General features: G+C 72.5%; 50 protein-coding genes, 4 tRNA genes and 2 pseudogenes (1 of these 56 cut by a window edge). 42 read left to right on the forward strand and 14 right to left on the reverse strand.

What is annotated here, in order from left to right:
* Nucleotides 1-853: 853 nt before the first annotated feature.
* From V5O40_RS09720 to V5O40_RS09745, 6 genes are all read left to right on the forward strand, one after another.
* Nucleotides 854-2,059, forward strand: a complete 1,206-nt coding sequence (locus V5O40_RS09720) for a substrate-binding domain-containing protein (RefSeq protein WP_269738360.1) — start codon at nucleotides 854-856, stop codon at nucleotides 2,057-2,059.
* Between the two features lie 7 nt (nucleotides 2,060-2,066).
* A complete protein-coding gene (locus V5O40_RS09725) occupies nucleotides 2,067-2,810 on the forward strand; it encodes an ABC transporter ATP-binding protein (protein WP_332905169.1) in 744 nt (247 codons plus the stop codon).
* Nucleotides 2,807-3,598: an ABC transporter ATP-binding protein gene (locus V5O40_RS09730; RefSeq protein WP_332905170.1), complete on the forward strand. Its 792-nt coding sequence runs from the start codon at nucleotides 2,807-2,809 to the stop codon at nucleotides 3,596-3,598. The genes V5O40_RS09725 and V5O40_RS09730 overlap by 4 nt, the downstream gene beginning before the upstream one ends.
* Entirely contained in the window at nucleotides 3,598-4,488 is an 891-nt protein-coding gene (locus V5O40_RS09735; protein WP_332905171.1) for a branched-chain amino acid ABC transporter permease, read from the forward strand. Before V5O40_RS09730 ends, V5O40_RS09735 begins: the two co-directional genes overlap by 1 nt.
* Complete coding sequence (locus V5O40_RS09740) at nucleotides 4,485-5,615, forward strand: branched-chain amino acid ABC transporter permease (protein WP_332905172.1); 1,131 nt, start codon at nucleotides 4,485-4,487, stop codon at nucleotides 5,613-5,615. Before V5O40_RS09735 ends, V5O40_RS09740 begins: the two co-directional genes overlap by 4 nt.
* 178 nt (nucleotides 5,616-5,793) lie before the next feature.
* Complete coding sequence (locus V5O40_RS09745; protein WP_332905173.1) at nucleotides 5,794-6,540, forward strand: SDR family NAD(P)-dependent oxidoreductase; 747 nt, start codon at nucleotides 5,794-5,796, stop codon at nucleotides 6,538-6,540.
* Nucleotides 6,541-6,544: 4 nt separating this feature from the next.
* Here V5O40_RS09745 and V5O40_RS09750 read toward each other — a convergent pair whose 3' ends face one another.
* On the reverse strand, nucleotides 6,545-7,333 hold the full coding sequence (locus tag V5O40_RS09750) for a hypothetical protein (RefSeq protein WP_332905174.1): 789 nt from the start codon (nucleotides 7,331-7,333) through the stop codon (nucleotides 6,545-6,547).
* A gap of 92 nt (nucleotides 7,334-7,425) precedes the next feature.
* Between V5O40_RS09750 and V5O40_RS09755 the strand changes: the two genes are divergently transcribed.
* On the forward strand, nucleotides 7,426-9,600 hold the full coding sequence (locus V5O40_RS09755) for a RecQ family ATP-dependent DNA helicase (RefSeq protein WP_332905175.1): 2,175 nt from the start codon (nucleotides 7,426-7,428) through the stop codon (nucleotides 9,598-9,600).
* Between the two features lie 69 nt (nucleotides 9,601-9,669).
* Nucleotides 9,670-10,725: a hypothetical protein gene (locus V5O40_RS09760; protein ID WP_332905176.1), complete on the forward strand. Its 1,056-nt coding sequence runs from the start codon at nucleotides 9,670-9,672 to the stop codon at nucleotides 10,723-10,725.
* Between the two features lie 6 nt (nucleotides 10,726-10,731).
* On the opposite strand, the gene V5O40_RS09765 is transcribed toward V5O40_RS09760, so the two are convergent.
* From V5O40_RS09765 to V5O40_RS09775, 3 genes are all read right to left on the reverse strand, one after another.
* Nucleotides 10,732-11,184 (reverse strand): helix-turn-helix domain-containing protein, encoded by a 453-nt coding sequence (locus V5O40_RS09765; RefSeq protein ID WP_269738352.1) that lies wholly within the window; start codon nucleotides 11,182-11,184, stop codon nucleotides 10,732-10,734.
* A gap of 118 nt (nucleotides 11,185-11,302) precedes the next feature.
* Nucleotides 11,303-12,475 (reverse strand): class I SAM-dependent methyltransferase, encoded by a 1,173-nt coding sequence (locus tag V5O40_RS09770; RefSeq protein WP_332905177.1) that lies wholly within the window; start codon nucleotides 12,473-12,475, stop codon nucleotides 11,303-11,305.
* A 226-nt stretch (nucleotides 12,476-12,701) separates the two neighbouring features.
* Entirely contained in the window at nucleotides 12,702-14,474 is a 1,773-nt protein-coding gene (locus tag V5O40_RS09775; protein WP_332905178.1) for a DEAD/DEAH box helicase, read from the reverse strand.
* 336 nt (nucleotides 14,475-14,810) lie between these two features.
* Between V5O40_RS09775 and V5O40_RS09780 the strand changes: the two genes are divergently transcribed.
* Nucleotides 14,811-15,509 carry a ferritin-like fold-containing protein gene (locus V5O40_RS09780; RefSeq protein ID WP_332905179.1) on the forward strand — a complete coding sequence of 233 codons (699 nt, stop codon included), beginning with the start codon at nucleotides 14,811-14,813 and terminating at the stop codon, nucleotides 15,507-15,509.
* A 65-nt stretch (nucleotides 15,510-15,574) separates the two neighbouring features.
* Here V5O40_RS09780 and V5O40_RS09785 read toward each other — a convergent pair whose 3' ends face one another.
* Complete coding sequence (locus V5O40_RS09785) at nucleotides 15,575-15,802, reverse strand: DUF3107 domain-containing protein (RefSeq protein WP_099849490.1); 228 nt, start codon at nucleotides 15,800-15,802, stop codon at nucleotides 15,575-15,577.
* A gap of 63 nt (nucleotides 15,803-15,865) precedes the next feature.
* Complete coding sequence (locus tag V5O40_RS09790) at nucleotides 15,866-16,504, reverse strand: TetR/AcrR family transcriptional regulator (RefSeq protein ID WP_332905180.1); 639 nt, start codon at nucleotides 16,502-16,504, stop codon at nucleotides 15,866-15,868.
* A gap of 1,301 nt (nucleotides 16,505-17,805) precedes the next feature.
* Here V5O40_RS09790 and V5O40_RS09795 point away from each other — a divergent pair.
* From V5O40_RS09795 to V5O40_RS09820, 6 genes are all read left to right on the forward strand, one after another.
* Entirely contained in the window at nucleotides 17,806-19,566 is a 1,761-nt protein-coding gene (locus V5O40_RS09795; protein WP_408631852.1) for a hypothetical protein, read from the forward strand.
* Between the two features lie 23 nt (nucleotides 19,567-19,589).
* On the forward strand, nucleotides 19,590-20,564 hold the full coding sequence (locus tag V5O40_RS09800) for an alpha/beta fold hydrolase (RefSeq protein ID WP_332905181.1): 975 nt from the start codon (nucleotides 19,590-19,592) through the stop codon (nucleotides 20,562-20,564).
* A gap of 157 nt (nucleotides 20,565-20,721) precedes the next feature.
* Nucleotides 20,722-21,513 (forward strand): DUF3152 domain-containing protein, encoded by a 792-nt coding sequence (locus V5O40_RS09805; protein ID WP_332905182.1) that lies wholly within the window; start codon nucleotides 20,722-20,724, stop codon nucleotides 21,511-21,513.
* 152 nt (nucleotides 21,514-21,665) lie between these two features.
* Complete coding sequence (locus tag V5O40_RS09810) at nucleotides 21,666-22,391, forward strand: DUF3152 domain-containing protein (protein WP_332905183.1); 726 nt, start codon at nucleotides 21,666-21,668, stop codon at nucleotides 22,389-22,391.
* A 90-nt stretch (nucleotides 22,392-22,481) separates the two neighbouring features.
* Complete coding sequence (gene moeZ, locus V5O40_RS09815) at nucleotides 22,482-23,663, forward strand: adenylyltransferase/sulfurtransferase MoeZ (RefSeq protein ID WP_408631851.1); 1,182 nt, start codon at nucleotides 22,482-22,484, stop codon at nucleotides 23,661-23,663.
* Nucleotides 23,664-23,792: 129 nt separating this feature from the next.
* Nucleotides 23,793-24,614 (forward strand): prenyltransferase/squalene oxidase repeat-containing protein, encoded by an 822-nt coding sequence (locus tag V5O40_RS09820; RefSeq protein ID WP_332905185.1) that lies wholly within the window; start codon nucleotides 23,793-23,795, stop codon nucleotides 24,612-24,614.
* A gap of 107 nt (nucleotides 24,615-24,721) precedes the next feature.
* Here V5O40_RS09820 and V5O40_RS09825 read toward each other — a convergent pair whose 3' ends face one another.
* Both V5O40_RS09825 and proB read right to left on the reverse strand, forming a co-directional pair.
* Nucleotides 24,722-25,966, reverse strand: coding sequence for a glutamate-5-semialdehyde dehydrogenase (locus V5O40_RS09825; protein ID WP_332905186.1), 1,245 nt, complete (start codon nucleotides 25,964-25,966; stop codon nucleotides 24,722-24,724).
* Between the two features lie 35 nt (nucleotides 25,967-26,001).
* Complete coding sequence (proB, locus tag V5O40_RS09830) at nucleotides 26,002-27,111, reverse strand: glutamate 5-kinase (RefSeq protein WP_332905187.1); 1,110 nt, start codon at nucleotides 27,109-27,111, stop codon at nucleotides 26,002-26,004.
* A gap of 61 nt (nucleotides 27,112-27,172) precedes the next feature.
* Between proB and V5O40_RS09835 the strand changes: the two genes are divergently transcribed.
* The 5 genes from V5O40_RS09835 (at nucleotide 27,173) to V5O40_RS09855 (ending at nucleotide 32,660) form a co-directional block, all read left to right on the forward strand.
* On the forward strand, nucleotides 27,173-27,487 hold the full coding sequence (locus V5O40_RS09835) for an MGMT family protein (RefSeq protein ID WP_332905188.1): 315 nt from the start codon (nucleotides 27,173-27,175) through the stop codon (nucleotides 27,485-27,487).
* 32 nt (nucleotides 27,488-27,519) lie between these two features.
* Nucleotides 27,520-29,088 (forward strand): MFS transporter, encoded by a 1,569-nt coding sequence (locus V5O40_RS09840; protein ID WP_332905189.1) that lies wholly within the window; start codon nucleotides 27,520-27,522, stop codon nucleotides 29,086-29,088.
* Entirely contained in the window at nucleotides 29,085-30,548 is a 1,464-nt protein-coding gene (locus V5O40_RS09845) for a pyridoxal phosphate-dependent decarboxylase family protein (RefSeq protein WP_332905190.1), read from the forward strand. The genes V5O40_RS09840 and V5O40_RS09845 overlap by 4 nt, the downstream gene beginning before the upstream one ends.
* Nucleotides 30,549-30,659: 111 nt before the next feature.
* Nucleotides 30,660-31,238 carry an NADH-quinone oxidoreductase subunit B gene (locus V5O40_RS09850; protein WP_332905191.1) on the forward strand — a complete coding sequence of 193 codons (579 nt, stop codon included), beginning with the start codon at nucleotides 30,660-30,662 and terminating at the stop codon, nucleotides 31,236-31,238.
* A 105-nt stretch (nucleotides 31,239-31,343) separates the two neighbouring features.
* Nucleotides 31,344-32,660, forward strand: coding sequence for a DUF2252 domain-containing protein (locus V5O40_RS09855; RefSeq protein ID WP_332905192.1), 1,317 nt, complete (start codon nucleotides 31,344-31,346; stop codon nucleotides 32,658-32,660).
* Between the two features lie 18 nt (nucleotides 32,661-32,678).
* Here the strand turns inward: V5O40_RS09855 and V5O40_RS09860 are convergent, their stop codons facing one another.
* Nucleotides 32,679-33,725, reverse strand: coding sequence for a glucose 1-dehydrogenase (locus V5O40_RS09860; RefSeq protein ID WP_269738335.1), 1,047 nt, complete (start codon nucleotides 33,723-33,725; stop codon nucleotides 32,679-32,681).
* Between the two features lie 266 nt (nucleotides 33,726-33,991).
* Here V5O40_RS09860 and V5O40_RS09865 point away from each other — a divergent pair, with 266 nt between their 5' ends.
* Both V5O40_RS09865 and V5O40_RS09870 read left to right on the forward strand, forming a co-directional pair.
* Nucleotides 33,992-34,801: an NADH-quinone oxidoreductase subunit C gene (locus V5O40_RS09865; RefSeq protein ID WP_332905193.1), complete on the forward strand. Its 810-nt coding sequence runs from the start codon at nucleotides 33,992-33,994 to the stop codon at nucleotides 34,799-34,801.
* Nucleotides 34,801-35,763: a complex I subunit 1/NuoH family protein gene (locus tag V5O40_RS09870; RefSeq protein WP_269738333.1), complete on the forward strand. Its 963-nt coding sequence runs from the start codon at nucleotides 34,801-34,803 to the stop codon at nucleotides 35,761-35,763. Before V5O40_RS09865 ends, V5O40_RS09870 begins: the two co-directional genes overlap by 1 nt.
* A 110-nt stretch (nucleotides 35,764-35,873) precedes the next feature.
* Here V5O40_RS09870 and V5O40_RS09875 read toward each other — a convergent pair whose 3' ends face one another.
* Together V5O40_RS09875 and V5O40_RS09880 are read right to left on the reverse strand one after the other, a co-directional pair.
* Complete coding sequence (locus V5O40_RS09875; RefSeq protein WP_332905194.1) at nucleotides 35,874-36,905, reverse strand: glutathione S-transferase family protein; 1,032 nt, start codon at nucleotides 36,903-36,905, stop codon at nucleotides 35,874-35,876.
* Between the two features lie 109 nt (nucleotides 36,906-37,014).
* Nucleotides 37,015-37,587 carry a Uma2 family endonuclease gene (locus tag V5O40_RS09880; protein ID WP_332905195.1) on the reverse strand — a complete coding sequence of 191 codons (573 nt, stop codon included), beginning with the start codon at nucleotides 37,585-37,587 and terminating at the stop codon, nucleotides 37,015-37,017.
* A gap of 96 nt (nucleotides 37,588-37,683) precedes the next feature.
* On the opposite strand from V5O40_RS09880, the gene V5O40_RS09885 reads away from it, so the two are divergent.
* The 8 genes from V5O40_RS09885 to V5O40_RS09920 all read left to right on the forward strand — a co-directional run bounded on the left by V5O40_RS09885 (nucleotide 37,684) and on the right by V5O40_RS09920 (nucleotide 46,916).
* The gene (locus V5O40_RS09885) at nucleotides 37,684-38,319 is read left to right on the forward strand and encodes a NuoI/complex I 23 kDa subunit family protein (protein WP_332905196.1); all 636 of its coding nucleotides are present in this window, start codon (nucleotides 37,684-37,686) and stop codon (nucleotides 38,317-38,319) included.
* Nucleotides 38,316-38,852 (forward strand): NADH-quinone oxidoreductase subunit J family protein, encoded by a 537-nt coding sequence (locus V5O40_RS09890; protein WP_332905197.1) that lies wholly within the window; start codon nucleotides 38,316-38,318, stop codon nucleotides 38,850-38,852. Before V5O40_RS09885 ends, V5O40_RS09890 begins: the two co-directional genes overlap by 4 nt.
* A complete protein-coding gene (gene nuoK / locus V5O40_RS09895; protein WP_332905198.1) occupies nucleotides 38,849-39,274 on the forward strand; it encodes an NADH-quinone oxidoreductase subunit NuoK in 426 nt (141 codons plus the stop codon). The genes V5O40_RS09890 and nuoK overlap by 4 nt, the downstream gene beginning before the upstream one ends.
* Nucleotides 39,275-39,315: 41 nt before the next feature.
* Nucleotides 39,316-41,217: an NADH-quinone oxidoreductase subunit 5 family protein gene (locus V5O40_RS09900; RefSeq protein WP_408631853.1), complete on the forward strand. Its 1,902-nt coding sequence runs from the start codon at nucleotides 39,316-39,318 to the stop codon at nucleotides 41,215-41,217.
* A 76-nt stretch (nucleotides 41,218-41,293) separates the two neighbouring features.
* Nucleotides 41,294-42,835 carry a complex I subunit 4 family protein gene (locus V5O40_RS09905; protein ID WP_332905200.1) on the forward strand — a complete coding sequence of 514 codons (1,542 nt, stop codon included), beginning with the start codon at nucleotides 41,294-41,296 and terminating at the stop codon, nucleotides 42,833-42,835.
* Between the two features lie 76 nt (nucleotides 42,836-42,911).
* Nucleotides 42,912-44,384 carry an NADH-quinone oxidoreductase subunit N gene (locus V5O40_RS09910; RefSeq protein WP_332905201.1) on the forward strand — a complete coding sequence of 491 codons (1,473 nt, stop codon included), beginning with the start codon at nucleotides 42,912-42,914 and terminating at the stop codon, nucleotides 44,382-44,384.
* A 116-nt stretch (nucleotides 44,385-44,500) separates the two neighbouring features.
* Nucleotides 44,501-45,376: a zinc metalloprotease HtpX gene (gene htpX / locus V5O40_RS09915; RefSeq protein WP_332905202.1), complete on the forward strand. Its 876-nt coding sequence runs from the start codon at nucleotides 44,501-44,503 to the stop codon at nucleotides 45,374-45,376.
* A gap of 280 nt (nucleotides 45,377-45,656) precedes the next feature.
* Nucleotides 45,657-46,916, forward strand: coding sequence for an MFS transporter (locus tag V5O40_RS09920; protein WP_332905203.1), 1,260 nt, complete (start codon nucleotides 45,657-45,659; stop codon nucleotides 46,914-46,916).
* A gap of 28 nt (nucleotides 46,917-46,944) precedes the next feature.
* On the opposite strand, the pseudogene V5O40_RS27920 reads toward V5O40_RS09920, so the two are convergent.
* Nucleotides 46,945-47,046 (reverse strand): annotated as a pseudogene (locus V5O40_RS27920) (DUF1275 domain-containing protein); the annotation flags it as partial.
* 106 nt (nucleotides 47,047-47,152) lie between these two features.
* Between V5O40_RS27920 and V5O40_RS09925 the strand changes: the two are divergent.
* Complete coding sequence (locus V5O40_RS09925) at nucleotides 47,153-47,623, forward strand: GNAT family N-acetyltransferase (protein ID WP_332905204.1); 471 nt, start codon at nucleotides 47,153-47,155, stop codon at nucleotides 47,621-47,623.
* Between the two features lie 46 nt (nucleotides 47,624-47,669).
* On the opposite strand, the gene V5O40_RS09930 is transcribed toward V5O40_RS09925, so the two are convergent.
* Nucleotides 47,670-48,557 (reverse strand): GNAT family N-acetyltransferase, encoded by an 888-nt coding sequence (locus V5O40_RS09930; RefSeq protein WP_332905224.1) that lies wholly within the window; start codon nucleotides 48,555-48,557, stop codon nucleotides 47,670-47,672.
* A 201-nt stretch (nucleotides 48,558-48,758) separates the two neighbouring features.
* Nucleotides 48,759-49,259 (reverse strand): YajQ family cyclic di-GMP-binding protein, encoded by a 501-nt coding sequence (locus V5O40_RS09935; protein WP_332905205.1) that lies wholly within the window; start codon nucleotides 49,257-49,259, stop codon nucleotides 48,759-48,761.
* A 142-nt stretch (nucleotides 49,260-49,401) separates the two neighbouring features.
* Between V5O40_RS09935 and V5O40_RS09940 the strand changes: the two genes are divergently transcribed.
* From V5O40_RS09940 to nusG, 11 genes and pseudogenes are all read left to right on the forward strand, one after another.
* A tRNA-Tyr gene (locus V5O40_RS09940) sits at nucleotides 49,402-49,485 on the forward strand.
* A 609-nt stretch (nucleotides 49,486-50,094) separates the two neighbouring features.
* Nucleotides 50,095-50,322 (forward strand): hypothetical protein, encoded by a 228-nt coding sequence (locus V5O40_RS09945; RefSeq protein WP_332905206.1) that lies wholly within the window; start codon nucleotides 50,095-50,097, stop codon nucleotides 50,320-50,322.
* Nucleotides 50,323-51,353: 1,031 nt separating this feature from the next.
* A pseudogene (locus tag V5O40_RS09950) lies at nucleotides 51,354-53,869 on the forward strand (putative bifunctional diguanylate cyclase/phosphodiesterase).
* A gap of 92 nt (nucleotides 53,870-53,961) precedes the next feature.
* Nucleotides 53,962-54,034: transfer RNA gene (locus V5O40_RS09955), tRNA-Thr, on the forward strand.
* 25 nt (nucleotides 54,035-54,059) lie between these two features.
* A tRNA-Met gene (locus V5O40_RS09960) sits at nucleotides 54,060-54,132 on the forward strand.
* Nucleotides 54,133-54,264: 132 nt separating this feature from the next.
* Nucleotides 54,265-54,432: a 50S ribosomal protein L33 gene (gene rpmG / locus V5O40_RS09965; protein WP_093403583.1), complete on the forward strand. Its 168-nt coding sequence runs from the start codon at nucleotides 54,265-54,267 to the stop codon at nucleotides 54,430-54,432.
* Between the two features lie 124 nt (nucleotides 54,433-54,556).
* A complete protein-coding gene (locus V5O40_RS09970) occupies nucleotides 54,557-55,003 on the forward strand; it encodes a MaoC family dehydratase N-terminal domain-containing protein (RefSeq protein ID WP_269738319.1) in 447 nt (148 codons plus the stop codon).
* Nucleotide 55,004: 1 nt separating this feature from the next.
* On the forward strand, nucleotides 55,005-55,397 hold the full coding sequence (locus V5O40_RS09975; RefSeq protein WP_332905207.1) for a MaoC family dehydratase: 393 nt from the start codon (nucleotides 55,005-55,007) through the stop codon (nucleotides 55,395-55,397).
* A gap of 126 nt (nucleotides 55,398-55,523) precedes the next feature.
* Nucleotides 55,524-55,596 (forward strand) — tRNA-Trp (locus tag V5O40_RS09980).
* A gap of 211 nt (nucleotides 55,597-55,807) precedes the next feature.
* Nucleotides 55,808-56,197: a preprotein translocase subunit SecE gene (gene secE / locus V5O40_RS09985; protein ID WP_164448405.1), complete on the forward strand. Its 390-nt coding sequence runs from the start codon at nucleotides 55,808-55,810 to the stop codon at nucleotides 56,195-56,197.
* A 37-nt stretch (nucleotides 56,198-56,234) separates the two neighbouring features.
* Nucleotides 56,235-56,440, forward strand: the beginning of a protein-coding gene (nusG, locus tag V5O40_RS09990; RefSeq protein WP_332905208.1) for a transcription termination/antitermination protein NusG. Its footprint extends 517 nt past the window's final position; only the first 206 of its 723 coding nucleotides appear in the window; its start codon is at nucleotides 56,235-56,237; its stop codon lies beyond the right edge, outside the window.

Below are 56,440 nucleotides of genomic sequence, written 5' to 3' on the forward strand. Positions count from 1 at the left end.
CCCCCCCCCCCCCCCCCCCGGGCGGCCGGCCCCCCCCCCCCCCCCCCCCCCCCCCCCCCCCCCCCCCCCCCCCCCCCCCGCGGCCCCCCCCCCCCCCCCCGGGGGGGGGCGCCCGCCCCACCCCGCCCCACCCCACCCCACCCCCGGTCTAGCCCGCAACTTCGGGGATACTGCTGCCTCGGGCGCTGGTGACCCTGCACCTTCGGGGATGTTGCTGCCTGCCTCCGGCGACCACCACCGTTGCCGGGGGTGCCGATGATGTCGGTGGCGAGTCTGTATCCGTCGTTGCGCCTCGACCGCTGTGAGTGCTACCGCAAATTCGGAGATCTCGAACGGGCCCGCGAGCATCTTCACCATGCGCAGGCGGGAACGGCGCGCTCGGCTGTTGTCATCCGAGTAGGCGAGTGCTGCCGCAGACCTACCCGCCGGGGTCCGTCGTGCACAGGATGCCGCAACTCGCGCCGTCGAGCGGGAGGGATACCCCGACATGCCGCAACCGGTGTACGACGGTCCGGGTCGGGCGCTGTGCGGCCGACGACTCGGGTGCGGTAGGCATGTGGTGACTCCGGTTGGTTCGGCGTCTCCGATCATGCCGGCCTGCCGCCCGCGCTGAGCGGGCCCGGAAATCGGTCCCGCCTGGCCGACCCGAGCGTGGGGGTGGGCGACACATCGTCAGGGAGAGAGCCCCTGTCGCCTCGTCAGGCCGCCAGCACGGGGTCACTGATCCTGTAATCCGAGCCCACCCCAACCCTGTTACTTGTGTGTTTCGACCACATGGCCCGTGGGTGACGTCACTTCTAGCGTGAGCCGACACATAAGGTTTCCTCCCTCTGAGTCCTCACGTGGAGTCGCAATGACGGTCCGGACGACACGGCGGGTGTTCCTCTCCGCCGCCACGATGATGGCCGCGGCGATCGCCGCCACGGCCTGTGGCAGCCCCCAGGACACCGCCAACGGTGGCGGCGACAGCGCCGCGCCGGTGAAGGTTGGTCTGGTCTACTCCCAGTCGGGAGCGCTGGCCAGTTACGGAAAGCAGTACATCGAGGGGTTCAGGGCCGGCCTGGACTTCGCCACCAACGGCACCAACAAGGTCGGTGACCGGGCGATCGAGATCACCGAGGTCGACGACGCGGGTGACCCGGCGAAGGCGGTCTCCGCGGCCAAGGACCTGATCGGCAAGGGCAACAAGATCATCGCCGGATCGACGGCGTCGGGCGTGGCGCTCCAGGTGGCCCCGATCGCCGCGCAGAACAAGGTGCTGTTCATCTCCGGCCCGGCCGCCACCGACGCGGTGACCGGCGCCAACAAGTACACGTTCCGCTCCGGTCGCCAGTCGTACCAGGACGTGGTGACCGCGAAGTCGTTCATCGGTGACCCGGCCGGCAAGAAGGTCGTGGTGTTCGCCCAGGACGGTGCCTTCGGCGACGCCAACGAGGCCGCGGTCAAGGCCGTCATCGGCGGAGCCGGCGCGAGCGTCAGCGCCGTCCGGGCGCCGGCCAGCGCGACCGAGTTCACCCCGTTCGCCAGCCAGATCAAGTCCGCCAAGCCGGACCTGCTCTTCGTCGCCTGGGCCGGCACCACCGCCCCGGCCATGTGGCAGACGCTGGACCAGCAGGGCGTGCTGACCTCGACCACGGTCGTCACCGGCCTCGACATCCGCGCCTCGTGGCCGACCTTCGGTGCCGCCGGCAGCAAGATCTCCTTCCTGTCGCACTACTTCGACGGCGCCAGCGACACCGAGGCGGCCAAGGCCGCCAAGGCGAAGGTCCCCGGCGGCACGCTCGACCTGTTCCACCCGGACGGCTTCGCCGCCGCCCAGATGGTGGTCCGCGCCGTGGCCGAGGGTGGCGACGACGTCGAGAAGATGGTCACCGCGTTGGAGGGCTGGAGCTTCGAGAGCGTGAAGGGCAGCATGACCATCCGCGCCGAGGACCACGCGCTGCTCCAGCCGATGTACCAGGCGAGCCTGACCGGCAGCGGCGACACCTTCACCGCGACCGCGCAGAAGGCGCTCACCGCCGACGAGACCGCACCGCCGGTCCAGGCGATGAAGGGCTGAGGCGCAGATGCTCACCACCCGCGGTCTGACCTGGCGGATCGGTGAGGTGTCCATCGTCGACTCCGTCTACCTGGACCTGGCACCCGGGGAGTTCCTCGGCGTCATCGGCCCGAACGGTGCCGGCAAGACCTCACTGTTCAACCTGATCACCGGCCTGCGCCGGGCCACCGAAGGCCGGGTGACCCTGGACGGCAGGGACATCTCCGACCTGCCGCCGTACCGGCGGGCCCGACTGGGGCTGGGCCGTACCTTCCAGGCGTCCTCGGTGTTCGGCTCGCTGAGCGTGCGGGAGAACGTCCGGCTCGCCGTGCAGGCACACCGCGGGGGTTCGCTCAAGTTGTGGCGGCGGGCGGCGGCCGACCGGGGGGTCGCCGCCGCCGCCGACGCGGCGCTCGACCGGGTCGGCCTGGCCCACCGGGGTACGGCGCTGGCCGGCACCCTCGCCCACGGTGAGAAGCGGAAGCTGGAGATCGCACTGCTGCTGGCCGGTGAGCCACGGGTGATGCTGCTCGACGAGCCGATGGCCGGGGTCAGCGCCGAGGACGTGCCGGAACTGGTCCAGGTGATCCGTTCGTTGACCGGTGACAGCGGCCGGGCGGTGCTGATGGTGGAGCACCACATGGACGTGATCCTCGAACTGGCCGACCGGATCGCCGTGATGCACCACGGCGCGCTGCTGGCCTGCGACACGCCGGAGACGGTGATGGCCAACCCGACAGTACAAGAGGCCTACCTCGGGGAGTCGCTGTGAGCGAACCCGTATTGACCGTGGAGAACCTGTCGGTCCGGATCGCCGGGCTGCACATCCTCCAGGGCGTGTCGTTCACGGTCGCGCCGACCGGGGTCACCGTGCTGCTCGGCCGCAACGGGGTCGGCAAGACCACCACGCTGCGCGCCGTCGTGGGGTTGACCCCACGCAACGGGGAGGTGCGCGGCACGGTCCGGATGGGCGCGCAGAGCCTGCTGTCGCAGCGGACGCACCGCCTGGTCCGCGGCGGGCTCGGCTACGTGCCGGAGGACCGCTGCGTCTTCGCCGGGCTCACCGTCGCGGAGAACCTGCGGCTCGCCGAGCGGCGCGGCACCCGCCCGGCGTACGACCGGGTGTTCGCCCTCTTCCCCGAGCTGGACCGGCGTTCCCGGCAGCGGGCCGGCTCGCTCTCCGGGGGGCAGCAGCAGATGCTCGCCATCGGCCGGGTGCTGCTCAACGACAACCGGCTGCTGCTCGTCGACGAGCCGACCAAGGGGTTGGCGCCGAAGGTGGTGACCGAGGTGGCCGAGGTGCTGGAACGGGTCGCGGAGTCCGTGCCGGTGCTGCTGGTCGAGCAGAACCTGGCGGTGGTCCGGCGGTTGGCCCGCGACGCGGTGGTGCTCGCCGCCGGGCGGGTCGCCTGGACCGGCGACGCCCAGGAGTTGTTGCTGGAGACCGCGTTGACCCGCTCCCTGCTCGGCGTCGGCTCGGCAGAGAGCCACCAGCACGCCGGGGCGGCGACCGCCGATCACCCGGCCGCTGCCGCGGCGGCCCCGGAGGACGGTAGCTGATGGACGCGATCATTCTGTTGACGCTCACCGGTCTCGGCCTGGCCGCGCTCTACTTCCTGGTCGCCTCCGGACTGTCGCTGGTCTTCGGCCTGGCCGACGTGCTCAACTTCGCGCACGGGCTCTTCCTCGGCGTCGGCGCGTACGCCACCTGGTGGGCGGCGGGGAACCTGCCGGGCGCCGGACCCGACGGGCTCGGGTTCGTGGTCGCGGTCGCCTTCGGGGTGGCCGCCGGAACGCTGATGGCGGTGCTCGTCGAGCTGGTGCTGATCCGACCGCTCTACTCGCGCACCATCGAGCAGGTGCTGGTCACCGTCGGCCTCTCGCTGGCCGGTGTGGCGTTGTTGCAGGCCACCTGGGGTGCGGACGCCCGACCGTTCCCGCGCCCGGCGTGGACCCGCGAGGTCACCCCGATCTTCGGCGCGCAGGTGCCCAACGGCGGGCTGCTGCTCATCGTGGCCGCGGCGCTGGTGCTCGGTGCGATCCTCGCCTTCCTCCGCTGGACCCGCTACGGCCTGATCATCCGGGCCGGGGTGGAGAACCGGGAGATGGTGACCGCGCTGGGCATCGACGTGCGCAAGGCGTTCACCCTGGTCTTCGCCATCGGCGGGGCGGCGGCGGCGCTGGCCGGGGCGCTGGGCAGCGTCTACTTCGGCACCGTCTCGCCGCAGCAGGGCGGCTCGTTGCTGATCTTCGCGTTCATCGTGGTGGTCATCGGCGGCATGGGCTCGGTGGTCGGGTCCGCGTACGCGGCGGTCGCGGTCGGGCTGCTGCAACAGTTCGTCAACTACTACGGCACCTCCGGGCTGGGTGACATCTGCGTGGTGGCGCTGCTGGCCGTGGTGCTGCTGCTGCGCCCGCAGGGCATCGCCGGGAAGGCGGTTACGGCATGACCGAGGTCAAGAGTCCCGAGGTTCCCGCGCCGCCGGCGGCGGTGCCCGACGAGCTGACCGAGCAACCGGGCCGCTGGAGCCGACTCCGGCCGTTCCTGCCGCTGGTCGCGCTGGCGGTGGCGCTGATCCTGCCGTACTCGACGCTGCACCTGCCGGGCATCTTCGAGGGCGCGCTGAACTCGCCGGGCACCCTGCAACTGCTCGCCGTGTGTCTGGTCTTCGGCGGGTTGGCGGCCGGGTACGACCTGCTGTTCGGGCGTACCGGAATGCTCTCCTTCGGCCACGCCCTCTACTTCGCCGCCGGTGTCTACGGCACCGACATCCTGATCACCCGGGTCGGGCTGCCGCTGTGGCAGGCCGCGCCGCTGGCCATCGTCGGCGGCACCATCCTCGCCGGCCTGCTCGGTGCGGTGGCGCTGCGTACGGTCGGTATCGCCTTCGCCATGGTGACGCTGGCCTTCGCGCAGGTCGGCGCGATCCTGGTGGCCCGGGACTTCGGTGGGCTCACCGGCGGTGAGGAGGGGCTGCCGCTGGACGTCAGCGGGCTGCCGGACGGGCTGGTCGGGGTCACCAACACGGTGAACCTGTACTGGTTGGCGCTGGCGTATCTCGTGGTGGTGGTCCTCGTGGTGCACCGGGTCAGTGGCTCGCCGACCGGGCGGGTGCTGGCCGGGCTGCGCGACGACGAGCGTCGCATCGGCGTGCTCGGGCTGGATCCGTACCGGTTCAAGCTGGTCGCCTTCACCCTGGCCGGTGGTCTCGCGGCGGCGGGCGGGGTGGTCTACTGCCTGATCGTCGGCGGTGCCTCGCCGCACATCACCAGCAGCGAACTGACCCTGTCGCTGCTGGTGATGGTGGTCCTCGGCGGACCGGGTACCCGGTGGGGCCCGGTGCTGGGCGGCATCCTCTACATGTACCTCGACCACCGACTGGTGTCGTTCGGCACCTCCGACGCGGTGAACGCGCTGCCGGCGTTCCTCAGCCGGCCGCTGTCCCAGCCGCTGTTCGTGCTCGGCACGGTCTTCATCCTGGCCGTCTACTTCTTCCCTGGCGGCCTGGCCAGCCTCGCTCCTCGGCTGGCCCTGCTCCGCGACTCCCTGCGCCCCGGCACCCGAAGCCGGGGTTGATCAGAGATTGGCGGGGCGGCACAACGGCGTGTCGTCCCGCTAACCTCATGATCGGTGGCCCGGACCAGCACTGTGGTCCGGGCCGGCCCGGCCTCCGGGCGGCCACCCTCGCGCTACGGCACAGCGGTGGCGGGTCCGGACGGTCGCGTACGGGGCAGGCGGTGACGGGGAGGACGGCATGAGCGAGCGGTTGGCCGTGGTCAGCGGCGGTGGTACGGGGATCGGGGCGGCCGTGGCGCGGGCGCTCGTCGCCGACGGGTGCTCGGTGCTGGTCGTGGGTCGGCGCACGGAGGTGCTCAGCACGACGGTCGAGCGGATCGGGGCCGAGAGCGGCCGTCCCGAGGCCGTCCGGGCCGTCACGGCCGACCTCACCGACCCCGACCAGGTGGTCAAGGTGGTCGAGGCGGTCGACGGTCGGCCGGTCGACGTGCTGGTGAACAACGCCGGCGGCTACCACAGCGCGGACAACGCCACGCTCGCCGGGATCGCCGCGAACTGGCGGGCGACCCTGGACACCAACGTGCTCACCGCGGTGCTGCTCACCGAGGCGCTGCGACCGGCCCTGCGCCGGCCCGGCGGGCGGGTGATCCTGATCAGCTCCATCGCCGCGCAGCGCGGCGGTGGCGACGCGTACTCGGCGGCGAAGGCGGCGCTGCACGGGTGGGCGTACAGCCTCGCGGCCCAGCTCGGGCCGGACCAGGTCACGGTCAACGTGGTCAGCCCGGGCTACGTGGCCGAGACCGAGTTCTTCGCCGGCCGGATGACCCCGGAGGGCCACGCGCAGCGGGTGGCCGCCACCCTGGTCGGCCGGGCCGGGGTGCCGGACGACGTCGCCGAGTCGGTGCGCTACCTGGCCAGCCCCGCCGCCGGCTACGTCACCGGCCAGGTGCTCGGGGTCAACGGGGGGTCGGTGCTCGGGCGCTGACCGGTCAGTCGTTCAGCATGTCGTACGCGGCGGAAGGGGCCGGCTGGGCCTGCTCCTCGGTGAACGCGACGACCGCTGGCGCCGTACCGAAGTCGAAGTACTCGACCACGTACTCGGACGCCTTCTTCTTGCCGGCGGCCGGAATCTCCAGCGTCAGCGAGGACAGGTTGCCGTCCGCGCCGACCACCGCGCTGAGCGGAAGCTGCCCGTCGGCGTCGCCGAGTGCGGCCAGGGCGTCCGCCAGCTCCGGCGCGGCGGACAGGTCCACCACGCCGGTGTACGTGCCAGGCTCACCGGCCTGGACGTCGGTGGCCGCACGGATGATCGCGTCGGCGTTGCCCGGGTCGGTGCCCTCGTAGGTGGGCAGCGAGTCCGGCCCGTCGATCTTCGCCGGATCCAGCTCCATCCACTTGGTGGGCAGCTTCATCAGCTTCTGGATGTCCTTGGCGCCCTTGAAGTTCACCTTCATCCAGGTGCGTGCCTCGACCATCCGGAAGGACATCTCCAGCGTGAAGTCCTTGTCCTTGGTGACGGTGTCGATGTCCATGCCCCGGTTCGCCGGATCGACCACGCCGGAAACGTCGCCCGAGGAGTCGCTGGTGGTGAAGCGGAAGGCCGGGTCCTGTTCACCGGGCACGGCCGCCAGCAACTCCTGCTTCGGGTCCGGCGGTGGGGGAGCCGCTGCCGGGGTGGCCTCGTCGTCGCAGCCGGCAACCAGGGTCGCGGCCATCAGGGCGGCGGCCACGGCCGCGAGACGGCGGGTCGTGGCGGTGGTGCCGGTTCGCTGAGTCATCTCGTCTCTTTCTCGGGGATCGAACGGGAATGGTAGAACACACTCCCGGCCGCGGTCCGGCTCCGTCGCGGCGGCGCTGGTAGAAACGTCGGATGGGCCAGGAACGGACGGCGGTGCGGCAGCGGGCCGAGGCGGTGTTGCGGCGGCTGGCCGGCGCGCGGGCCCGGCTCCGCGAGGACCAGTGGCGGGCGATCGAGGCGCTGGTGGTGGACCGGCGTCGGGTGCTCTGCGTGCAGCGCACCGGCTGGGGCAAGTCGGCCGTGTACTTCGTGGCGACCGCGTTGCTGCGCGACCGCGACGGTCAGGGCGGCGGGACCGAACCCACCGGCCCGACGGTCATCGTGTCGCCGCTGCTGGCCCTGATGCGTAACCAGGTCGACGCCGCGGCCCGGGCCGGGATCCGGGCCCGCACCATCAACTCGGCGAATCTGGACGAGTGGGACGCCATCACCGCCGAGATCCACGCCGGCACGGTGGACGTGCTGCTGATCAGCCCGGAACGGCTCAACAACCCGGACTTCCGGGACGGCGTGCTGCCGAAACTGGCCGCCACCACCGGTCTGCTGGTCGTCGACGAGGCACACTGCGTGTCGGACTGGGGGCACGACTTCCGGCCGGACTACCGCCGGCTGCGTACCTTCCTCGGCAACCTGCCCGACCGCACCCCGGTACTGGCGACGACCGCCACCGCCAACGCCCGGGTGACCCGGGACGTCGCGGAGCAACTGGGCACCGAGCCGAGCACCGCGACCGGGCCGCGACCGGACGTCCTGGTGCTGCGCGGCAGCCTGGACCGGGAGTCGCTGCGGTTGGGCGTGCTCGATCTGCCGAGCCCGGCGCACCGGCTCGGTTGGCTCGCCGACCATCTCGACCAGCTCCCCGGTTCCGGCATCGTCTACACGTTGACGGTGGCCGCGGCGACCGAGACCGCCGAGTTCCTCCGCTCGCGCGGCTGGGCGGTGGCCGCGTACACCGGGCAGGCCGAGGACGCCGACCGCCGGGCCGCCGAGCAGGACCTGCTGGACAACAAGATCAAAGCCCTGGTCGCCACCAGCGCGCTCGGCATGGGTTTCGACAAGCCGGATCTGGGCTTCGTCGTGCACCTCGGCGCGCCACCGTCACCCATCGCGTACTACCAGCAGGTCGGCCGGGCCGGCCGGGCCGTCGAACACGCCGAGGTGCTGCTGCTGCCCGGTGCCGAGGACGCGGCGATCTGGCGGTACTTCGCCTCGTTGGCCTTCCCGCCCGAGGAGCAGGTCCGCGCGGTGCTGGCCGCGCTGCACACCGACCGGCCGCTGTCCACGCAGGCCCTGGAACCCATGGTGGACCTGCGCCGGGCCCGGCTGGAGCTGATGCTCAAGGTGCTCGACGTGGACGGCGCGGTCCGCCGGGTACGCGGCGGCTGGCTCGCCACCGGCGAGCCCTGGACCTACGACGAAGCCCGGCTGCGTCGCGTCGCCGCCGCCCGTACCGCCGAACAACAGGCCATGGTCGAGTACGCGGCGACGACCGGCTGCCGGATGCGTTACCTCCGGGAATGCCTCGACGACGTGGACGCGGTGGACTGCGGCCGGTGCGACCGCTGTGCCGGGCCCCTGCTCGCGTCCGAGGTTTCGGAGGCCGCGCTGACCGCCGCGCAGACCTTCCTCGGCCGCCCCGGCGTGCAGCTCGCGCCGAAGAAGCTCTGGCCGACCGGGCTGGAGTCGGTGGGCGTACCGCTGAAGGGGCGCATCGCCCCGGCGGAGCAGGCGCTGCCGGGCCGGGCCGTCGGCCGGCTGTCGGACCTCGGCTGGGGTGGCCGGCTGCGCGGGCTGGTCGGGCCGGGCGCGCCGGACGGCCCGGTGCCCGACGACGTGGCCGCCGCCGTCGTCGAGGTGCTCAAGGCGTGGGCGCACGGTGACGACCCGTGGCCGCACCGGCCGGTCGGGGTGGTCGCGGTGGGCTCCCGGACCCGCCCGGCGCTCGTCGGTTCGCTGGCCGAGCGGATCGCCGCCGTCGGCCGGCTGCCGCTGCTGGGCCAGGTGGTCCCCGCCGGGTCGGTGGCCGCCGACGGCCCCCGTGGCAACAGCGCGCAGCGGGTACGCGCCCTGCACGGCACCCTCACCGTCCCCGCCGACCTCGCCGCCGCCGTCGCCCACCTGGACGGCCCGGTGCTGCTGGTGGACGACCTGGTCGACTCCGGCTGGACCATGACCTTGGCGGCCCGGGAACTCCGCCGAGCCGGCGCCGCCGGCGTGCTGCCGCTGGCTCTCGCCCTCGCCGCCTGAGGGTGCGACCGGAACCACGATCGGGTCGGCTCGCCGGGTGCCCGATCGGCGCGGCGGTACGGTGGGCGCATGGCTGACCAGGCACCCGACGGGCCCGCGCTCGGGTCGGTGCGCACCGCCGAGCGACACATCGCCGGCCAGGAGCCCGGCGTGGCGCCGCCGGCCGGCGGGGACCCCCGCGTGGCTCCGGCCGGCGAGGTGCCTGCCCCGGCGTCGGCGGTGCCGGATCGCGCCACGCTGCGGTTGGCCCTGGTGGTCGGCGGGCTGGTGCTGGCGGTGCTGCTCGGATTCGGGCTCGGGCGGATCAACGGTGGCGGTGGTCCCACGGCGGCAGGCGACACCGGCAGCGCGCTGGCCGAGCACACCCACGCCCCCGGTGCCGGCGCGCACTCGCACGGTGCCGACCAGGACGCGGCGGCCGAGGCCGGTGGTCTGGCGGTCAGCCGGGACGGATACACACTGACCCCACTGGCCGACGAGTTCACCGTCGGGCAGGCCGGTGAACTGCGGTTCCAGATCCGGGACGGGCAGCGCCGCGCGGTCACCCGGTTCGCTGTCGCGCACGACAAGCCGATGCACGTGATCGTGGTCCGTCGGGACCTGTCCGGATACCAGCACCTGCACCCGACGATGGCGGTGGACGGCACCTGGTCGGTGCCGCTGACGCTGCCGTCGGCCGGCGTCTGGCGCGCGTACGCCGACTTCACCGCCGTCGCCGACGACGGCCGGCAGACGGCGACGACGCTCGGGGTGGACCTGGTCGCGCCGGGCGACTACGCCCCCCGTGACCTGCCCGGCCCGGCGACCACGACCAGGGTCGACGAGTTCACCGTCGAGTACCGGGGCGCTCCGCGACCGGGGCTCACCGTGCCGGTCGACTTCCGGATCACCGGGGCGGCCGGCGCGGGCCCGACGCTGGAGCGCTACCTCGGTGCGTACGGCCACCTCGTCGCCTTGCGCCAGGGTGACCTCGGCTACCTGCACGTGCACCCGGAGGCGGAACTCGTCGACGGCGCGATCCGGTTCTGGCTGACCACACCCGCGCCCGGGCGGTACCGGCTCTACCTGGACTTCGCGACCGGGGGAGCGGTACGCACGGCGGAGTTCACCGTATCGGTGTCGTAGGGCGGGTCAGCCCGCCGTCCGACGCATCGGTGCGGCGGTGGGATCCGAGGGCCGGCGGATCGGCCGGCGGGCGAGGTAGCGCAGCAGGTCGCGGATGTGGTGCTTCTCCTCCGCCGGCACCGCCGGATCCGCCAACCGTTGCAGGATCACCCGCACGTCGGCCTCCACCGGGCCGTCGTCGCCACGCCGCCACGGCCCGGAGCCCGCGTCGGGCAGACCGAGGGCGCGGAAGGCCGCCGCCACCGGCAGATCGAGCGCCGCGCAGAAGCTGCGGACCTTGGCCAGCTCGGGGTAGTCCTGCCAGTCGCCGGCGAGCCAGCGGAAGACGGTCGAGCGACCGACCCCGGTGTGGGCGGCCAGATCGGTGACGGTCCAACCGCGCTCCTCGCGAGCGTCGTCGATGGCACGGCGCACGAAACGCGCGAAGGCCATCTGCGGCGAAACCTCTGCCGAACCCATCCGGTGGGTCTTCCCTCCCGACCGGCACCCCACGGTGCGCTCTTCGAGAGTAGTACGGGAACGTTGCCGGGCAATTGACTGATCGACCAGACGATTTCGGTGGCGGGTGGCGAATCCGTCACACCGCCGGCGGCAGCTGCGCGAGCAGCGTCTCCAACCGGGGAGTGAGCTGCCACTGGGCGACGAGGTCCCGGTACTCGGCGCGCTGGGCGGCGGTCGGGTCGGCACCGGTCCGGCGGGCCCGGATGAGCAGGTTCCGCGGGGTGTGCGCGGAGTCGACGAACTCGACCACCTCGGCCCGGTAGCCGTGCAGGCGCAGCAGGCCGGCACGCAGCGCGTCGGTGAGGACGTCCGCGAACCGCTCCCGCAGGATGCCCTGCCGGGTCAGCAGCTCGTACGGCGGCGGGGCCGGCCGGTTACGCAGCTGCGCCGCGACGTCGTGGTGGCAGCACGGCGCGGCGAGCACCCAGCGGGCGCGCCAGCCCACCGCCCGGGCCAGCGCCTCGTCGGTGGCGGTGTCGCAGGCGTGCAGCGCGAGCACCAGGTCGGGCGGCGGTTCGACGGTGGCGTCGGCGATCGTGCCGGCGACGAACCGCACCCGGCCGGCCCAGCCCAGCCGCTCTGCCAGCTCGGTGTTGCGGCGGCGCTGGTCGTCGCGCACGTCCACACCCACCAGCTCGACGTCGACCCCCGCGCCGGACAGGTAGCGGTACGCGGCGAAGGTCAGGTACGCGTTGCCGCAGCCCAGGTCCACCACCCGAAGTGGCCGGTCCAACTGCCCGGCCAGTCCGTCCGGCAGGGTGGCGGTCAGCGCCCGGAGGAACGCGTCCACCTGCCGTCGCTTGGCCGCCGACCCGCCGATCTCGGCGAAGAGCGGATCGCCCGGGTCGAGCAGGTACTCCTTGCTCCGGTCGTGTCCGACGGCGGCCGGGACGGCCGACCGGCTCGCCGTGCTGCGGTGCACCTGGGCCTCGCCCGACTTGGTCACCCGTAGTTGCAGGGTGGCGTCGGTGGTCTCCACATGCCAGTTGCCGAACGGCTCGGCCAGCAGCGCCTCCACCGCCGCCTCCGCCTCCGGCCCGAAGCTGAGGTTCCGGGTGTGCGGCCGCGCTCCGTCGGAGGTGGAGATCTGCAGCCGCTGACCGGCCTTGAGCGCGACGGGGCGCAGCTCGGCCCGGGCCATCGAGGGACGCTGGCCGCGCCGTCGTCCGGCCGCCACGGCCCGGGTGAGGGCCGGTCCGAGCAGCATCGAACGGACCTCGGTCAGGGCGGAGTCCAGTGGTTCGGCCATTGCTCCATCTTCCGGGGACGATCGCGGCATCGTCAGCTGGCAGGCGGCCCACGACCCCCCCACCACGCCCACCCGCCAGCTCTGCTTCAACCGACGCACGAGTTCCGGCGGGTAACCGGTGCGTGGGTTGAAGCAGAGCAAAGGGAGCGGACAGCAAGTACCGCCCGGGCGGCGACGGGTCGGTCAGCGGCGCTGGCCGCTCTCCGCCGCCTCGGGCGGTACGTCGTCAGTCGGTGGTCGCCTCGGCCGGCGTACCGCTGTCGGCAGCGCCACCGGCACCACGGCGTCGGCGGCGTCGGCGCGGGCGCGGGGTGGCCGCAGTGGCGCCCTCCTCGTCGCGGCCGGTGGCCGCCTCGGCGGGGGCGTCGTCGACTGTCGTCGAGGCGGTTTCGGTGCCCGCCACCGCCTCGCCGGCCCGGCGACGCCGGCGACGTCGCGGGGTACGGGTGCCTTCCTCGGCGTCACCGGCGGTGGCGTCGGTCGGCGCGGCGTCGGCACCGTCCGCACGGCGACCACTGCCGCCGCGCCCGCGACCGCTCTCACCACGACCGCTCTCACCACGACCGCTCTCACCACGACCGCTCTCACCACGACCGCTCTCACCACGACCGCTCTCACCACGACCGCTCTCACCACGACCGCGGCGGCGGGCGCCGCGTGGCTCGCCCCGCCGGGAACGGCCACCACCCAGGTCCTCTTCGACCTCGGCGGCCAACCCGGCGCGGGTGCGTTCCGCGGTGGGCAGGGTGCCGGTGATCTCGGTGGAGATGTGCAGGTCGGTGTAGAGGTGCGGCGAGGTGTGGTACGTCTCCGGCGGCTCGGGCATGTCCAGGCCGAGCGTCTTGTCGATGATCCGCCAGCGGGGCATGTCGTCCCAGTCGACGAAGGTCACCGCGACACCGCTCGCGCCGGCCCGACCGGTCCGGCCGATCCGGTGGGTGTAGGTGTCCTGGTCCTCCGGACAGTCGTAGTTGATCACATGGGTGACCCCGCTGACGTCGATGCCCCGGGCCGCCACGTCGGTGGCGACCAGGGTGTCGATCTTCCCGGCCCGGAACGCCCGCAGGGCCCGTTCGCGCGCGCCCTGCCCGAGGTCGCCGTGCACCGCCGCGACCGCGAAACCCCGGAAGTCCAGGTCCTCGGCGACCCGGTCGGCGGCCCGCTTGGTGCGGGTGAAGATGATGGTCAGCCCACGGCTCTCCGCCTGGAGGATGCGAGCCACGATCTCGATCTTGTTCATCGAGTGGGTGCGGTAGACGAGTTGCTCCGTCTGCGGCGAGGGACCGGTCTCGGCGGTGTGCCCGGCGTGGATCGTGATCGGGTGGCGCAGGAAGCGTCGGGACAGCGTCACGATCGGGTCCGGCATGGTCGCGGAGAAGAGCATGGTCTGCCGGTCCTCCGGCAGCATCGCCAGGATCCGCTCGACGTCGTCCAGGAAGCCGAGGTCGAGCATCCGGTCGGCCTCGTCCAGCACCAGCGCGCGTACTCCGTGCAGCCGCAGATGCTTCTGCTTGGCGAGGTCCAGCAGACGCCCCGGCGTGCCGACGAGAATCTCGACACCCTTGCGCAGCGCCTCGATCTGCGGCTCGTACGCGACACCGCCGTAGATCGGCAGCACGCGTACGCCCCGGGTGCGGCTGGCGGCGGCGATGTCCTTGGCGACCTGGATGCCCAGCTCGCGGGTTGGTACGACGACCAGGGCCTGCGGCAGCCCGTCGCCACCCTCGTCGGGTGCGAAGACCCGCTCCAGCAACGGCACGCCGAAGCCCAGCGTCTTGCCGGTGCCGGTCGGTGCCTGCCCGATCAGGTCAGCTCCGCGCAACGCGATCGGCAGCGCGTACTCCTGGATGGCGAAGGCGCGGGTGATGCCGGCCGCGGCCAGCGCGTCGACGGTCTCGGCGCGCGCGCCGAGCTCGGCGAAGGTCGGTGCCTCCGGTCGGACCGGGGCGGTAGGGGCCAGTTCCTGGCCGTCGATGATGTCTTGAATCGGCTCGCTCATATGGATTTGGGGGTGCCCTCTCGTGGGTGCGCCCCGTCATGTCCATCAGGGCGCGTTCGGTATTGCGCGGGCCACACGGTCGGCGGCAGAAAGCCGAGCGGACCGGGCCGCACGCGCGCCGCGGGTCGGACTTCGACCGGATCGGAGTTGACTCCGGCCGGATCGGCACCTACGGCAACTCCTCCATGCTACCTGAACGGGTTAAACAGCGTCCCGATTCCACGGGGCGGGCAACGGCGCAAAGGTTTGTAAGTGACCCGTATCACAAATCGCCGGGATGGTCGGCGATTTCGGCGCGGGTCTGCCGCACCCCCGGCCGGACGGTAGCCTGCGCACGTGTCCGCCCCCACCCCGCCCGGCCACGGCGTTCCGGCCGCGCCCGGCGACGCCCCGGTCCCGCCCGGCGACGCCGTCACCGACCTGCTCGGTCTGGTGGCCCTCGGCGAACTGCTCGCCTTCGACCGGATGGCCGCCGACGCCCGGCTCGCCCCCGACCTGCGTCGCCGGGCCGCACTGAGTGAGATGGCCGCTGCCGAGATCGCCAACTACCGGCGGGTGGCCGACCGACTCACCGCGCTCGGCGTGCCGCCGGACGACGCGATGGCGGCGTACGTCACACCGCTGCAGGCGTACCACGACTCGACCGAGCCCCGCGACTGGGCCGAAGCGGTCACCAAGGCGTACGTCGGTGACGCCATCACCGACGACTTCCTTCGGGAGATCGCCACAGCGCTCGCCGAACCCGAGCGCCAACTGGTCGTCGACGTGCTGCACGAGTCGCGGTACGCGGAGTTCGCGGCGGCCGAGATCCGGCTCGCCATCGAGGCCGATCCGACCGTGGCGGGCCGACTGTCGATGTGGGCCCGCCGCCTGGTGGGCGAGGCGCTGTCCCAGGCGGGACGGGTCGCCGCCGCCGACCACCGGGCCCTCACCGCGCTGCTCGTCGCGGGTGGTCGGGTCGACGTGGCGGAACTGTTCCGGCGGCTGACCGACGCGCACACGGCACGGATGGTCGCCGTCGGGCTCAACAACTGAGACCGGCAACAGGAGTGCGGCGGTCGGACCCCTTCCGCTGATCCTGTCGCCGGTCCGTCGGAACGTCAGCGGACGGTGAAACCGACCGCTCGGGGGGACGCCTCGGCGATCTCGACGTAGGCGACCTTGCCGACCGGCACGATGATCCGCCGCCCCTTCTCGTCGGTCAGGGAGAGGGTGCCCTCGCCCCTGGCGACGGCGTCGGTCACGATCCGCTCGATCTCGGCCGGCGACTGTGCGCTCTCCAGGACCAGCTCGCGCGGCGCGTACTGCACGCCGATCTTGACCTCCACTGTGCCTCCTCCATCGGGCGAAATGGCCGCCCTGCGAAGGCTATCCGATCACAAGGTCGAAGGTCAGGCTGACTCACCTTGCAGCGGAAAGCTGGCGATGCCCCGCCAGGACAGCGCCGCGACCAACGCCTCGGCCTCGGCCTTGGGCACCTGGCGGCCGCCGGCCAGCCAGAACTGCGCGGCGGTCTCGGCCGCGCCCACCAGGCCAGAGGCGAGCAACTCGGCGTGCGCCCGGCTGACTCCGGTGTCCGAGATGATCGTGTCGGTGATCGCCGCGATGCAGCCCTGCTCGACCCGCTCCACGCGCTGCCGCACAGCCGGTTCGTTGCGCAGGTCCGACTCGAAGACCAGGCGGAAGGCCTCGCTCTCGTGATCGACGAAGTCGAAGTACGCCCGTACCGACGCGCTGACCCGCTCCTTGTTGTCGGTGGTGCTCGCCATGGCGTCGTGCACCTTGGCGACCATCGCGTCACAGTGCGTGTCGAGCAGCGCGAGATAGAGCTCCATCTTGCCCGGGAAGTGCTGGTACAGCACCGGCTTGGAGACCCCGGCCCGCTCGGCGATGTCGTCCATGGCCGCAGCGTGGTAGCCCTGCGCGACGAACACCTCCTGAGCAGCGGCGAGTAGCTGCTTGCGGCGCGCCGAACGGGGCAGGCGCGTGGGTCGGCCGGCGGTCTGGGCGCCGTTCCCCACAGCGGTCATGGGAACCTCCGAGGTTGTCGTACGGGCCGGCATTTCACCCGAACCGGTCGGGGCCACTCGGCCCCTCGCGGAATTGGCCCGCCGCTGTAACTTATCGCCACTGTCGCCACACGGTAGCCTCAGCGGGGGCGACCAAGGAGCGCGCGGTGAGTGAAACAGGGCAACCCGGTGCCGCCACCCCGGGAGAGCACGGCGACGGGACGGGTCAGCGCGATGACCTGGCCCGTTCCGGCGACGGGTGGTCGGCGTCCCCGGTCGACTGGTCGTGGGGCCCCGAGGTCGTGCCCGGCTCCGACGCGACCGGTTCGCGGTCGGAGTCTCCGTCCGGTTGGGCCACCGCCTCGTCACGCCACGCCGACCTGCCGGCTCCCGTCGGTGAGCAGGCGGAGCCCGAGCGGCCCGTCCGGGTCAACGGCAACCACGTCAACGGCCACCAGCCGAACGGCACGCCCGTCGCCGAGCAGTCCGCCGCTGGCCGGCACGTCCCGGTGAGCGCGCCACCCGGCCCGCGCGGGCCGGCCCCGGACGCGGGCAAGGACCGCCTCGTCGTGCCGGCGCCCCGACCGGTGCCCTCCGGCGAGCGGCCGGGCACCGCGGGAGTTGGTCGGCCGACCTCGTCGCCCCCGGCCGTGCAGGTGCCGCCGGTCGGCACCGCCCCCTCCGGCTTCGAGATGCCACCCGGCCTGCACGCGCCCTCCGCCGACGGCTGGCAGCACGGCTGGGACGACGGTCTTCGGCCGGAGCCGGCCGGTGAGCCCTGGCCGACCGCACCCGCCGCCGATCCGGCGGCCGGGCCGGCTGACAGCCCTTCGGTCGACGGCACCGACCAGCCGGCCCGCTGGCCGGCCGCGTCGGGCGGCACCGACCAGCCGGCCGGTTGGTCGCCTGCCGAACCGCCCGTCGGAGGCACGGACCGGCCGACCTGGGCCCAGCCCGACCCGGCCCGCGACTGGGCGCCGCCGTGGGCGCGGGACGAGGACGCGGCCACCGACCGTCGGCTCCGGGAGGCGTCGGCCCGGAACTGGGCCAGCGAGCCCAGCCGCCCGTACGAGCCGCTCCGCGCCGAGCCGACGCGACCGTACGAGCCGGTTCGCGCGGAGCTGCCCCGGCCGTACGAAGCCCGTCGGGATGCCGAGCCCGCTCCGGAAGGACAGCCCCCCAGCGCGCCCGACCCGGCCGACCAGCCGGCCGCCGTCGATCCGACCAGTGCCCCTCCGACCAGTGCCCCTCCGGCCTCACCGCGTCCCACCTGGGCGCGTTCGGCCGATCTGCCGCCGGCCGCGGAGCGTCCGTCCTGGGCGCTGCCCTCCGCCAGCGACGATCCGGCCAGCGCACCGTCGGCCCCGCAACGGCCGTCGTGGGCGCGGGCACCCGAGGTGCCGCCGACGGCGGAGCGTCCGTCGTGGGCGTTGCCGCCGGTCAGCGGCGCGCCGGCGAACGAGGGCCCGCCCTGGGGCACGCGGAACGACGAGGCGCCGCCGTGGGGCAACCGGTCCGGCGGCCAGCCGGCCGACGAACGTCTGCCGTGGGCGCTGCGCCCGGCCAGTTCCCCGCCGGCCGGTACGCCGTCCGGCGCGGTCGATCCGACAAGCGCCCCACCAGCCGGAGCCCGACCGCCGGCCCCCACCCCCGGCGTACCGCAGCCGGCCGAGTCGAGCCGCCGGGAGACATCCGCGCCCGACCCGACGCCGCCGGTCGCTGAGGTCCGGTCGACCGGCGAGCCTCCGGGGTATCGACCGTTCCGGCTGCGGCCGGTTCCGGACGAGCCGGCACCCGCGCCCGCCCCGGTTTCCGCGCCGCCCGATCCGACCACCGGGACGGCCCCGCCCGGCCAGGCCCCGGGTGCGTCCGATCGCCGCGAACGCACCCCCTCTGCACCCGTCCCGACGAGTGCAGCCCCCTATGCGGCACGCCGGTCCGCGCCCGATCCGGTCCCGCCGACCGAGCCGGCCGGCGACCGTTCGCAGGACCGCACCACGGCGGTGTTGCCGCAGCGCGTCCCCGCCGAACCGGACGTGCCCGTCGTGCCGGAGCCGCCAGCTGTGGAGCCACCCGCCGAAACCCCGGAACTCGCCCGGATCGCCACTCATCTTCGCCGTGACGACGAGCCCGCCCCGCTGCGGGACCGCCCGGAGGGCTTCGACGTCAACGCGATCCTCGCCGCCGTTCGCGGCGTCGAGGGCGTACGCGACGCCGAGCTGCGGCGTACCCCCGCCGGAGCGCACAGTCTCCGCCTCGACCTCGCTGACGGTGCCGACCCGGCCGAGGTGAGCCGGCATGTCGCCCGGTTGTTGCAGGAGCGGATGGGACTGGCTGCGGCGCCTCGCGGCCTGCCCGGCGTGCCCGCCGTGCCGGTGCGTCGGCGCGCCACGGAGAGCCGGAGCGAGACGGGTGAGACGCGCCCGGCCGCGGAGTCACGGCGCCCCTCCGCCAGACCCGGCGGCACCCGGACGGAAACTCCGCCGAGCCGGCCGGAGACCGTGCCGGAGACCACCCGGCGGCGCCGGCAGTCACCGGCCCCGAACCGGGGTCGGGCGGTCGTCGACGAGTCGGGTGCGCCCGGCAGTCCGGCGACCCTCGCTGCGTCCTACTCCGGCGGGCAACTCACCACGACCGAGTCCGCGCCGTCGCGACCACTGGACACCGGTGGGGTGCCGGGCCCCCGGGTGGTGCTCGACCACGTCCAGGTGAGCACGTTCGGGCTCGACGCGAACGTCGAGGTCCGGCTGGTCGCGGGCAACCGGAACGCCTCGGGGCACGCCACCGGGCCCGCCGTGGACGGCTTCGTGCTGCGGTTGTGCGGGGTCGCCGCGGCGGCGGCGATCGACGAGCTTCTCTACGCCGCCGGTCCCACGGCCGAACGTGGACGGTGTTTCGTGGAGCACGCCGCGGTGGTGCCGTTCGGCAACTGCGAGGTGGCCACCGTGGTGGTGCTGCTGGTCTGCGACGGGTGGGTCGAGCAGTTGGCCGGGTCCGCCCTGGTGGCCGGCGATCCCCGGCAGGCGGTGGTGCGGGCGACCCTGGCCGCGGTCAACCGTCGACTGGAGGCGCTGCTGGCGTGAGCCGTTCCAGGCAGACTGGAACGGTGAAGCCTGCCACCCTCTGGCCCGAACGGCTGTTGCCCGCTCACTCGGTCCCGCCGCCCTGGCCGGGGCGGGAGGTGCGACTGGACGGAGCTGTCACCTACGTCCGGGAGACGCCGGCCACCGGTCCGAACGCCGAACCGGCGTTGTACGTGCACGGCCTCGGCGGCTCGTCGCAGAACTGGACCGACCTGGCCGGCCTGCTCGCCGATCGGCTCGACGGTCAGGCGATCGACCTGCCCGGCTTCGGTCGCAGCGAGCCGGGCCGGCGCTACACCGTGCCGGTCTTCGCGGACCGGGTGATCCGCTGGATCGAGTACTCCGACCGCGGGCCGGTGCACCTGTTCGGCAACTCGCTGGGCGGTGCGATCTCGGTGCGGGTGGCGGCCCTCCGGCCGGATCTGGTCCGGACGCTGACCCTGGTGTCGCCGGCCCTGCCGTTTCTCGACTTCCGTCGGTCGTTGCAGGGACGGATGCTGCCCCTGCTGGCGATCCCCCGGGGCGAACGGGTGGCCGCCTGGCGGCTGGCCCAGCTCGCGCCGGAGGTGATGGCCCAGCAGGTGATGAAGGCGTGCGTGGCCGATCTCAGCCGGATCAGCGACCAGCGTCGGCGCGAGGCGCTGGAGGAGATCCGGGTCCGCTACGAGGCGGCGCACTACGCGGCGGCGTACGTGCGTACCTTCCGTGGCCTGGTCTCCAGCTTCGTGCGGTCGTACCTGCCCGGTTCGGGCTCGCTGTGGCGGATGGCCGGTACGGTGCGCGCACCCTCGCTGGTCATCGGGGGACGGCAGGACCGGCTGGTCGACGTACGGGTGGCTCCGCAGGCCGCACGGGTGATTCCGGACAGCCGGCTCCTCATGATCAACGGTGTCGGGCACGTGGCCCAACTGGAGGTGCCACGCCTGGTGGCCCGGGCGGTGCTGGGGCTGCTCGCCGAGACAGGGGAACCCGCCCGGCGGGCCGACCTGGCAGGATGACCGGGTGCCCAGCCCTGGTAGCCGTCGACGATCGGCTCGTTCCGCTGGCCGTCATGCCGTCCGGCGAGGTCCCCACCACCGTGATCGAGCGACGGCTCCGGCCGCCTCCGCCGAGCGTGCGGGCCGACGCGGGCTCGCAGCGGGAGCGCTGATCCGGGTGGCGGTGCTGGTGGCGGCCGTCGGTGCCGCGGTGGCGATGGTGGCCGGCGGCACCGGTGTGGGCTCCGGGGCGGCCGACGAGGTCGAACCGGTGGTCACCGGGCCGGCCGTGGCCCCGTCGTCTCCGGCGCCCGTGCGGACACCGTCGCCGGTGGCGGTGTCCCCGTCGCCCGCGCCACCGGTCCTGCGGGAGCCCGGTTCGATCCCGTCGACCGGTCCGGGGCGGTTCGGCTACGACGACCGGACCGGCCCGGTGCTGGGTACGACCGGCGACCTCCGGCGCTACCGGGTGGCGGTGGAGTCCGGCTCCGGCGTGGACGTGGGCGAGTTCGCCCTGGCGGTGCGGACGGCGCTGGCCGGCCCGGGCAGTTGGGTGGACAGTGGTCGACTGCGGCTGCGGCAGGTCGAGCGCTCCGCTCGTCACGACTTCACCGTCTACCTGGCCACGGCCGGGACGGCGGGTCGGATGTGCGCCGCCGGAGGGGTGGACATCCGGGTCGGTGGCCGGCCGTACACCTCCTGCCGGGCGCCGGGGAAAGTGATCATCAACCTGGACCGGTGGCGACTGTCGGTTCCGCACTTCGTCGAGGCCGAGGTGCCGCTGTCGCTCTACCGGACGTACGTGGTCAATCACGAGGTCGGGCACGAGCTGGGCAATCGGCACGAGCGCTGCCCGGGGCGCGGCGAGCCGGCTCCGGTGATGATGCAGCAGACGCTCTTCCTCAAGGGGTGCGTCGCGAACCCGTGGCCGTACCTGGACGGTCGGCGGTACCAGGGCCCGCCACTCTGAGCGGCAGCCGGACGATCAAAACGCGGTGATGTGCCGGAAAGAGATGCGACGATGGCCTCATGCCCTCTTCGCCCCTTTGGCGGGATTGTGACCGCTCGGCTCGACCGCCGGAACCGGAGGGTCGGCCCCGCCGACCGGTGGTGCCGCACCGGGTGGTCGTGACCCTGGGCATGGTGCTGGTGCTGGCCGCCACCGCGGCGGTGCTGCTGGTCCGGACCGGTCAGCGGATGGCCGAGCCGGACCAGGGCTTCGGCGACCGGGTCGCCTCCGGGGCGGGTGGCGACGAGCAGTCCGTTCCGGGCAGGTATCCGTGGGTGGGCGACGGCAGCTTCACGGTGGCCGGTGACCACTCGCCGGTGCACGGCGAGGGCGGTCCGGTGGCCCGCTACCGGGTCGCCGTCGAGCAGGGCGCCGGCCAGGATCCGGCCGCCTTCGCCGCCGTGGTCGACGGGGTGCTGGCCGACCCGCGTAGCTGGATCGGCACCGGGGAGCTGCGGGTGCAGCGGATCGCCGAGGCGGACGCGGCCGACTTCACCATCTACCTGGCCACCCCGCGAACCTCCGAGGCGATGTGCGCCGAGGGGGGACTGAGTACCGAGGGCTACACCTCCTGCCGGCTGCCCGGGCAGGTCATCATCAATCTGGCCCGCTGGCTGGAGGCGGTGCCGGACTACGGCGCCCCGCTCGAGGTCTACCGGGCCTACGTGATCAACCACGAGGTCGGGCACGAATTCGGGGAGGGGCACGAGGCGTGCCCGGCACCGGGAGACCCGGCGCCGGTGATGCAGCAGCAGACGTACGGGCTGGATGGCTGCCTGCCGAACGCCTGGCCGATTCTCGACGGTCGCCGGCACGCCGGTATTCCCGCTCCCGCATAGCGGGCGACGTGTCGCTGCTCATGGTCGATGGGCACGTCGGCGAGCGACAATGGCCCGGTTGTCCGCCACATCGATCCCGGGGAGTCCACCGTGTCGTTGCCCCCGCTCGTCGAACCCGCCGCCGAGCTGACCGTTGACGAGATCCGCCGCTACTCGCGTCACCTGATCATCCCCGACGTCGGGGTCACCGGGCAGAAGCGGCTGAAGAACGCCCGGGTGCTCTGTGTCGGCGCGGGTGGCCTCGGTTCGCCCGCCCTGATGTACCTGGCCGCCGCCGGTGTCGGCACGCTGGGCATCATCGACTTCGACACCGTCGACGAGTCCAACCTCCAGCGCCAGATCATCCACGGGGTCTCCGACGTCGGACGCTCGAAGGCCGAGTCGGCCGCGGCGAGCATCCGGGAGATCAACCCGCTGGTGAATGTCGAGATCCACAACACCGCGCTGGACCGGGACAACGTCCGCGACATCTTCGCCCAGTACGACCTGATCGTCGACGGCACCGACAACTTCGCCACCCGCTACATGGTCAACGACGCGGCGGTGCTGCTCGGCAAGCCGTACGTCTGGGGGTCGATCTACCGCTTCGACGGCCAGGCGTCGGTGTTCTGGGCCGAGCACGGTCCCTGCTACCGCTGCCTCTACCCGGAGCCCCCGCCGCCGGGCATGGTGCCCTCCTGCGCCGAGGGCGGCGTGCTCGGTGTGCTCTGCGCCTCGATCGGCTCGATCCAGGTCAACGAGGCGATCAAGCTGCTCGCCGGCATCGGCGAGCCGCTGGTCGGCCGGTTGATGGTCTACGACGCCCTGGAGATGAGCTACCGCAAGATCAAGGTCCGGAAGGATCCGAACTGCGTGCTCTGCGGGGAGAACCCGACGCTCACCGACCTGATGGAGGACTACGAGGACTTCTGCGGCGCGGTGTCGGTGGAGGCCCAGGAGGCGGTGGTCGACGCGACCATCACCGCGTCCGAGCTGAAGGAGTGGCAGGACGCCGGCAAGGACATCTTCCTCGTCGACGTCCGGGAGCCGGCCGAGTACGAGATCGTCCGCATCCCCGGTGCCACCCTGATCCCCAAGGGCGAGATCCTCTCCGGTGAGGCGCTGTCCAAGCTTCCGCAGGACCGGCAGATCGTGCTGCACTGCAAGTCCGGCGTCCGCTCCGCCGAGGCGTTGGCCGCGTTGAAGGCGGCCGGTTTCCGCGACGCGGTGCACGTGCAGGGCGGCGTGCTCTCCTGGATCAAGCAGATCGATCCCTCGCTGCCCGCGTACTGATCCGCCGTCGAGGGCCCCGTCGCCCATCTCCATGGGGGCGGGGCCCTTCGCCGCCACCCTGCCGTCGGTCGGATCTCACCTATCCGTCCTCCTGAGGCGAGATCACGTTTGCGCCGGTAGCGTGGCCGCGTGGTCGACATCGACGCCGCTATCGGATTCGTGGTGGCTCACGGGGACGCGGTGGAGCGTGCCCGCCTGTCCTGGTTGCGTACCGGCACGCAGCCGTCGCCGGAAGTGCTCGACAGCGCCGAGGTCGGGCAGACACTCGGCGGCGGCTGGCCGGCGTCCTGGGGCGACGAGGTCGCGTCGGTGGACGCGACCTGCTTCCGTCTCGCCGAACTGGACGACCTCGGTGCGCTCGGCCGGCCGAGCGCGCGTCGGGCGCTGGACTGGCTCGCCGCCGGCCAGCAACCCGACGGTTGCTGGGAGGAGGACCGGGCCCTCGCGGACTCCGCGCCCGAGTGGGCCCGTCCGGGTGATCCGGAGGCGCGGCTGTACCTGACCGCCAACGCCGCGTTCTGGCTGACGGTGGCGGGCCTGGACGCGCGGGCTGCCGGCCCGTTGGACCACCGCGTCGGCGGGGCCTACGCCGGTGTGGTGCAGGCCGCCGGCCAGGCGCTCGCCGCCCACCTGCGCCCGGACGGCAGTTGGCCGTCCTTCCTGGCCGCCGGTTGGCTCAGCGCGGCCGTCCTGCACCGGCAGCAGATGTTCTACGAGTCGGCGCAGATCAAGGCGGTGCTGGCGGAGCGGTTGCCGCAGGCGTCGGCGGCCGATGCCGCCTGGCTCGCCGTGACGCTGCGCCGGGTGGGCGTCGACCATCAGGAGTGGACGCTTGTCGCCGCCCGACGCCGGCTCACCGAGACGCAGCGCAGCGACGGCGGCTGGAGCAGCGACGACGGCCACCAGTTCGACGTACACGCCACCCTCGCCGTCATCCGCGCCTTCCGCTGACCCCGTCCTCCCCGCGGCCCCTCACAGCGTTGATCATGAGGTTAGCTGCGCGGAAAGCGCTTGCCGGAACCGCTAACCTCATGATCAACGGGGGAGGCGAGGGTGGGTCAGGTGCGGAGGTGGCCGGTGCCGGTTACCACGTACTTGGTGCTGGTGAGTTCGGGGAGGCCCATGGGGCCACGGGCGTGCAGCTTCTGGGTGGAGATGCCGATCTCCGCACCGAAGCCGAACTCGCCGCCGTCGGTGAACCGGGTCGAGGCGTTCACCATCACGGCCGCCGCGTCGACCCGGGCCACGAACTCCCGGGCGGTCGACTGTGAGTCGGTGACGATCGCCTCGGTGTGGCCGCTGCCGTGGCGCCGGATGTGCGCGACCGCCGCGTCAAGTGAGTCGACGACGGCGGCGGAGATGTCCGCGCTGAGGTATTCGGTGCCGAAGTCCTCGTCGGTGGCCGCCACCACCGCGTCGGAGTAGGCCGCGACCCGGGCGTCGCCGTGCACCGTCACCCCGGCCTCGGCGAACGCGGCGAGCATCGCGGGCAGGAAGACGTCGGCGACGTCGGCGTGCACCAGTAGCGACTCGGCGGTGTTGCAGGTGGACAGCCGCTGCGTCTTGGCGTTGAGCGCGATCGACACCGCCATCGAGACGTCGGCGGCGGCGTCCACGTAGACATGGCAGTTGCCCACCCCGGTCTCGATCACCGGCACTGTCGACTCCTCGACCACGGTGCGGATCAGCGATGCTCCGCCACGCGGGATCAGCACGTCGACGAGCCCTCGGGCCCGCATCAGCTCCTTGACCGAGTCGCGGGTGCTGGCGTCGACAAGTTGCACCAGGTCGGCGGGGAGGCCGGCCCGGTCGATCGCGTCACGCAACACCGAGACCAGGGCCGCGTTGGAGTGCGCGGCCGAGGAGGAGCCACGCAGCAGCGCGGCGTTGCCGGCTTTCAGGCAGATCCCGGCGGCGTCCACCGTCACGTTGGGCCGCCCCTCGTAGATGATGCCGACCACCCCGAACGGCACCCGGACCTGCCGCAGCTCCAGCCCGTTGGGCAGGGTCGAGCCGCGGACCACCTCGCCCACCGGGTCGGGCAGCGCGGCCATCTGGCGCAGCGCGTCGGCGATGCCGGCCACCCGCCCCTCGTCGAGGGCGAGCCGGTCCAGCACGGCCGCGCTCAGCCCGGCGTCCCGTCCGGCCGCCAGGTCCGCGGCGTTCGCGGCGAGGATCTCCGGCGTACCCGCCACCAGCGCGTCGGCCATCGCGTGCAGCGCGGCGTCCTTGGTGGTACGCGTGGCCACCGCAAGCGTCTCCGCCGCCGTTCGCGCCCGGCGGGCCTGCTCGCTCACGCTCATCTTCACTCCTCAGGTGTCGGCCCTGATCGGGCGATTCACAGCAGCACCAGGTCGTCGCGGTGGACGACCTCCCGTTCGTACGCCGGGCCGAGTGCCGCGGCGAGGTCGGCGGTCGACCGCCCGAGCAGGCCGGGCAGTTCGATCGCGTCGTAGTTGACCAGCCCCCGGGCCACCGGCGCGCCGGAGGTGTCGACGAGGTCGACCGGGTCGCCGGCGGTGAAGGCACCGTCCACGGCGGTTATCCCGGCGGGCAGCAGCGACTTGCGTCGGCCCACCACGGCGGCCACCGCGCCCGGGTCGAGGTGCAGTCGCCCCCGGGGCGCGGTGGCGTGGGCGAGCCAGAACAGCCGGGCGGCGGGTCGCCGGAGGCTGGGGTGGAAATAGGTGCCGACCGGCTCGCCGGCCAGCGCGGCGACCGCCTGGGTGGCGGAGGTGAGCACCACCGGGATGCCGAAACCGGTGGCGATCCGGGCCGCCTCGACCTTGGTCACCATGCCACCGGTACCGACCCCGGCCCGGCCGCTGCCGCCGATCTCGACACCGAGCAGATCCGCCTCGTCGCGTACCTCGGCGATACGGCGGGAGCCGGGCCGGGTCGGGTCACCGGTCCAGAGGGCGTCGACGTCGCTGAGGAGCACCAGCAGGTCGGCGTCGACGAGCGCGGCCACCAGCGCGGCCAGCCGGTCGTTGTCGCCGAACCGGATCTCCTCGGTGGCGACCGTGTCGTTCTCGTTGACGATCGGCACCGCCCGCAGGTCGAGCAGCTTGCGCAGGGTGCGGTACGCGTTGCGGTAGTGGGCCCGCCGGGTCACGTCGTCGACGGTGAGCAGCACCTGACCCACGGTGCGGCCGTGCCGGGCGAAGGCGGCCGCGTACCGCCCGATCAGCAGGCCCTGGCCGACGCTGGCGGCGGCCTGCTGGGTGGCCAGGTCACGCGGTCGCCGGGGCAGCCCGAGCGGGGCGAGGCCGGCGGCGATCGCGCCGGAGGAGACCAGCACCACCTCGCGGCCGTCGGCGGCCCGTAGACCGAGGGCGTCGACGAGCGCGTCCACCCGCCCGTCGTCCAGGCCGCCGGTGGCGGTGGTCAACGAGGAGGACCCGATCTTGACAACGACCCGCCGGGCCGCGGTGACTGCGTCGCGCACCCGCCCATTCTGCGCTGTCGTCGCGGCGTGCCCCGCCGCCGTTCCCATAGTCTGGCCGCTTGTGACACCTGACGAGTACGTCGAGGCGGTGCTGGAACTGGTCGACCGGATCCCGGCCGGCCGGGTGATGTCGTACGGGGCGGTGGCCGACGCGTTGGCCGAGCGCTCCGGGCGGGCGTCGGCCCGGCTGGTCGGGGCGATCATGGCGCGCCACGGTGGTGCGGCCCCGTGGCACCGGGTGGTGAACGCGTCCGGCGGTCTGCCGCCCCGGCTGGCCCGCGAGGCGCGGGCACGTTGGCTCGCCGAGGGGACGCCGCTGCGTGGTACCGGGGTGGACATGCGGTCGGCCGGGTGGTGGCCCGGGCAGGGGATGTGACCCCCACCATAACGTGAGTAATATTCGGCCCCATGACCGCGTTGCCGGGTGGCTCCGGCCCCACGCCCACCCCCGGACAGCCCGCGCCCGCTGCCGGTCCGGCGGCCCCCGGCACGGCACCCGCCGCCGCACCCACGTCGGCCGCTTCCGCCGCCGCGCCCACGACGGCCGCTTCCGGCGCGACCCCGCAGGGGACCGGCGCGCTGCCCCGAGGGGTGCACGCCGGCTACGCGCTCGGCTCGCTGGCGACCGGGGCCTTCGGCACCGTGCCGGGTCTGCTGCTGCTGCCCTACCTCACCGACACGCTCGGGGTGGCCGCCGGGGTGGCCGCCCTGCTGGTGCTGCTGCCGAAGGCGTGGGACGTGCTGGTCAACCCGGTCGCCGGGCGGATCTCCGACCGCACCCGGTCGCGCTGGGGAGCCCGTCGTCCGTACCTGCTCTTCGGTGGGCTGGCACTTGCCGTCCTCTTCGGGGCCATCTTCGCCGCGCCGTTCGGAGCCGGTCCCGCGTCCGGGGCGTACGTCGCCGTCGCGTTCCTGGCCACGGCGACCGCGTTCGCCTTCTTCCAGGTGCCGTACGTGGCGATGCCGGCCGAGCTGACAAGTGACTACGCCGAGCGCACCCGGATGATGACCTGGCGGATCGCGGTGCTGGCGCTGGCCATCCTGGTCGCCGGTGCGGTGGCACCGCTGGTGCGCGACGCGGCCGGCGGAGGCGTTCCCGGGCACCGGTGGATGGGCGTCTTCGTGGCCGCCCTCATCGCGCTCGGCGCCGTCGGCGCCTTTCTCGGCACCCGGTCCGCCCCGCAGGGCACGATCGGCGAGAGCGAGCCGAGCCTGCGCGCCCAACTCACCGTCGCCGCCCGCAACCGGCCCTTCCGGGCGCTGCTGCTCTGCTTCGTGGTGCAGTCCGCCGGGGTGGCCACCATCCTCGCCGGGGTCCAGTACTTCGCCGACCACGTGCTGGAGGATCCGGCGACCGGCCCGACGGTGCTCTTCGTCTGCTTCGTCGGCCCGGCGCTGGTGGTGATGCCGCTCTGGTCCCGGGTGGGTGCGCGGGTGGGCAAGCTCGCCGCCCTGGTGGCGGCGTCACTGATCCTGGCGGCCGGCGGGCTGGCGTTGGTCGCCGCGCCGGTGCTGCCGGCCGCCCTGGTCTACCTGCTGGTCGCGCTCCTCGGCGTCGGGTACGCCGGACAACAGGTGTTCGCGCTGGCCATGCTCCCGGACTGCATCGCGTACGACACCGCGCGCACCGGCCGTCGGCAGGCCGGGGTCTTCACCGGCGTGTGGACGGCCGGTGAGACCTTCGGTCTGGCCCTCGGTCCCGGCATCTACGGGCTGGTGCTCGCCCTGACCGGCTACGTCTCCTCCACCACCGGCGCCTCCGCCGCCCAGTCCGACACCGCCCGGCTCGGCGTCCTGCTCGGCTTCACGGTCCTGCCCGCCCTCCTGATCGGCCTGGCCACCCTCCTGCTGCGCCCCTACGACCTGACCCCGGCCCGCCTCACCTCCCCCACCCCGCCCCCGACCACCGCCGATCATGCGGTGGTGGCCGGAACAGAAGCCGCAGGAATCCACGGAAAGGGCGCCACCACTCCATGATCGACGAGAACCGGCCGGACGGGATGCCGGCGGAGCAGGTGCTGGCGGAGATCCGCGAGCTGCGGGCGCTGGATCGGCCGACACACGGGGGGCGGCTGTTCGCGTACGTGTACGACCCCGCGGTGCCCGGGCTGGACGCGCTCGCCGCCGCCGCGTACGCCGAGAGCGCCCACGTCAACGGGCTCGACCCGACCGCCTTCCCGTCCCTGCTGGCCATGGAGAACACGCTTGTCGCGGCGGCGGCGCGGCTGCTCGGCGGCGGGCCGGGCACCACCGCTGCGGACGTCGTCGGCAGCGTCACCAGCGGCGGCACCGAGTCGCTCATCCTGGCCGTGAAGACCGCCCGGGACGCCCGGCCGGACATCGCGGCACCCCGGATCGTGGTACCGACAAGCGCCCATGCCGCCTTCGCCAAGGCGGCCCACTACCTGCGGGTGGAACTCGACACCGTGCCGGTCGACCCGGGCACCCTGCGGCCGGCCGTCGCCGACGTGGCCGCCGCCCTGCGGCCGGAGACGGTGCTGGTGGCCTGCTCCGCCCCCTCGTACGCGCACGGCGTCGTGGACCCGGTCGAACAGATCGCCGAGGTGGCCGCCGCCGCCGGGGTCCGTTGCCATGTGGACGCCTGCTTCGGCGGCTGGACGCTGCCGTACCTGCGGCGCCTCGGCCTGCCGGTGCCCCCGTTCGACCTGTCCGTGCCCGGCGTCACCTCGATCTCGGTTGACCTGCACAAGTACGCGTACGCGCCGAAGGGCGTGTCGGTGCTGCTGCACCGGGATCCGCACCTGCGTGCTCCGCAGTACTTCGCGTACGCCGACTGGCCCGGGTACACCATGATCAACCCAGTGATCTCCTCCACCCGCTCCGGTGGGCCGATCGCCGCCGCGTACGCCACGGTGCGGCATCTCGGTGACGACGGCTACCTGGAGCTGACCCGCTCCACCTGGGCGGCGGTGTGCACCCTGGCCGAGGCGGTACGCGGCGCCGACGGGTTGCGGCTGGTCGCCGAGCCGGAGTCGACGGTGGTCTGCTTCACCGCCACCGAAACCGGGCCGGACCTGTTCATGCTGGTCGACGAGTTGGCCGCGCGGGGCTGGCACACCCAGCCCCAACTGTCGTACGCCGGCCTGCCGCCAAGCGTGCACCTCACGGTGACCGCCGCGGTGGCGCCGCGGGCGGCGGAGTTCGGTCCCGACCTGGCCGACGCGGTCGCCGCCGCCCGTGCGGCGGGCCCGGTCGGGTTGCCGCCGCAGCTGCGGGCCCTGGCCGGCACGCTGGCGCCGGAGGAGCTGACCGGCGACCTGGTCGCCGGGCTCGCCGCCGGCCTCGGGCTGGGCCCGGGCGGTGGGCTGCCGGAGCGGATGGCCCCGGTCAACACGCTGCTCGACGCCGCCCCACCGGCGCTGCGTGAACGGCTGCTCGTCGAGTTCGTCAGCCTGCTGCAACGTCCCACGTGGTAGCGCCCACCGGTCCCTGATCGCGCACCGCCCGGCGACCTCCTCGCCGGGCAGCGGCCACCGCACCCGTCGGGCCGCTGTGGTTGACTGTCGGGGACGGGAGGGGGAGCGGTCGTGCAGCTGCCTGCGGTGCTCGGTGAGCCGATCCGGTTCGTGCTCAACTGGGGCCGGCGCTACTCGCTCTGGGTCTTCAACTTCGGCCTGGCCTGCTGCGCCATCGAGTTCATCGCGACGAGCATGTCCCGGCACGACTTCATGCGGCTGGGCGTGATCCCGTTCGCGCACGGCCCCCGGCAGGCCGACCTGATGGTGGTCTCCGGCACCGTCACCGACAAGATGGCTCCGGCGATCAAGCGGCTCTACGACCAGATGCCCGAGCCGAAGTACGTGATCTCGTTCGGTGCCTGCTCCAACTGCGGCGGCCCGTACTGGGACTCGTACTCGGTGACCAAGGGAGTCGACCAGCTCATCCCGGTCGACGTGTACGTGCCCGGCTGCCCGCCCCGGCCGGAGGCGCTGCTGCACGGCATCCTCCGGCTCCAGGAGAAGATCGCCGCCGAGCAGTCCGGCATCGGCGGGGTGCCGCGCACCGACCCGCTCGCCCCACCGGTCGACGCTCCGCCCCGCGACGGCGCCCCCGCCCGCTCGGTCGCCTCCCTGACCGCACTGCCGGTGCGTCCACCGAATCCCTGACCGGCGGAGGTGCCCGGCCGGGTGCGGACCGGGGTCCGGTCGGTCCGGTGAGACCGGTCGCTCGGCTGGCCGTCCGGGTGGTGTGGCTTCGCTAGCGTACGGATCATGACCGACGTCGCCGAGCAGCGTTCCGCCTTCATCGTCGAGGTGCTGACCGAGGAGTTCGGCACCCTGATGGCGCTCGATCCCGCCGCCTTCCGGCGCAAGTTCCGCAAGATGGCCGCCTCGCCGTTCGCCTTCTACCGGGGCAGTGCCAGCCTCTTCTACGCCGACCAGCGGGGCGACTTCGCCGACGACCGCTTCCTCGACGGGCGGACCAGCCGGGTGTGGATCCACGGCGACCTGCACGCGGAGAACTTCGGCACCTACATGAACGGCTCCGGTCAGCTCGTCTTCAACGTCAACGACTTCGACGAGGCGTACGTCGGGCCGTTCACCTGGGACCTGCGGCGGTTCGTCGCCAGCGTCGCGCTGATCGGCTACACCAAGGCGCTCTCCGACCGGGTCATCAGCGACCTGGTCACCTGCTTCGCGGACGCGTACCTGGTCGAACTGCGGGCCATCGCCGCCGGTGGGGACGACGCCATCGGGTCGATCACCCTGGACAACGCCGACGGTGTGCTGCGCCGGGTGCTCCAGCAGGCGCGGTTGAACACCCGGGTCGACCTGCTGCGCGGACAGACCACCATCGACAACTACGAGCGGCGCTTCTCCGTGGGCGACGGGGTGTACGAGATCGACGGTGACGTGCGGGCGCGGGTGTGCGCGGCGTTCGAGGCGTACCTGGAGACGCTGCCGCCCGCCACGACGCAGGCCCGGCCGCTCGCCGCCCAGATCAAGGACGTGGTGCTGCGCAAGGGGGTGGGCATCGGCTCGGCCGGCCTGCCGTCGTACAACCTCCTGCTGGAGGGGCACACCCAGGCGTTGGAGAACGACGTCGTGATCTACATGAAGCAGGCTCAGGTGCCGGCGGTGGCCCGCCACGTCGACGACGAGCGGGTCCGTGGCTACTTCCGGCACCAGGGGCACCGCACCGCCGAGTCGCAGCGCGCTCTCCAGGCGCACGCCGACCCGTGGCTGGGCTTCACCGAACTCGACGGCGTCGGTCAACTCGTCGCCGAGGTGTCCCCGTACGCGGCAGACCTCGACTGGGCGGACGTCAACGAGCCCGAGGAACTGGCCGGGGTGCTGGCCGACCTGGGGCGGGCGGTCGCCCGGATGCACTCGGTGGCCGACGACGAGTCCAGCCACGACCTGGTCGACTACTCGACCGAGGAGGCCATCGTCGCCGTCGTGGACGCGGACACCGCCGGCTTCGTCGGGCACCTGGTCGACTTCGCCCACACGTACGGGGTACGCGCCCGCCATGATCACCAGCTCTTCGTCGACCTGTTCCGCAACGGCCGGCTGCCCGGCGTCTGAGAAGATCCTGCGGGGCGCTCAGGCGGCGAAGTCGAGGACGACCTTGATGTCCTGCGGTCCGGGCGAGTAGGCGGTGGCGTACTGGGCCAGCGGCACCCGGCGGGTGATCAGCGAGGCGAGCCAGGCCGGGTCGGCCTTGGACAGGGCCTCGGCGGCACCCTCCCAGTGCCGCCGGTTGGCGTTCACCGAGCCGAAGACGACGTTGTTCTCCAGCACGAGGGTCCGGTTCAGCGCGCCCGCGTCGAAGTCGATCGTCCGGCCGCCGCTGGACACGCCCGCCAGGCAGACGATCCCGTTGGGACCGACCTTGCACATCGCCTCCAGCACGACCACCGGCGCGCCGGTGCACTCGACGATGACGTCCGGCTCCAGGTCGAGTTGGTCGAGCGGTCCGGAGTGGTACGTGGCGCCGAGCGCGCCGGCGAGCGCCGGCTTCGGGCCCTCGGTGGCCAGGTCGAGCACGTGCACGGAGAGGCCCCGTTGACTGGCCAGCAGCGCCGCGAGCAGGCCGATCGGCCCGGCACCGGTGATCAGCGCGGTGCGGGGCTGCCACTCCGCCCGCAGGCCGATCCGGTCGACGTGGTCCCACGCCTTGACCATCACACTTGTCGGTTCGAGCAGCATCCCCACCTCGATCAGCGAGGGGTCGAGTCCCACCGCGAAGCGGGGCTGCAACCGCCACCGCTCGCGGGCGAAGCCCGGCAACGCCTTGATGCCGTGCTCGGTGAACAGGCCGTTGCGGCACATGTCCCACTCGCCGACCGCGCAGTTCGGGCAGGGCATCGGATCGGGATGCCGGACGATCCCGGCCACCAGGTCGCCCGGCTGCCGGGTGCCGGTCGGATCCTCCAGCACCCGACCGAGTGACTCGTGCCCGAGCACCAGGTGATCGGTGCCGGGCGGCGCCTCGCCGTACTGCCCTTCGATGATCTCGATGTCGGTGCCGCAGACGCCCACCGAGAGGGCCTCCACCAGGATCGGTCCCTCCTCGGGGGCCGGTTCCGGGTAGTCGTCGAGCAGCCGCAGCGAGCCGGGTACTCCGGGAATGACGGTCACAGCGCGCACAGGTCCATCCTGGTGCTCACCGGCGGGCGGCACCGGCGAAGCGCACCGGAGTCACCCGGCCGCGTGCACCGACCCGCCCGTGTGCACCGACCCGCCCGCGTGCACCGGGCCGGCCGCGTGCATCGACCCGCCCGCGTGCATCGACCCGCCCGCGTGCATCGACCCGCCCGCGTGCATCGACCCGCCCGCGCGTACCGGGCCGGTCGCCGTCCGGCGCCGCTCCGGCTCGACCGAGGACGCCGGCCGCAGGGCCTAGGATCAGCGGCATGACACCGGAAGAGGTCGGCCAACGGCTCGTCGCGCTGCTCGCGCCCGTCGAGGCCACCGCGACGGTCTCCGGCGGTCAGGTCCATGCCCGGGCCACCGTCGACGTACCCCCGCACGCCTGGCGGGCCGCGCTGCTGGCCGCCCGGGACGACGCCGCGCTGGCCTGCGACTACTTCGACTGGTTGTCGGCGGTCGACGAGCTGGCCGACGGGTTCGACGTGGTGGCCCATCTCTGGTCCACCGCGCACCGGCACGGGGTGCTGTTGCGGACCCGGGTGCCCCGCGACACACCGACCGTGGACTCCGTGCTGGCGGTCTACCCGGGTGCCGCCTGGCACGAGCGGGAGACCCACGAGATGTTCGGCATCGACTTCGCCGGGCACGCCGACCTGCGCCCGCTGCTGCTGCCACCGGAGTTCGAGGGGCATCCGCTGCGCAAGGAGTTCGTGCTGGCGTCCCGGGTGGCGAAGCCCTGGCCGGGCGCGAAGGAGCCGGGTGAGTCGGAGGCCGGCGGTGGCCGCCGCCCGATCCGACCTCCGGGCGTGCCCGCGCCGGGCGAGTGGGGAGTCGTGCCGACCCCCGCCGGTGCCGGCGGCGTGGGGGAGGGCCCGCGCGGCGGCACCCCGGCCCGCCCGGCCCGGGAGCGCCCGGCCCGCCCGGCACCGGGTGCCCGCGGGCCGCGTACCCCTCGGGATGCCGGCTCCACCGGGGAGTCGCCGGCCCCCGGGAACGGCACCGGCGGCCCGACGGCCGAGGATCGGCCGGCATCCGAGGGCGGGTCGGCACCGGCTGACGGAGGTGAGGCCTGATGCCGCTCTGGCTGGAACTGGTTGTCCGGATCGGTGGCGTGCTGGCCGCCTTCCTCGTCCTGCCGCTGCTGGTGGGCCAGGCGGAACACAAGGTGATGGCGCACATGCAGGGCCGGCTCGGCCCGATGTACGCGGGCGGGTTCCACGGCTGGGCGCAGTTGATCGCCGACGGGGTGAAGTTCGTCCAGAAGGAGGACGTCACCCCGCGCGCGGCCGACCGACCGGTGTTCCGGTTGGCTCCGGCGGTGGCGCTGGTGCCGTACCTGCTGGCCCTGCTGGTGATCCCGCTCGGCCCGAACGACCTGGTCGGGCAGCCGCTCGACGTCGGGCTGTTCTTCGTGCTGGCGGTGGTCGGGGTGGGCGTGCTGGCCGTGCTCATGTCCGCCTGGGCGTCGGCCAACAAGTACAGCCTGCTCGGTGGGCTGCGTGGTGCGGCACAACTGCTCGGCTACGAGCTGCCGCTGGTGCTGGCCGCCGCGTCGGTGGCGATGGCCGCCGGGACGCTCAGCCTCTCCGGCATCGTCGAGGCGTGGCAGCCGTGGTGGCTGCTCTGGCAGGCACCGGCGATGGTGATCTTCTTCGTGGCCGGACTGGCCGAGATCCGCCGACCGCCCTTCGACATGCCGGTCGCCGACTCGGAGCTGGTCTTCGGCTACCTGACCGAGTACACCGGCCTGCGTTTCGCGTTCCTGCTGCTGGCCGAGTACGTCGGCATCGTGGTGATCGCCGCACTCACCACCGTGCTGTTCCTCGGCGGCTGGCAGGGCCCGTTCGCCGACGCCCAGCTCGGCTGGCTCTGGACCCTGCTCAAGGTCGCCGCCGTCAGCTTCGTGATCATCTGGCTCCGGGTCTCCTACCCCCGCCTCCGCGAGGACCAGCTCCAACGCCTCTGCTGGCTCGTCCTGGTCCCCGCCGCCCTGGCCCAACTAGTCCTGACCGCCGCCATCCGCATCGCCCTCTGACCGAACTCCCGGCCCCACCCCAAGACGATCCCCGTTGATCAAGAAGTTTGCGTCCGATTTCGAGCTGACAGAGACGCAAACTTCTTGATCAACGCGATGGTTGGGGGTGGTCAGCCCAGGGGGGTGTGGGTGGGGTTTACCCGTTCGGTGGGGGTGGGGGGTTCGGGTGGGGTGCCGGTGCCGAAGGGGTGGCCGCCGAGGGACTCGCGGTCGTGCGGGGTGAGCCAGTTCGACAGGTCGGGGCCGAGCGGCACCACGCCGGTCGGGTTGATGTCCCGGTGCACCTCGTAGTAGTGCCGCTTGATGTGATCGAAGTCGATCGTGTCGCCGAAGCCGGGCATGGTGAACAGGTCCCGTGCGTACGCCCACAGCACCGGCATCTCGCTGAGCTTCTGCCGGTTGCACTTGAAGTGGCCGTGGTAGACCGGGTCGAAGCGGACCAGCGTGGTGAACAGCCGGACGTCGGCCTCGGTGATCGTGTCGCCGACCAGGTAACGCTGCCCGGCCAGTCGCTCACTGAGCCAGTCCAGCCGGTCGAACAGCCGCCGGTACGCCCGCTCGTACGCCTCCTGGCTGCCGGCGAAGCCACACCGGTAGACACCGTTGTTGACGTCGGCGAAGACCAGCGCGTTCACCTCGTCGATCTCGCCGCGCAGGTGCTCCGGATAGAGCTGCGGAGCGCCGGGGCGGTGGTACGCGGTCCACTCGGTGGACAGGTCCAGGCTCATCTGGGCGTAGTCGTTGGTCACCACCTGGCCGGTGGGCACGTCCACGATGGCCGGCACGGTGATGCCCCGGGGATAGTCCGGATAGCGCGCGAAGTAGGCCTCCTGGATGCGCTCGATGCCGAGCACCGGGTCCCGCCCGTCCGGGTCGAGGTCGAAGGTCCAGCTCCGCGCGTCGTGGGTCGGACCGGCGACGCCCATCGAGATGGCGTCCTCCAGACCCAGCAACCGACGCACGATGATCAGCCGGTTCGCCCACGGACAGGCGCGGCTGACCACCAGCCGGTAGCGGCCCGGCTCGACCGGATAGCCGTCCCGTCCGTCGGCGGTGATCCGGGTGGTGATGTAGTTCTGGTCCCGCTTGAACTCACCCGGCTCGACGTACCTGCCGCCGGTGCCCTTGCCGTCCTCGCCCATGTCGCCCCCCAGGGTGTGCCCGTCTCGTCCGCACCCCCATCATGGCGGATCTTCCTCCGACCGGCCCGGTGACCGGGCGGCGGGCGGGAGCCAGGCCGGCGCGGTGCGCTCAGCGTGACCGAGGGGTGATCCGGTCGAGTGGGATGTCCATCTCCCACGGGTCGGCCAGCAGGATGCCGTCGCTCATCCGGGCGTGCTCGACGTAGACGCGCTTGACCGGGTCGAGCCGCTGGGCGTGTACCACGATCCCCGCCTCGGTCTCGATTCGCCAGAAGAAGGGAATGTCCGCCTCGGCGTACAGCGCGGGTTTGAGCACCCGGTCGATGCTGCGCGTCCGCTCTGAGACGATCTCCACCACCAGCAGGACCTCCTGCGGCAGATACGACGAGGGGTTGCGGGCGGCGGCGTCCAGCTCGGTGACCAGCAGGTCGGGAATGAGGGATCGGCTGTGGGACATCCGCACCGACACCCCCTGGGTGACATCGAACTCGGCGGGGCAGGTCTCCTGCAAGGCGGCGCCGAGCAGCATTGCGATGGATTGGTGCAGTCGCGTGGGGGAGGGCGACACGATCAGTTGTCCGTCCAGGAGTTCACGGCGGCGGCCGTCGTCGGGCAGGCGGTCGAGGGCGTCCGTCGTCCACTCGCCCGGCGCCGGGTTGTCGTCGTGCAGCGCGGCGGTCATTGACGGGTCCTTTCCGGTGCGTCGTCTCTCCCCGTGGCCACGGTACTACCGGCTACCTCCGGGGGGTGGTCGCGCGCGCCGTGCCCACAGGGCAGGATGTTCGGCATGAGCGAGCGCGAGCGAAGCGAGGCGACCGGCCTGCCCGGCAGCGGCCTGGTCAAGGGGCTCGCCGTCACGTTGAAGACGATGACGAAACGTTCCACCACCGCGCAGTACCCGGACGTCGCCCCCGAGCTGCCGCCCCGTTCGCGCGGGGTGATCGCGCTGCTGGAGGAGAACTGCACGGTCTGCATGCTCTGCGCCCGCGAGTGTCCGGACTGGTGCATCTACATCGACTCGCACAAGGAGGAGGTGTCGGTGCCGGGCGCCGCCCGGGCCCGGCAGCGCAACGTGCTCGACCGGTTCGACATCGACTTCTCGCTCTGCATGTACTGCGGCATCTGCATCGAGGTCTGCCCGTTCGACGCGCTCTACTGGTCGCCGGAGTTCGAGTACGCCGAGTACGACATCAAGGATCTGCTGCACGACAAGGACCACCTGGGCGAGTGGATGGCCACGGTGCCGCCGCCACCGGCCCACGACCCGAACGGCGAACCGGCCAAGGAGCAGACCGCCGCCGCGCGCAAGGCGGCCGTCCCGGGCGCGCCCACCGCCCGCCCGACCACCCCGGCGGTACGCCCCGAGCGCCGACCCGTGCCGCCACGCGCCGACGACGAAGGTACGCCCGCGTGACCGGGGTGGACGTGCTGCTGCTCGCCCTCGGCGCGGTGGCGGTCGGCTCGGCGGCGCTGGTGGTGGCCACCCGGCACCTGGTCCGCGCCGGGCTCTACCTGGTGGTCTGCCTCGGCGCGGTGGCCGGCATGTACCTGGTGCTCGCCGCCGAACTGGTCGCCTGGGTACAGGTGCTCATCTACGTCGGCGCGGTGGTGGTGCTGCTGTTGTTCGCCGTGATGTTGACCCGCGCGCCGATCGGCGCCTCCGACGACCTGGACCGTCCAGGCTGGCCGGCCGCGTTGATCGGCGGCGGGGCCGGGCTCGGGTTGGCGGCGCTGCTCGTCGACGCGTACCGCTGGACGGCGGTGGAGCTGCCCGAGGCGGGCACCGCCGAGCGGCTCGGTGAGCAGGTCTTCGGCAGTTGGGTGCTGCCCTTCGAGGTGCTGTCGGTGCTGCTGCTCTCGGCGCTCGTCGGCGCCATCGTGCTGTCCCGCCCCGACATCGGCGCCACCGGGCAGCCCGCGCCGGGTGATCGGGGGCGGTCGCGGTGAGACCGGTCATCCCGTACGTCACCGCCGCGCTCCTGTTCGGCCTCGGCGTCTACGGCGTGCTGCGGCGGCGCAACGCGGTGCTGGTGCTGATGGCCGTCGAGTTGATGCTCAACGCGGTGAACCTGATCCTGGTCACCGCCGACACCACGGCGAAGGCGGTGCTGCCGCACGGCGGGCAGGTCTTCGCGCTCTTCGTGATCGTGCTGGCCGCCGCCGAGATCGGGGTCGGGTTGGCGATCGTGCTCCAGCTCTACCGGATGCGGGCCGACGTCGCCGTCGACGAGATCCCCCTGGCCGAGCGCCCGGCCCACGAGCCCGTGCCGGTCGCTGCCGGCCCGATCGCCCCCACCGGAGCCGGCCCGATCGCTGCCGGCCCGGACGGTCCGCACGTTTCCGGTGACGAGCCGGAGGGCCAGCGGTGAACACCACGACGCTGCTGGGCGCGCTGCTGCCGCTCGTACCGATGACCGCCGGCCTGACCGGCCTGCTGCTGCCGGCGTCTCCGCGTGGCGCGGCCCTCGGCGGGGCGACCGCCCGCCGTGCCGCCGCGACCCTCGGGGTGGCCGGCGCGAGCGCGGCCCTCGCCCTGGCGGTGGCCCTGCTGGTCACCCTGGACGGCCCGGCCGAGTCCTCGACCACCTGGATCGAGCTGGGTGGGCTCACCGTCACCCTCGGGGTACGCCTCGACGGCGCCGCCGCCCTCGTCGCCGTCGCGGTCACCGCGGTCGCCCTGGCCGTGCAGATCTACTCGACCGGCTACCTCCGGCAGGGGCCACCCGAGGAGCCCGAGCACCGTTACCCGCCGTACGCGGCGCAGGTCAGCCTCTTCACCGCCGCCATGCTGCTGGTGGTGGTCTCCGGAGACCTGATCCTGCTGCTGGTCGGCTGGGAGGTGATGGGGCTCTGCTCGTACCTGCTCATCGCCCACGACCGGCGGCTGCCGGAGGCACCGGCCGCCGCGATGAAGGCGTTCCTGGTCACCCGGGTCGGCGACGTCGGGTTCCTGCTCGGCATCGCCCTGCTCGGCGTCTCGGCGGGCAGCTTCCGGATCGCCGACGTGCTCGCCCACGACCACGGCACCACCACCCTCACCGCCGCCTGCCTGCTGCTGCTCGCCGGGGTGGCCGGCAAGAGCGCCCAGTTCCCGCTGCACACCTGGCTGCCCGACGCGATGGCCGGCCCGACCCCGATCTCCGCGCTGATCCACGCCGCGACCATGGTCGCCGCCGGCGTGTACGCGGTCACCCGGCTGTGGCCGCTGTTCGAGGCCACGCCGACCGCGCTCGTCGTGCTCGGCGTGATGGCCTCGGTGACGCTGCTGCTCGGCGCGCTGGCCGCCACCGCGCAGGACGACATAAAGCGGGTGCTCGCCTGGTCGACGGTCTCGCAGATCGGCTACATGACCGGCGCGCTCGCCGTCGGTTCCCCACCGGCCGCACTGTTCCACCTGCTCACCCACGCGGCGTTCAAGGCGCTGCTGTTTCTCGCCGCCGGTGCGGTGATCCACGCGGTCGGCACCACGCTGATGTCCCGGATGGGCGGGCTGCGACGCGACATGCCGGTGACCTTCTGGTGCACCCTGATCGGCCTCGGCGCGCTGGCCGGCGTGCCGCCGCTGTCCGGCTTCTGGAGCAAGGAGGGGGTGCTCGCCGCCGCCGAGCAGGCCGCCCTGCACGGCGACGGACCGGCACCGGCCTGGCTGGGCTGGCTGGTCTGGCTCGCCGGGCTGGTCGGTGTGGCCGTCACCGCCTGGTACGCCACCCGGCTGCTGCTGCGCACCTTCCTCGGCACCACCCGCACCCCGCTGCCCCAGCCGCATGACCCGCCGGCGGTACTCCGCTGGCCGGTACTGGCGTTGGCCGTACCGGCGGCCCTGCTCGGCCTGGCCGGCTTTCCGGGCTGGTTCTCCCGCCACCTGCGGTCCGATCCGCCGGTCGGGTCCGACGAAGTGTCGGATCTGATGCCGGCGGACGGGCTGATCCACCTCACCCCGACCGTGCTGCTGCCGCTGGCACTGCTCGTGATCGGCGTCGGCCTGGCGTGGGCCGGCTGGCGACGGGACCGCACCACCGATCCGGCGGCGGCGCTCGGTCCGCTGCGGCCGGTCTTCGCCCGTGCGTTCCGGCTGGACGACGTCCAACACACTCTCGTCGTACGACCGACGACAGCGGTGGCGCGGCTGGCGCGTGCCACCGACGAACGGTTGGTGGACGGTGCGGTCACCGGCACCGGACGCGCCGCCCGCGCTCTCGGCGGCGGCCTGGGCGTCCTGCACCGGGCGGCGCTGCCCCGGGCTGCCGCCGCGGTGCTGGCCGGCGCGCTGCTGATCGGTCTGGCCGCGGCCCTGATCGGAGCGACGGCATGAGCGAGCGTCAGCGAGTGAATCATCGGTTCGGCGTCTTGGTGTCTCGTGCCGTCCGGCAGCGCAGCGGAGGGCCGGCATGAGCGCCGGGGAGTTCCTGCTGGTGGCGGTGCTCGCGGTGCCGGCGCTCGGCGCGCTGGCGGTGGCGGCCACTCCCGGCGATCGGGCGGCCCGGGTCGTGGGCACCGTGGCCGCCGCGCTGACCCTCGTCGCGGCGGTGGCGCTGCTCGGCGGGCGGGCGGCCGGCTGGTCGGCGTACACGCCGCCGGATGCCGCGGGCGCGGTGCGTCCCTGGCACGCGGTCGACCTGCCCTGGGTGCCGGGACTGGATCTGCGCTTCCATCTGGGCGTGGACGGCATCTCCTGGCCGTTGGTGGTGCTCACCGCCCTGCTCACGCTGCTGTGCTGCGGATACAGCCTCTGGCGGGTGCCGGGTGGTGGCAGCGGTCGGGCCCTGGTGGCGCTGCTGCTGGTGGTCGAGGTGGGCATCCTGGGTACCTTCCTCGCCCTCGACCTGGTGTTGTTCTTCCTCTTCTTCGAGGTCGTCCTGCTGCCGATGTACGCGATCATCGTCGGCTGGGGCGGCGACGGCACGGACCCGGTGTCGCTGGACGCGCGGCGGCGGGCTGGGCGCAAGTTCGCCCTCTACACCCTGTTCGGCTCGGTGCTGCTGCTGGTCGGCGTGTACGTCGTGGTGGCCGCCGCCGGCACCGCCGACATCGTGGCGCTGACCGGCGGCACGCAGCTGTCCCGCGCCACGCAGCTCGCCGCCTTCACCCTGCTCGCGTTGGCCTTCGCGGTGAAGAGTCCGCTGTGGCCGCTGCACTCGTGGCTGCCCGACGCGCACACCCAGGCACCCACCGTCGGCAGCGTGCTGCTCGCCGGGGTGCTGCTCAAGATGGGCACGTACGGCCTGATCCGGGTCGCCGTGGGAGTGGCTCCCGAAGGTGCCCGGTGGGCCGCGCCGGTGCTCGGTGTGCTCGCCGTCGCCGCCATCCTGATCGGTTCGCTGGTCTGCCTGGCCCAGACGGAACTGAAACGGCTGATCGCGTACTCCAGCGTCGGGCACATGGGCTTCGTCCTGCTGGGCGTCGCCACCCTGACCGCCACCGGCATCCAGGCGGCGCTGATCGGCAACGTCGCCCACGGCATCATCACCGGTCTGCTGTTCTTCCTGGCCGGCGCGATCAAGGACCGTACCCACACCGGCGCACTCACCGAGCTGTCCGGGCTGCGGGAGACCGCCCCGCGCCTGTCCGGGCTGCTCGCGTTCGCGGCGGTCGCCTCGCTGGGGCTGCCCGGGCTGGCCGGCTTCTGGGGTGAGGCGTTCGCCGTGGTCGCCGCCGTCGAGTCCGGTGGCGCGCTCTGGACCACGCTGGCGGTGCTGGCCGCGATCGGCGGCGCACTGACGGCGGCGTACCTGCTGCGGATGTTGCGGCGGGTCACCCACGGCGAGCCCACCCCGGTGGTCGCCGCACTCGGTCCCGGCCTGGCTCGTGCCGAACTGGTCGCCTGGGTGCCGTTGGTGCTGCTCGCGCTGGCCGTCGGGTTGGCCCCGACGCTGGTGCTGGGCGTCGCCGAAGCTCCGGTCGAGGCCCTGGTGGGGGTGGTGGCGCGATGAGCGAGCGCAGCGAGCGAATTCTGCGGCGCAGTGCGGTGGTGGCTCATCGTGACGCCGAGCGCAGCGAGGTGGCGCGATGAGCGAGTCGAGTCTGGTGCAGGCCGTCGACCACGTGGCGCTGCTGCCGGCGTACCTGGCCGCCGGGACGGCGGTGCTGGTGCTGCTGGTGGACCTGCTGGCGGCCCGGCCGCGGGCCACCGTGGTCACGGCGGTCACCGGCGCGGTCGCCACCGCGGTCGGCGCGGCGGCCGTCGGCTCGGGGGCCGAGCGACGTACGTTCTGCGTCGGCGCCGACTGCTCGTACCTCTTCGGTGGCCGGGCGGCCCTGGTCGCGGCGTTGGTGGCGTTGCTGGTCCTCGGGGTGCTGGCGTTGTCCGGGCCGCTGTTGCGGGCCGGGAACACCCCGGTGGGGGAGTACTGCTTCCTGCTCGCCTGCTCGATGACCGGTGGCGTGGTGCTCGGCGCGGCCGGCGACCTGATCACCCTGATCGTGGCGGTGGAGGTGCTCACCCTGCCGCTGTACGTCCTGGTCGGCCTGCGCCGGGGCAGCCTGGCCAGCGCCGAGGCGGCGGTGACCTTCTTCGTGGTCAGCGTGGTGGCCACCACGCTGACCCTGCTCGGTGCCGCGCTGCTCTACGCGGTCACCGGCGGGCTGCACCTGGAACGGCTGGGCACCCTCCTCGCCGACGAGGCGCTGCTCGACCTGCCGCTGACCACGGTCGCGGTGACGCTCGTGGTGGCGGGACTGGCGTTCAAGGTGGCGGCGGTGCCGTTCCACGCCTGGGCGCCGGCCACCTACGACGGGGCACCACTGCCGGTGGCCGCGTACCTGTCGACCGCGTCGAAGCTCGGCGGGGTGATCGCGTTGCTGGCGGTGGTGCGACACGCGCTGCCGCCGGAGGTGACCGGACCGGTGCTGGCCCTGGTGGCCGTACTGACGATGACCGTCGGCAACCTGGTGGCGCTGCGGCAGCGGCGCACGGTGCGACTGCTCGCCTGGTCCTCGGTGGCCCAGGCCGGCTACATCCTCGCCCCGCTCGGGGCGCTGGCCCTGACCGCCGAGGCGGACGCCCGCACCGCCGCGTACGCCGCCGCCCTGGCGTACGCCGTCTTCTTCGTGCTGCTGGAACTGGCCGCCTTCGCCGGGGTGGTGGCGCTGCGCCCGGCCGGCGCGGACGGCGGCAGCCTCGACGACCTGCGCGGCGCGGCCCGCCGGCACCCGTGGGTCGGTGCCGGGCTGGCGTTCGCGCTGATCGGCCTCGCCGGCCTGCCACCCGGCCTGGCCGGGCTGTTCGCCAAGGTGACGGTGGTCCGGTCGCTGCTCGGCGGTGACGCCGGCTGGCTGGCCCTGGTGGTGGCGGTCAACGCGGTCATCGGCCTGGCCTACTACCTGCGGGCCGCCGCGCTGCTCTACGCCCCCGCCGGAGACGTCACGGCCCCTGTCGCCCGACCCACCCGGGCGGTGGCTGCCGCGCTCGCGGTGGCGACCGTGGTGGCGCTGATCGTCGGGTTCGCGCCGCAGGTCGTACTCGATCTCGCCGGAGGCTGAGAGCCGCCTTCCCTGGGTCACTCAGGTAACTCTCAGTCATGAGACGGATGGTTGGCGGGTACCGGGGTGTTGTACCGGTCAGCGGATCCCGGCATCCGTGCACCGAAGGAGTGATCGTGCACCACAACCGTCTGAAGACCGCCGCGCTGCTCGGCCTGCTCACCTCGTTGATCCTGGCGGTGGGTTACTGGTTCGGCGGCAGTGGCGGTCTGGTCATCGCCGTACTCGTGTCGCTGGTGATGAACGGCGTCACGTACTTCTACTCGGACAAGCTGGCACTGCGCTCGATGCGGGCACAACCGGTCAGCGAGGCACAGTTCCCCGAGCTGTACCACATGGTCCGGGAGTTGGCCGCCGAGGCGCGGCAGCCCATGCCCCGGCTCTACGTGAGTCCAACCGCCCAGCCGAACGCGTTCGCCACCGGACGCAACCCGCAGAACGCGGCCGTCTGCGTCACCCAGGGGATCGTCGAACTGCTCGACTATCGCGAGCTGCGGGGCGTCATCGGTCACGAGCTGTCGCACGTCTACAACCGGGACATCCTCATCTCCAGCGTGGCCGCCGGCCTGGCCGGGATCATCACCATGCTGGCGAACCTCGCCCTGTTCATCCCGCTGGGCGGAAACAGCGACGAGGACGGCCCGAACCCCCTGGTCCTGCTGCTCACCATCATCCTCGGACCGATCGCGGCCACCGTCATCCAGCTGGCGATCAGCCGCAGTCGCGAGTTCCAGGCGGACGCCTCGGGTGCCGAACTCACCCGCGATCCGCTCGCCCTGGCCAGCGCCCTAAGGAAGATCCACATGGGTGCCCAACGGCGGCCGTTGCCGGCCGAGGGGCAGCTCACCAGCACCGCCCACCTCATGATCGCCAACCCGTTCCGGGGTGGCGGGGTGGCCGCGCTCTTCGCCACCCACCCGCCGATGGAGCAGCGGGTGGCCCGGCTGGAGCAGTTGGCGAGCCAGCTGGGCCCCGTGCGTCACCAGCGCTGACCCACCCTGGCACCACACCGGCACCTGGTCCGCCCCGTCCTGGTCCGGCTCGCGACCGCCGCCCGCGCCTGGCTCGTCTGGCGCGGGCGGCGCCGTCTCGCCCGGGGTGGACGGCAGCGCGAGTTGCGGCATGTCGGCCGCCCGGAGGCGGCCCGAGAGTGCAGATTGCGGCATCCCGGGGTTGGTGAGCGCCGACACAGGGGCGGACCGGGTGGGCTGTCGTGCGCCGGGCGTTAGGGTCTAACCGAGTCTTGCTCATTACATCTCGTGGAGGTCCGCTGTGGCTGGGCTGCGTCGGTATCTGGCTGTCTGGCAGATTCCAGGCGCACCGACCCTGCTGGTCACCGGCATCATCGGACGACTCGGGATCGGCATGACGCCACTCGCGCTGCTGCTCGTCGTCGAAGGGGTCACCGGACGCTACTCGTTGGCCGCCGCGGCCGGTGGCTGCTACGCCCTCTCCGGCGCCGCGCTGAGCCCGGTGGCCGGCCGGATCGCCGACCGGATCGGTCCCACCCCGGTGCTGCTCGGCACCGCGATCGCCCACCCGCTCGCGCTGATCGGGCTGCTCTGGGCGGCCCGCGCCGACGCCGTCCCTTTTGCGCTGGTGCTGCTCGCCTCGGCGATGGCCGGCGGGACGTACCCGCCGATGACCGCCGCGATCCGGGGCGCGTGGAACGGCCTGACGAACGTCGACTCCGGCCGGTACCACCTGCGCAACACCGCGCTCGCCGCCGAGACCACCCTGTTCGAGATCGTCTTCGTGCTCGGTCCCCTGCTGGTGGCCGGGTTCGTGCTGGTCGCCGACGCCGGTGCGGCGCTGATCGGTGCCGCGGTGGTGACCCTGGTCGGCACTCTCTCGGTGGCGCTCGGTCAAGCCATGCGCGGCTGGCGTCCGCACTCTCGGGAGCACCACGCCCGTGGCCTCGGCCCGCTCCGGGTCGCCGGCTTCCCGGCCCTGCTGCTCTGCGTGGCCAGCATCGGCATCGCCTTCGGGGCGGCCGGCGTGACCGTCCCGGCCTTCGCCACCCGCTACAACGCCGATGACCCGAACGGGCTCGCCGGCCTGCTGCTGGCCGTCTGGGGGATCGGCAGCGCGATAGGCGGATTCTGGTTCGGGGTCCGCCGGCCGGCCCGCAACATGACCCGCCTGTTCGCCTGGCTGCTCGCCGTACTCGCCGGCAGCTTCGCCGTCTTCGCCGTGATGCCCACGCCGGGCGCGCTGGGTGCCGCCCTGCTGTTCGGCGGAGCCGCCATCGCTCCCGCGCTGACCCTGGAGAACACCCTGGTCGGGCGAATATCGCCGACCGGCATGCTGAACGAGGCGTACACCTGGGTGGTGACCATGTCGGTCGGTGCGAGCGCGGTCGGCGGCGCCGTCTCCGGGCTGATCGTCGACCACGCCGGCGGAGTGCCGTGGGCCTTCCTGTTCGCCGGGGCCGCGGTCGCCGTCGGAGCGGCGGTCGCCGCCCTGCCGGCCGGCCCCATCGCCCGCGCGGAGGCCACCGCCCTCCGGGCCGAACGGCCCGTCTCGGCCTGACCCGCGCCATCACGGGTACACCGGCGGGATGTTCCTCTTCTTCTCCAACCGGATCGGCTGTCTCGGCTCGATCCTGGTCAGCGCGATCCTCACGGTCGTCCTGCTGCTGATCTTCACCCGTTGACCCGGATCCGACGGCTGCCCCGCCCGACCGGTCGGGGCGGACCCGGCCCTCGACAAAACCCGTTCGCCCGACCGCGGGCGGGCGGTAGCCTCGCGTGCCGAGGAGGCGAGTCATGGAGCTGACCGCGGTGGGCCCGACGCATCCGGCCGTCGTGGCGCGATGGGCGACCTCTGCCGAGGAGAGCCGCCGCTGGTGCTCCCGCGACCGAGTGACAGCGGAGGACGTCGAGCGCTGGGGAACCGAACCCGACGTGCTGGCGTACCTGGCGCTCGTGGACGGAGAGCCCGCCGGGTACGGCGAACTGTGGCTCGACGACGACGAGGCCGAGGTGGAGCTGGCCCGCCTCATCGTGGCCCCGGCGCTGCGTGGCCGGGGCCTGGGCCGTCGGATGGTCACCCTGCTCACCAACCTGGCCCGGGACCATCACCCGGCGGTGCTGATGCGGTTGCATCCCGACAACGCCCCGGCGTTTCGGTGCTACACCGCCGCCGGCTTCGAACCCGTGCCGTCGGACCAGGCGGATGAGTGGAACCGGGACCAACCCGTGCCGTACCTCTGGCTGCGTCACCGGCCCGACGCCTGAAGCCGGACCGGCTGCGGAGCCCGACCGCCGCGGGTGCGCCCGGTGTTCACCGGGAACCACGGCGCAGATCGGCCACCTCAGCTGTCGGCGTGAAGCCGGCCGAGGCGTAGGTGGCCACGGCGCCGACGTTGGAACTCGCCACGCATACACTCGCGCTGGACGAACCCATGTCGCCAAGGGCCGCGGCGGCGGCAAGCGTGATCGCCGTGCCGTAACCACGGCCTCGGTGGCTGCGATGGACGCCCATCGGTTCCAGCAGACCTGGCCGCCCCGGGCCGGCTGACCACACAGCCGCGACTGCCACGGCCTCGTCGTTCTGATCGAACGCGGCAAGGCAGCGTGCGTCAGCGTAGAACGGGCCACCGGCCATGGCGAGCCAACGATCGACCGTGCGGCGCCGGTCGGCGTCGGTGAAGGGCGAGCCGCGGAACGCGGACCAGTGAACGCTGACCCACACCTCGGCGCGATCGGGGTCGATCGTCTCGATGCGCAGACCGCAGGCCGGTACCGGTTCCGAGAGACTGCGATGGAACGTTGTCCACGGCTCGTCCCGCTGCCAACCCCGCTGCAGCAGCATCCGGGTGAGAAGCTCCGCACCTCGGGCCTCGACGCTCGCACCGCCGGAAGCCAGGACACGCCCCGGGTCGTCCAGATCGGCGGCGACCCGGCGAGCCAGTGCCCCGTCATCACGCCAGTCGGGAGCGACGGCCATGCGCGCCAGTTCCGGGCCGTCCAGCAGCCCGATCGCGAGAATCTCCCCGTCGCGCCGCCATATCCGGATGGCCGCCGCCGTCGCCTCGGCACCACGCGACGAGTGCCACCCGAGATCGCCGGAGTGCAGGTGCAGCGGCCCCCCGTCGCACTGCCAGCGCTTGAGCACGCCCACCACTGATGACATGTCGTCGACGCCCGGGGTGCTCAAACTGATGCTCATGAGCGCACCCAAACCCAGAGAGCGACCTGGCGCCATCGATTTTGTGGGCAGCCGGGAGTCGCGTCACGGTTCGCCGAACGCCTGTTGTCCAGGCCGTCGAGAGCCGATCCGGACCGACAGAGGACAACCCCTGGTGACGACGTCTGCCCGGGTAGGCGGAGTGCCCGATGCGGTGAACAGGCGGGCCAGCCAGGGTTTGCGTTACCGGTAGTTGGTGAACTGGAGGGCCACGCCGAAGTCCTCGGCCTTGAGCAGCGCGATGACCGCCTGAAGGTCGTCCCGCTTCTTGCCGGTGACCCGCAGCTGGTCGCCCTGGATCTGGGCCTGCACGCCCTTGGGGCCCTCGTCCCGGATCTTCTTGCTGATGGCCTTCGCCTTGTCCTGGTCGATGCCCTGGATCACCTTGGCGTCCAGCTTGAAGACCTTGCCCGAGGGGCGCGGGTCGCCCGCGTCCAGCGACTTCAGCGAGATGTTCCGCTTGACCAGCTTCTCCTTGAACACGTCCAACGCGGCCCGGACCCGCTCCTCGGTCTCCGCCTGGAGGCTGATCGCCTCCTCACCCGACCAGGAGATCTCCGCGCCCGTGCCCCGAAAGTCGAACCGCGTCCCGAGCTCCTTCTCCGCCTGCCGGAGAGCGTTGTCGACCTCCTGGCGGTCGACCTTGCTGACGATGTCGAACGACGGGTTCGCTGCCATACTCATGCTCCTGCTGTCCGGCTGGTTTGTGATCCTTTGGCCCTGGTTGCCCAGGGGTACGACCCCTGACGGTACCCGGTTGCGGCGGCAGCGGGTGGAGCCGCTATCCTTGCTTCCGCCGCCGCGCCACGGTGCGGAGGTACGCCATGGCGGGTTGCCCGAGCGGCCAATGGGAGCGGACTGTAAATCCGTCGCGAAAGCTACAGAGGTTCGAATCCTCTACCCGCCACCAGGTGCGACTACGGCCCCTGACCAGCAGAGATGCCGGTCGGGGGCCGCGCTCGTTGACCTCGCTCGGCCGGCTGAGTCCAGCCTGTTGCGACTCGTTGTGGGCATATCGTGGGCGGATTGATTAAGGCCGTTCCTTACTTCGGCGCTGGGCTTGCGCGCGGCGCTGTCTGGGCGGCTGATGCGGTCTGTGGCTGCGGAAGACGAGCCGGGGAGTAAGCCAGTCCGGGGTGTGGACTGGCGCGGCAGACGGAGGCACTGAGCGGGCTGCTAGGCCGAGTTGGTCAGTTTCCGTACCGCTTGGAGCGGTGCGGCCTGTTGGGCTCTCTGTCAAGGGGGGTGGCTGTCCGGCGGCCGTCGGTGGCTGACCGCCTCGGCGCCGCGTGCGACCGGGCTGACTTGCCGCCTGCCGGGCTCACTGCCCCGCACCGCACGAAGTACGGTGCCCTGATGCTGGCCTCCCACCGACCGAGGCGGCCCGCCGCCTGGGCCACGGCGTAGCCGTCCTGCTCCGCGTCTACGCCAACTGCATCGACGGCGGCGACGACACCATGAACGACAAGATCGGAGACGCCCTCGGATGAATCCTCATGCGATGGGCGAGGATGGATGAGTGCTGGAAGCGGCGTTCTATCTCTTCGTGCTGCTGGTCCTGGTGCTGCCGGGCTTGTGCCTGGCTGCACTCGTTGCTCTCGTGTCTCCGGCGAGGTGGCTACGGCGGTCGGTGCCAGGGTGGCCGTCCGGGGTGCGACGCTGGGCGAAGGCGATGACGGTCGACCCGGAACCGGGCAAAGCCTTCAACGACTCGCGGGACGTGTGGCCGACGCCAGCGGACGACTGACCAGCCGGTGTCTGTGGCGTGGGCGCATGGTGGGCAGTCGAGTGTCAGCGGGCGGACAGGGCGGGAAGAAGCCGCAGCTCACACCGTCTGTGTCCGCCAAGATCACGGACGCCCTGTAAATCCGTTTCGGCCGGGCCGGCTCACTCATGCTGGCTACGACGTGCGCGCACCGCGAAAGCTACAGAGGTTCGAATCCTCTACCCGGCACCAGGTGCACAGATGAGCCCCTGACCAGCTGATGCCGGTCAGGGGCCTTGCTGTCTCCCGGATGCGGTGAGGTCCGCCGCGGAACGGCTGGTGACGACTGGGGCCCGGACCGTGCCGGTCGAGGCAGAGGGCGGGTAGGTGGGTGCGGCCGCCGGCCGCGGTTCGGCCGCGGTGGGAATCCTGAGCCCGTGAGCCTGGGCCGCGGCGTCGAGTGACCGGCAAGACATTTACATGGGTAGCTGCGTTGGCGTATTCCGCCTACTCTGGCAGCAGCCCTAGGGGAGGCCTGCGGTGGCCGGCTCATCGAGGGCCGGCAGGGTGGTTCGGGTGGTGACGGTGGCCGAGGGCTCGCGACGTACCGTCCGGTTGGACCGAGTATCTACAGTGCTCGACGGGATCGGTTGCTTGTCCGCAAGATCCGCTTCGTCCGCCTAAGGGGGCGAGTGGGCAGTTGGCCTCTTCTTCCTGTGGCGCTGCGGACCTGTCGTCTCTGACCTGCCCGGACGCAGGACCGGTTGGTACGGACGTGCCGAGCGCGGCGACAACCGGACGGACTCTGATTATGTCAACTTTCCAGCGACCGACTGGCTGTGGCACCATCGGGGAGCCCTCAACACGTACCCATCACCCCACCAGGAGCAACTATGTCTGCTCAACGATTGGGCCGACTGTTCGGCTCACTCTTGCTGATCTCCAGTCTGGTGGTCGCAGCGGGCGCCGTCACCGAGCTCGAGTTCCGCACGAGCGGAATCGAGTGGACGATGCCGACGCTCCCCTGACGGGCTGTCCGGCATCCGCTGAATCTAGGTCGCGAGGGGGCCCCGATGTCTCGCCCTCGTCCTAGCCGTCGCCAGACGGAGCACGCCTGGTTCATCACCGGGCCGCTGGCGCTCTGCGCCGTCGTCGTCTCGCTGCTGCTCGGGCTGACCGCCGATCCGGCGCTGGGTGAGTGGCCGATGACGCTGCTGCTCACCGTGGCGATGGTGGCCGCCGCGTTGCCAACGATCAACGTCGTGGTACGCCGGCAGGCGCTCACCCTGACGCCCACCGAGATTCCCTTGGTGGTCGCCCTCTACCTCCTTCCGCCGCTGTCGGTGGTGCTGGCGTACACGGTCGCCACCGTCGTGGTGCAGGTGCGGCGCAAGCTCCTGCCAGCGAAGTTCTGGTTCAACGTGGCGTTGGCGGCGGCCGTCACCTCTCTGGCCACGGCGGTGTACGCGGTTCTGCCGGGGTCGGACGACGTCGGGCCGGGCACCTGGGGGGTCCTGCTCGCGGCGATCGGCACCCACGCGCTGGTCGGTTTCGCGAGCGTGGTCGCGGTGATCTCGGTGGTTCAGGGCTGGCAGGCCGGCAGGGAGCTGGTGCGGGCCATCCCACCGATGTTGCTCGCGGTGGCGATCAACCTCTCCATCGGCCTTCTGATCTGGAGGCCAGTCCGTGGGCGGTCCTTCTCTTCGCCGGGCTGGCCCTGGCGTTCGCCATGGTCTACAGCTCCTACTCGCAGTTTCTCCGGCAGCACCGCACGCTCGCCGAGATGTACGAGCTCACCAACGCCATCACCGAGAGTGGGCCGGACGGCAATCTCATCGACGCGCTGCTGTTCCGGATCCGCAGCCTCATGCAGGCGGAGTACGCCACCCTCTGGCTCCCTGCGCAGGGCCGTCATCCCGAGGTTCTGCTGACCGCCCAGGAGGGCAAGCCGGGGCTGCTGGATTCCGCGCTCATCCCCGCGGAACTGCGTAAGGCCGCGGTGTCCCGCCAGGAGACGGTGGCGACGGGCATCCGGCTCGGGGTCGACCCGCAGCTACGGGAGATCGCGGGGCAGGCCACGGCCAAGGACGTGATCGTGGTACCGCTGCGGTCGGGCAAGGCGGTGATCGGCACCCTGGAGGTGGCCAACCGGCTCGGCGACATCAACTTCTTCCGCACCGCGGACGTCACCGTCTTCGAGACGGTCGCTGCGCACGCCGCCGTCGCGCTGGAGAATTCCCGCCTGGTCGACCGGTTGCGACACGACGCGTACCACGATGCGCTGACGAAGCTGCCCAACCGCCGCCGGATCCTGGCCGCGCTGGCCGAGGCGGTCCGGATCCGGGCGCCCGGCGAGGTGGTCGCGCTGCTGCTCTTCGACGTGGACCGGTTGCGCCAGGTCAACGAGTCCCTCGGTCACGCGGCGGGGGACAAGGTCCTCATCGAGGTGGCCGATCGGCTACGCGGCTGTGTGCCGTCGGCGGCGCTGGTCGGGCGGGCCGGTGGCGACGAGTTCCTGGTGACGTTGCGGCTGGAGAGTGCCGAGGCGGCGGTCGAGCTCGCCGGCCAGCTGCGGGAACAGATCCGCGACGAGATGGTCTTCGACTCGCTCACGCTGGACGTGGACACCGCGGTCGGGGTTGTCGTACACCCGGATCATGGCGACGCGCCGGCGACCCTGCTGCAACGGGTGGACGTGGCCGCGACGGCGGCCAAGGTGGTTCCGGGCAGCGTGCAGCTGTACACGCCGGCGTTGGAGTCGCGGTCGCTGCACCGGCTCGGGCTCGCCGGGGATCTGCGCCACGCCCTCGACAACGGCGAGCTGGAGGTCTACTACCAGCCCAAGGTGACGCTGCGGGACCGCCGGCTCCTCGGGGTCGAGTGCCTGGCCCGGTGGGAGCATCCGACGCACGGCTCGGTCTCCCCGGCGGACTTCGTCGCCGTGGCCGAGCACACCGGTCAGCTCGGCCGGCTCACCGAGTTCGTGCTCCGGGAAGGGCTGCGGCACAGCCGGGACTGGGCGCACGGCGGCCAGTCGCTCGCCGTCGCGGTCAACCTCTCCGCGCGTACGCTTCTCGACCAGCACTTCCCGGAGCAGGTCCGGGAACTGCTCGAGGAGTACGGGGTGCCGGCGCAGCTGCTGACCCTGGAGATCCCGGAAGCCGGCGTGCTGGACGGCACGGAGCGTCCGATCCCGACCCTGCGTCGCCTGCGTGATCTCGGGGTACGGCTCTCGGTGGACGACTTCGGCACCGGCAGCTCCTCGCTGGCCCACCTGCGTCGCCTGCCGGTGCACGAGGTGAAGGTCGACCACTCCTTCGTGCAGGGCATGGCCACCGACCCGGGGGACCTGGCGATCGTCAACGCCGTGGTCACCCTCTCCCAGCAGTTCGGTCTCACCGTGGTGGCCGAGGGTGTGGAGAGCGAGCTGACCCTGGAGTTGCTCCAGGACATCGGCTGCGAGGTCGGCCAGGGGTTCCTGTTCAGCCGCCCGTTGTCGTTCGAACGCATGGAGGCATGGTTCGGTGCCCAGATCGACCCGGAGTCGATCTCCAGCAGCGAGCTTCCGAGGCTGCGCGTGGTGCCCTGAGCTGGGCGTACGGCGTCCCTGGGGATCCGATTTCACCAGCACGACCGGGCCGTGTACTCTTACCTCTGCGCGAGCACCGAGTGATCGCGCAGGCCCCCTTAGCTCAGTCGGCAGAGCGTCTCCATGGTAAGGAGAAGGTCTACGGTTCGATTCCGTAAGGGGGCTCAGAGGGTCCGGCTGGGCCCACCGCGGCGGTGTAGCTCAGATGGCAGAGCAAGCGGCTCATAATCGCTGTGTCGCCGGTTCAAGTCCGGCCACCGCTACTCTCGTCCGCCCCGGACATTTCCGGTGGTCGGTGGGACGGGCGCCACAGGCGCCCGCTTTGCGTGTCCGCCCAGGTGGCGCGTACGCTTTAGCGCCGTAGTTGTATCCGTTATCGAGGAAGGCACTCCGCCGTGGCGAAGGCGACCGATGTCCGGCCGAAGATCACTTTGGCGTGTGTGGAGTGCAAGGAGCGCAACTACATCACGCGCAAGAACCGCCGTAACGACCCGGACCGCATCGAGCTGAAGAAGTTCTGCCCCCGGGACGGGCGGCACACCCTGCACCGCGAGACGCGCTGAACCCGTCCGGGCCGATCGGCCCGGATCAGCACCCGTCATGATCGCCGGTTCGTACGGACGGCGCGGCTTGAGCCGACGTCGACCGCTCGGATCGGCGATCGTGCTCTGCGTGTAGGTTCGCGGCATGCCCCTGGACCAGTCCTTCGTCGGTCGGACCTATCCGCCGACCGCCCCCTATCAGGTGGGCCGAGAGAAGATCCGCGAGTTCGCGACGGCGATCGGCGCCACCGATCCCGCCCACCACGATCCGCAGGCCGCCCGCGCGCTGGGCCACCCGGACGTGGTCGCGCCGCCGACGTTCCCGGTGGTGATCACCATGGCCGCCAGTCGTCAGCTGATCGAGGACCCCGCGCTCGGCATCGACTACAGCCGGGTGGTCCACGGTGACCAGCGGTTCGCGTACACCCGGCCGGTGGTGGCCGGCGACGAGCTGGTCTGTGTCAACACGGTCGAGGACATCACCAGCCGGGGTGGCCACGAGTTCCTGACCACCCGGACCGACGTCAGCACCACCGCCGGGGAGCCGGTGGTCGCGGTCTGGTCCAAGCTCGTCGTACGCGGGGAGGCCTGACATGGAACTGCCTACCCAGACGTTCCGGGTGACCCGGGCGGACCTGGTCCGATACGCCGGTGCCTCGGGCGACTTCAACCCGATCCACTGGAGCGACCGGTTCGCCACCAAGGTGGGGCTGCCCGGTGTGATCGCCCACGGCATGTTCACCATGGCGCTCGTCGGCCGGGCGGTCACCGCCTGGGCCGGCTCGCCCGACGCGGTGGTCGACTTCGGCGTGCGGTTCACCCGCCCGGTGGTGGTCCCCGACGACGACGCCGGCACCGAGATCGTGGTGACCGCGGTCGTCCGTGAGGTGACCGACGCGGGTCTGACCAGGCTGGACGTGACCGCCACCTGCCTCGGTGAGAAGGTGCTCTCGCAGGCGCGGGCCACCGTGCGCAGGGCCGGCTGACCGGCACCGGGCGGCGCGTCGGGTAGACCGGTTGGGAAAGTCGGGTCGGTACCCGTACACTGGTCCGCCGTGGGGCAAGTGACCCCTGCCTGGTCGTGTGGCCGGGTGGGGCGAGCGTTGCCGCACAGGGGTGTAGCTCAATTGGCAGAGCAGCGGTCTCCAAAACCGCAGGCTGCAGGTTCAAGTCCTGTCACCCCTGCGCCTCAGGCCTGACCGTTCCGTGGGTCGCGCCGCCTTCTGGTGGCGTCCGGCCCGTGGTGGTGGCATCGGCGGGGAGGTTCCGAGGCATCGGGCCCTTCCGGTTGATCCGCCGGCCGCGGCCCGTCCCGGGACGGTTGGTCCGGCCGGCGTGACCAAGCGCCGCGCACGCGCCCCGCGTGCGACACCGACATCCCGCGACGGAGGGCGAAGTGGCCGACAACAAGCGGCGCGGCGAGGACGCCGACGACGAGCGCCTGAACGACGAGGTCGTCAACGACAGCGCCGAGGATGACGCCACCGACGCGGACGAGCCGGTTTCGCGAGGCGGCACCGCCACCCGTTCGCGGGCGCGGGCGGATTCCGCCGACGGCCGTAAGACGCGTACCGACGCCGACAAGGTGGGCCTGTTCGGTCGCATCGCGCGTTTCATCCGCGAGGTCGTGGCCGAACTGCGTAAGGTCATCTGGCCGACCCGCAAGGAACTGCTGACCTACACGGCAGTGGTGATCGCGTTCGTCACGGTGATGCTGACGATCGTGGCTGTCCTGGACTACGGCTTCGCCAAGGGCGTGTTGTGGGTCTTCGGCAACCCCAGCTGACCGGCTGAACGTGCGATAGTGACGGAAGTGAGCAAGCGTGCCTGAGTACGACGAGACCGCCGAGACCACGGACGAGCAGTCCACGGTGGCGACGGCGGCTGGTGACGAGTCGGTCGAGGCCGCCAACGAGCCGGAGTTCGCCATGACCGAGCCCGCTCCCGAGGAGGACTTCGACCCGGTCGCGGAGCTGCGGCAGAAGCTGCGCTACGCACCGGGTGACTGGTACGTGGTGCACTCATACGC

Source organism: Micromonospora palythoicola (genome assembly GCF_036689795.1).
Taxonomy (GTDB): domain Bacteria; phylum Actinomycetota; class Actinomycetes; order Mycobacteriales; family Micromonosporaceae; genus Micromonospora; species Micromonospora palythoicola.

Excerpts from the sequence above, each read along its gene's own strand:
- V5O40_RS09720 (WP_269738360.1), top strand. The coding sequence starts at position 854 with ATGACGGTCCGGACGACACGGCGGGTGTTCCTCTCCGCCGCCACGATG.
- V5O40_RS09725 (WP_332905169.1), top strand. The coding sequence starts at position 2,067 with ATGCTCACCACCCGCGGTCTGACCTGGCGGATCGGTGAGGTGTCCATC.
- V5O40_RS09735 (WP_332905171.1), top strand. The coding sequence starts at position 3,598 with ATGGACGCGATCATTCTGTTGACGCTCACCGGTCTCGGCCTGGCCGCG.
- V5O40_RS09740 (WP_332905172.1), top strand. The coding sequence starts at position 4,485 with ATGACCGAGGTCAAGAGTCCCGAGGTTCCCGCGCCGCCGGCGGCGGTG.
- V5O40_RS09745 (WP_332905173.1), top strand. The coding sequence starts at position 5,794 with ATGAGCGAGCGGTTGGCCGTGGTCAGCGGCGGTGGTACGGGGATCGGG.
- V5O40_RS09750 (WP_332905174.1), bottom strand. The coding sequence starts at position 7,333 with ATGACTCAGCGAACCGGCACCACCGCCACGACCCGCCGTCTCGCGGCC.
- V5O40_RS09755 (WP_332905175.1), top strand. The coding sequence starts at position 7,426 with ATGGGCCAGGAACGGACGGCGGTGCGGCAGCGGGCCGAGGCGGTGTTG.
- V5O40_RS09760 (WP_332905176.1), top strand. The coding sequence starts at position 9,670 with ATGGCTGACCAGGCACCCGACGGGCCCGCGCTCGGGTCGGTGCGCACC.
- V5O40_RS09765 (WP_269738352.1), bottom strand. The coding sequence starts at position 11,184 with ATGGGTTCGGCAGAGGTTTCGCCGCAGATGGCCTTCGCGCGTTTCGTG.
- V5O40_RS09770 (WP_332905177.1), bottom strand. The coding sequence starts at position 12,475 with ATGGCCGAACCACTGGACTCCGCCCTGACCGAGGTCCGTTCGATGCTG.
- V5O40_RS09775 (WP_332905178.1), bottom strand. The coding sequence starts at position 14,474 with ATGAGCGAGCCGATTCAAGACATCATCGACGGCCAGGAACTGGCCCCT.
- V5O40_RS09790 (WP_332905180.1), bottom strand. The coding sequence starts at position 16,504 with ATGACCGCTGTGGGGAACGGCGCCCAGACCGCCGGCCGACCCACGCGC.
- V5O40_RS09825 (WP_332905186.1), bottom strand. The coding sequence starts at position 25,966 with ATGAGCGTGAGCGAGCAGGCCCGCCGGGCGCGAACGGCGGCGGAGACG.
- V5O40_RS09840 (WP_332905189.1), top strand. The coding sequence starts at position 27,520 with ATGACCGCGTTGCCGGGTGGCTCCGGCCCCACGCCCACCCCCGGACAG.
- V5O40_RS09845 (WP_332905190.1), top strand. The coding sequence starts at position 29,085 with ATGATCGACGAGAACCGGCCGGACGGGATGCCGGCGGAGCAGGTGCTG.
- V5O40_RS09855 (WP_332905192.1), top strand. The coding sequence starts at position 31,344 with ATGACCGACGTCGCCGAGCAGCGTTCCGCCTTCATCGTCGAGGTGCTG.
- V5O40_RS09865 (WP_332905193.1), top strand. The coding sequence starts at position 33,992 with ATGACACCGGAAGAGGTCGGCCAACGGCTCGTCGCGCTGCTCGCGCCC.
- V5O40_RS09870 (WP_269738333.1), top strand. The coding sequence starts at position 34,801 with ATGCCGCTCTGGCTGGAACTGGTTGTCCGGATCGGTGGCGTGCTGGCC.
- V5O40_RS09875 (WP_332905194.1), bottom strand. The coding sequence starts at position 36,905 with ATGGGCGAGGACGGCAAGGGCACCGGCGGCAGGTACGTCGAGCCGGGT.
- V5O40_RS09880 (WP_332905195.1), bottom strand. The coding sequence starts at position 37,587 with ATGACCGCCGCGCTGCACGACGACAACCCGGCGCCGGGCGAGTGGACG.
- V5O40_RS09885 (WP_332905196.1), top strand. The coding sequence starts at position 37,684 with ATGTTCGGCATGAGCGAGCGCGAGCGAAGCGAGGCGACCGGCCTGCCC.
- V5O40_RS09900 (WP_408631853.1), top strand. The coding sequence starts at position 39,316 with ATGACCGCCGGCCTGACCGGCCTGCTGCTGCCGGCGTCTCCGCGTGGC.
- V5O40_RS09905 (WP_332905200.1), top strand. The coding sequence starts at position 41,294 with ATGAGCGCCGGGGAGTTCCTGCTGGTGGCGGTGCTCGCGGTGCCGGCG.
- V5O40_RS09910 (WP_332905201.1), top strand. The coding sequence starts at position 42,912 with ATGAGCGAGTCGAGTCTGGTGCAGGCCGTCGACCACGTGGCGCTGCTG.
- V5O40_RS09925 (WP_332905204.1), top strand. The coding sequence starts at position 47,153 with ATGGAGCTGACCGCGGTGGGCCCGACGCATCCGGCCGTCGTGGCGCGA.
- V5O40_RS09930 (WP_332905224.1), bottom strand. The coding sequence starts at position 48,557 with ATGAGCATCAGTTTGAGCACCCCGGGCGTCGACGACATGTCATCAGTG.
- V5O40_RS09935 (WP_332905205.1), bottom strand. The coding sequence starts at position 49,259 with ATGAGTATGGCAGCGAACCCGTCGTTCGACATCGTCAGCAAGGTCGAC.
- V5O40_RS09970 (WP_269738319.1), top strand. The coding sequence starts at position 54,557 with ATGCCCCTGGACCAGTCCTTCGTCGGTCGGACCTATCCGCCGACCGCC.
- V5O40_RS09975 (WP_332905207.1), top strand. The coding sequence starts at position 55,005 with ATGGAACTGCCTACCCAGACGTTCCGGGTGACCCGGGCGGACCTGGTC.